17 protein-coding genes are annotated in these 52,431 nt (G+C 73.6%); 13 read left to right on the forward strand and 4 right to left on the reverse strand.

Going from position 1 to position 52,431, the window contains the following annotated elements; translation table 11 throughout:
• The 10 genes from AC067N_RS37365 to AC067N_RS37410 form a co-directional block, all read left to right on the forward strand.
• Positions 1–8,287, forward strand: an 8,287-nt coding sequence (locus tag AC067N_RS37365; protein ID WP_478683403.1) for an SDR family NAD(P)-dependent oxidoreductase, incomplete at its 5' end; no start/stop codon positions are given.
• A gap of 349 nt (positions 8,288–8,636) precedes the next feature.
• Complete coding sequence (locus AC067N_RS37370; protein ID WP_478683404.1) at positions 8,637–9,695, forward strand: beta-ketoacyl-ACP synthase III; 1,059 nt, start codon at positions 8,637–8,639, stop codon at positions 9,693–9,695.
• A gap of 48 nt (positions 9,696–9,743) precedes the next feature.
• Positions 9,744–10,949: a cytochrome P450 gene (locus AC067N_RS37375; RefSeq protein WP_478683405.1), complete on the forward strand. Its 1,206-nt coding sequence runs from the start codon at positions 9,744–9,746 to the stop codon at positions 10,947–10,949.
• Between the two features lie 118 nt (positions 10,950–11,067).
• Positions 11,068–13,836: a phosphoenolpyruvate synthase gene (locus AC067N_RS37380; RefSeq protein ID WP_478683406.1), complete on the forward strand. Its 2,769-nt coding sequence runs from the start codon at positions 11,068–11,070 to the stop codon at positions 13,834–13,836.
• Entirely contained in the window at positions 13,833–15,485 is a 1,653-nt protein-coding gene (locus AC067N_RS37385; RefSeq protein ID WP_478683407.1) for a hypothetical protein, read from the forward strand. The genes AC067N_RS37380 and AC067N_RS37385 overlap by 4 nt, the downstream gene beginning before the upstream one ends.
• 34 nt (positions 15,486–15,519) lie before the next feature.
• Positions 15,520–16,611, forward strand: coding sequence for an SDR family oxidoreductase (locus tag AC067N_RS37390; RefSeq protein WP_478683408.1), 1,092 nt, complete (start codon positions 15,520–15,522; stop codon positions 16,609–16,611).
• Positions 16,608–17,552: a nucleoside-diphosphate kinase gene (locus AC067N_RS37395; protein ID WP_478683409.1), complete on the forward strand. Its 945-nt coding sequence runs from the start codon at positions 16,608–16,610 to the stop codon at positions 17,550–17,552. The genes AC067N_RS37390 and AC067N_RS37395 overlap by 4 nt, the downstream gene beginning before the upstream one ends.
• 14 nt (positions 17,553–17,566) lie before the next feature.
• Positions 17,567–18,553, forward strand: a complete 987-nt coding sequence (locus AC067N_RS37400) for a ScbA/BarX family gamma-butyrolactone biosynthesis protein (RefSeq protein WP_478683410.1) — start codon at positions 17,567–17,569, stop codon at positions 18,551–18,553.
• A 57-nt stretch (positions 18,554–18,610) separates the two neighbouring features.
• Positions 18,611–19,510 carry a UbiA prenyltransferase family protein gene (locus AC067N_RS37405; protein WP_478683411.1) on the forward strand — a complete coding sequence of 300 codons (900 nt, stop codon included), beginning with the start codon at positions 18,611–18,613 and terminating at the stop codon, positions 19,508–19,510.
• Positions 19,507–20,157 (forward strand): nitroreductase family protein, encoded by a 651-nt coding sequence (locus tag AC067N_RS37410; protein WP_478683412.1) that lies wholly within the window; start codon positions 19,507–19,509, stop codon positions 20,155–20,157. Before AC067N_RS37405 ends, AC067N_RS37410 begins: the two co-directional genes overlap by 4 nt.
• Positions 20,158–20,369: 212 nt before the next feature.
• Here the strand turns inward: AC067N_RS37410 and AC067N_RS37415 are convergent, their stop codons facing one another.
• Together AC067N_RS37415 and AC067N_RS37420 are read right to left on the reverse strand one after the other, a co-directional pair.
• The gene (locus AC067N_RS37415; protein WP_478683413.1) at positions 20,370–21,554 is read right to left on the reverse strand and encodes an ABC transporter permease; all 1,185 of its coding nucleotides are present in this window, start codon (positions 21,552–21,554) and stop codon (positions 20,370–20,372) included.
• Positions 21,551–22,468 (reverse strand): ABC transporter ATP-binding protein, encoded by a 918-nt coding sequence (locus tag AC067N_RS37420; RefSeq protein WP_478683419.1) that lies wholly within the window; start codon positions 22,466–22,468, stop codon positions 21,551–21,553. The genes AC067N_RS37415 and AC067N_RS37420 overlap by 4 nt, the downstream gene beginning before the upstream one ends.
• 462 nt (positions 22,469–22,930) lie before the next feature.
• Here AC067N_RS37420 and AC067N_RS37425 point away from each other — a divergent pair, with 462 nt between their 5' ends.
• The gene (locus AC067N_RS37425) at positions 22,931–24,499 is read left to right on the forward strand and encodes an ArnT family glycosyltransferase (protein WP_478683414.1); all 1,569 of its coding nucleotides are present in this window, start codon (positions 22,931–22,933) and stop codon (positions 24,497–24,499) included.
• 123 nt (positions 24,500–24,622) lie between these two features.
• Here the strand turns inward: AC067N_RS37425 and AC067N_RS37430 are convergent, their stop codons facing one another.
• Together AC067N_RS37430 and AC067N_RS37435 are read right to left on the reverse strand one after the other, a co-directional pair.
• Positions 24,623–25,837 carry a cytochrome P450 gene (locus AC067N_RS37430; RefSeq protein WP_478683415.1) on the reverse strand — a complete coding sequence of 405 codons (1,215 nt, stop codon included), beginning with the start codon at positions 25,835–25,837 and terminating at the stop codon, positions 24,623–24,625.
• Between the two features lie 41 nt (positions 25,838–25,878).
• The gene (locus AC067N_RS37435) at positions 25,879–27,084 is read right to left on the reverse strand and encodes a cytochrome P450 (protein ID WP_478683416.1); all 1,206 of its coding nucleotides are present in this window, start codon (positions 27,082–27,084) and stop codon (positions 25,879–25,881) included.
• Positions 27,085–27,652: 568 nt separating this feature from the next.
• Between AC067N_RS37435 and AC067N_RS37440 the strand changes: the two genes are divergently transcribed.
• Positions 27,653–39,487, forward strand: coding sequence for an SDR family NAD(P)-dependent oxidoreductase (locus AC067N_RS37440; RefSeq protein WP_478683417.1), 11,835 nt, complete (start codon positions 27,653–27,655; stop codon positions 39,485–39,487).
• A gap of 72 nt (positions 39,488–39,559) precedes the next feature.
• Positions 39,560–52,431 (forward strand): type I polyketide synthase (locus tag AC067N_RS37445; RefSeq protein WP_478683418.1); only part of this gene is annotated, 12,872 nt, incomplete at its 3' end.

Here is a 52,431-nt window from a genome sequence, read left to right on the forward strand (position 1 = left end):
CGGTATGGTCTCCGTCCCCCTGGCACCGGCTGAGGTGGAGGAGCTGCTCGGGGCTTGGGTGGGCCGGATCGATGTGGCCGCGGTGAACGGTCCTGCTTCGGTCGTGGTGGCCGGGGATGCGGACGCGCTGGACGAGTTGATGGCGCACTGCGCGGACGACGACATCCGGGCCCGCCGTATCCCGGTGGACTACGCCTCGCACACCTGGCATGTGGAGGAGATCGAGGAGGAGTTGGCGCGGGAGCTCGCGCCGGTGGTTCCGCGTTCGGGTGGGGTGCCGTTCTTCTCGACGACCGAGGCGGAGGTCGTGGACACGGCTCGGTTGGACGGGGGGTACTGGTATCGGAATCTGCGTCAGCGGGTGCGTTTCGCCGACGCGGTCGGTGAGTTGGTCGCGCAGGGGTACGGTGCGTTCGTCGAGGTCAGCTCGCATCCGGTGCTGGGGATGGCGGTCCAGGAGGCCGCCCCGGATGCGGTCGTGACTGGGACTTTGCGGCGTGACAGGGGTGATGCCGCCCGGTTCCTGACGTCGCTTGCGGAGGCGTGGGTGCGGGGTATCGGTGTGGACTGGACGGCGGTTCTGGCCGGTCAGGACGGTCGCACCATCCCGCTGCCGACGTATGCGTTCCAGCGTCGGCGGTACTGGCTGGAGAAGACGGCTTCCGTGGGGGCTGCGGGTTCCGGGCAGGGGGCGGTGGACGCCCGGTTCTGGGAGGCGGTCGAGCGGGAGGATCTGCAGGCGCTGGCCGAGACGTTGCGGGTGTCGGACAGTGAGGCGCTGGCCGGGGTGCTGCCCGCGTTGTCGGGGTGGCGTCGGGAGCAGGCGGCGCGGTCGGTGGTGGACGGCTGGCGGTACAAGGTGGTGTGGCGGCCGGTCGGGCGGGACACGCGGGCCGCGGTCCTGAGCGGTACCTGGCTGCTCGTCGTCCCGCGGACACACCCCGACACCGCACTCATCACCTCCCTCTCCAGCGGTCTGACGGCCCACGGCGCCGAGGTCACCACCCTGGAGGTGGCCGCCGGTACGGACCGGGAGCGGCTGACCGAGCTGCTCCGCTCCGTCGTGGGCGACGACGGCACCCGGCAACCGGCGGGCGTGCTGTCCCTGCTGGCGCTGGACGAGTCGCCGTACGCTCCTGGCAGCACTCTCGACAACGGGCTCGCCCTCAACACCGCCCTGGTGCAGGCGCTCGGCGACGCGGCGGTCGCCGCGCCGCTGTGGATCGCCACCCGGGGCGCGGTCTCCACGGGCCGTGCCGACCGGACGGCCGCGCCCGTCCAGGCGCAGGCGTGGGGGCTCGGCCGGATCGCCGCTCTGGAGTACCCGCACCGCTTCGGCGGTCTGGTGGACCTGCCGCCGGAGCTGGACGACCGCACCCTCCCCCGGTTGGTGGCCGCCCTGTCCGGAGCCGCGGAGGAAGAGCAGGTGGCCGTACGGGGCTCCGGACTGTTCACGCGGCGGCTGGTGCGGGCCGCGCTGCCCGACCCCGCGCCCGCCGGCTGGCAGCCGACCGGCACCGTGCTGGTGACCGGCGGCACCGGGGGCGTCGGTGCGCAGGTGGCCCGCTGGCTGGCCCGTCATGGCGCCGACCACCTGCTGCTGGCCGGCCGCCGGGGCCCGGACACTCCCGGCGCGGAGGAACTGGCCGCCGAACTGACCGGACTCGGCGCTCGCGTCACGCTCGCCGCCTGCGACGCCGCCGACCGCGACCAGGTGTCCGCGCTGCTGGCCGCCGTACCCGAGGACGCGCCGCTCACCGCCGTCGTGCACGCGGCCGGCGTGCTCGACGACGGAGTGCTGGACGGCCTCACCCCCGAGCGTGCCGAGACGGTGCTGCGGCCCAAGGTGGCGGCCGCCCTGCACCTGCACGAGCTGACCCGGGACCTGGAACTGGACGCGTTCGTGCTGTTCTCCTCGCTCGCGGGCACCCTCGGCGGCCCCGGCCAGGGCAGCTACGCCGCCGCCAACGCCTTCCTCGACGCGCTCGCCCGGCAGCGCCACGCCGACGGGCTGCCCGCCACATCGGTGGCCTGGGGCGCCTGGGGCGGCGGCGGTCTGGCATCCGGCGAGACCGGTGAGCGGCTGGCCCGCTCCGGTATGCCCGCCATGGACCCGGAAGCCGCCCTGACGGGGCTTCAGCAGGCCGTGGCAGGTGGGGAACCCGTGCTTGCCCTGGCCGACGTACGGTGGGAGCGGTACGCGTTCGCCCACACCGACCGTGCCCCCCGGGTGCTCGCCGAGCTGCCCGAGGTGCGGGAGGCCCTGGCGGCGCGCACCGCGCCCGCGGCGGACGGCGGCGACGGCAACGCGCTCACCGCGCGTCTCGCCGGCCTTCCGTACGACGAGCAGCGGCGTGAACTCCTCACCCTGGTGCGGACCTTGGCCGCTGCGGCGCTCGGGTACCCCGGCGCCGACCAGGTCGACGAGGAGCGGGCCTTCCGCGACCTCGGCTTCGACTCCCTCACCGCGGTTGCCCTGCGCAACACCATCGCCGAGACCACCGGGCTGCGGCTTCCGGTCACCCTGGTCTTCGACCACCCGACCGCCGTCGCCCTCGCGGCCAAGCTGCACGACGACCTCTTCGGCACGGCCGGCACATCCGCCGACCCGGCACCGGCCGTCCCGTTCCCGCAGGTCGCCACGGACGACGACCCCGTGGTGATCGTGTCGATGGGCTGCCGCTACCCGGGCGGGGCGGACGGCCCGGAAGAGCTGTGGCGGCTGCTCGCGCGCGGCGGCGACGCCGTGGCCGCCTTCCCGGAGGACCGAGGCTGGGACCTCAAGGGCGCCTACGACCCCGACCCGGACCGGCCGGGCACCTTCTACGCCCGCGGCGGCGGATTCCTCTACGACGCCCACCACTTCGACCCGGAGTTCTTCGGCATGAGCCCGCGTGAGGCGCTGGCCGTGGACCCGCAGCAGCGGCTGCTGCTCGAGACGTCGTGGGAGGCGTTCGAGCGGGCCGGTATCGACCCCAGGACCCTGCGAGGCAGCAGCACCGGGGTGTTCGTCGGCTCCAACTACCACGACTACGGCTCCCGGCTGCAGCACACCCCGAAGGACTTCGAGGGCTACCTGGCCACCGGAAGCGCCGGCAGCGTGGCCTCGGGGCGGATCTCCTACACCTTCGGACTGGAGGGCCCCGCCGTCACCGTCGACACCGCCTGCTCCTCGTCCCTGGTGGCCCTGCACATGGCCGCCCAGGCGCTGCGCGCCGGTGAGTGCACCATGGCGCTGGCCGGCGGCGTCACGGTGATCTCCTCGCTGGACACCTTCGTCGAGTTCAGCCGGCAGCGGGCGCTGTCCGCGGACGGCCGCTGCAAGGCGTTCTCCGACGACGCCGACGGCGCGGGCTGGGCCGAGGGCGTCGGTGTGGTGCTGCTGGAGCGGCTCTCCGACGCCCGGCGCAACGGTCACCCCGTGCTCGCGGTGCTGGCCGGATCGGCGGTCAACCAGGACGGTGCCAGCAACGGCCTCACCGCACCGAGCGGTCCCGCGCAGCAGCGGGTGATCCGGCAGGCGCTGGCCGCCGCCGGGCTTTCCCCGGCCGATGTGGACGCCGTCGAGTCGCACGGTACCGGCACCCTGCTCGGGGACCCCATCGAGGCACAGGCGCTGATGGCGACGTACGGCCAGGACCGGCCCCAGGACCGGCCGTTGCTGCTCGGCGCGCTGAAGTCCAACATCGGGCACACCCAGGCCGCCGCCGGTGTCGGCGGTGTGATCAAGATGGTGCTGGCGATGCGGCACGGTGTGCTGCCACGCACCCTGCACGTCGACCGCCCCTCCACCCGGATCGACTGGACCGAGGGGGCGGTGTCCCTGCTGACCGAGGCCGTCGACTGGCCGGAGACCGAGGGGCGTCCGCGCCGGGCGGGCGTGTCGGCGTTCGGCATCAGCGGCACCAACGCCCACGTCATCCTCGAGCAGCCGCCCGCCGAGCCCCCCGCGTCGCCCGTGGAGTCCGCCGAGCCGTCGGCGACCGCCCTGGCGCGCCCGTCGGCCGCCGAGGGCGCACCCGACGCCGCCGCCCCCGTGGGCGTGCTCCCCTGGGTGCTCTCCGCCCGCGGCGCCGACGCGCTGCGCGCTCAGGCGATCCGTCTGCTCGACCGGCTTGAGGACCCGGAGCGGCAGGACGGTGCCTCACCCGTCGACATCGCCCACACGCTCGCACTGGGACGGGCCGCGTTCGACCACCGGGCGGTCGCCGTCGGCCGTGACCAGGACGAACTGATGGCGGCCGTAAGGGCGTTGGCCGAGGACCGGGAGGCTCCCGGGCTGGTGCGCGGCGTGCGGCGCCGCGGCGGACGCACCGCGTTCCTCTTCAGCGGCCAGGGCAGCCAGCGACCGGGCACGGGACGCGAGCTGTACGCCGCCCACCCGGTGTTCGCCGACGCCCTCGACGCCGTCTGCGCCGAACTGGACCGCGAACTCGAACGGCCCCTCAAGGACGTGATGTTCGCCCCGGCCGGTACTCCCGACGCCGAACTGCTGGACCGCACCGCCTACACCCAGGCGGCGCTGTTCGCCCTGGAAGTCGCCCAGTTCCGGCTGCTCGAACACTGGGGGCTGCGACCGGACATCGTGGTCGGCCACTCCATCGGCGAGCTGGCCGCCGCCCACGTCGCCGGGGTGTTCGACCTCGCCGACGCCTGCCGCCTGGTTGCCGCCCGCGGCCGGCTGATGCAGGAACTGCCGGACGACGGCGCCATGCTGGCCGTACAGGCGGGTGAGGCGGAGATCGCCGAAGCGCTGCGCACCTACGAGGACCGGGTGTCCCTCGCCGCCGTCAACGGCCCGGCCTCCGTGGTCGTCTCCGGTGACGAGGACGCCGTCGAGGAACTGGCCGAGGCCTGGCGCGAGGCCGGGCTGCGCACCAAGCGGCTGACGGTCTCGCACGCCTTCCACTCGCCGCGGATGGAACCGATGCAGGCCCGATTCGCGGCCGTCGCCCGCGAGACGGCGTACACCTCCCCGACCGTGCCCGTGGTCTGCGACCTCACCGGTGAACTCGCCGACTCCGGACAGCTGGAGAGCCTCGACTACTGGGTGCGCCATGTGCGCGCCACGGTCCGCTGGGCGGACTCCGTCGCCACCCTGGAACGGCAGGGAGTGACCACGTACCTCGAACTGGGCCCCGACGCGGTGCTCACCGCCATGACGCGCGACTGTCTCGCCGATCCGCAGGCCGCCGTCGTCGCACCGCTGCTGCGCCGCGACCGGCCCGAGGAGACGGCGGTCACGACCGCCCTCGCCACGCTCCATGTGCACGGCGCGGGCCCCGACTGGGCCGGGTACTTCGCCGGCCGTCCGGCCCGCCGGGCCGAACTGCCGACGTACGCCTTCCAGCGCGCCCGCTACTGGCTCGACGCCGACCCCGGCGTCCCGGACCTCGCCGCGGCCGGGCTCGCCGCCGGAGAGCATCCGCTGCTCGCCGCCGGCACGGCCCTGGCGGGCGGCGACGGCTACCTGCTCACCGGAAGGCTGTCGCTCAGCAGCCACCCCTGGCTGGCCGACCACGCGGTCTCCGGCACGGCCGTCCTGCCCGGCACCGCCTTCCTGGAGCTGGCACTGCTGGCCGCCGACCGGGTCGGCTGCACCGTCGTCGACGAACTCACCCTGGAGGCGCCCCTGGTGCTGCCCGAGCAGGGTGCCGTCCATCTCCAGGTCACCGTCGGCGAGCCCGGCGAGCGGGGAACGCGCGGTGTGACCGTCCACTCCCGCCCCGACGACGCGGCCGACGACGAACCCTGGACGCGTCACGCCGTCGGACAGCTCAGCGCCACGGCCGACCCCGCCGACCACGCCCCGCGAGCGGAGTGGCCGCCGCCGGGCGCCGATGAGATCGCGCTGGACGGGCTGTACGACCGCTTCGCCGCGGGCGGGTTCCACTACGGCCCGGCGTTCCAGGGGCTGGCCGCCGCCTGGAGGCTCGGCGAGGAGGTGTACGCCGAGGTCGAGCCTCCCGCCGGGGTCGCCGCCGACGCAGCCGCCTACGGGCTGCACCCGGCCCTCATGGACGCCGCCCTGCAGACCGTCGGACTGACCACCGGCGCCGCGTCCGGCCCCGCGCTCATGCCGTTCAGCTGGACCGGCGTACGCCTGCACACGCACGGAGCCGGCGCGCTGCGGGTGCGTCTCGCCCCGGCCGGCCCCGACACGGTCGCGCTGACCGTCACCGATCCCTTGAGCGGCCCCGTCGCCACGGTGGCCGGGCTGACCCTGCGCCCCCTGCCCGCCGGGCAGCTCGGGGACGCCCGCGCCGCCGCCCGTCATCTGTACGAACTGGAGTGGGTGACCCCGGCCGCCGCCCCCGCCCGGCCCGCCTCCACGGGCTTCGCCGTCCTGGACGCCGAGGGCGACCCCGCCCTCGGCGAGGCACTGACGGCCGGTGGGCTCGCCGCCGCGTCCCACGCCGACCTCGACGGCCTCGCCCGCGCGGTCGCCGCGGCCGGCCATCCGGTACCCGGCACGGTGCTGGCCGCCGTGCCCGGCCTCGGTGACACCGAGGCCGGGCTCCCGGACGGCGACCCGGCCGCCGCCGTCCGCCGGGTGACCGGCCGTGTGCTCCGGCTGCTCCAGGGCTGGCTCGCCGACGACACCTTCAACGCCACCCGCCTGGTGCTGGTCACCCGGCACGCCGTCAGCCTGCACGACGGCGACCGGGCGCCCGACCCGGTCGCCGCGGCCGTATGGGGTCTGGTGCGCACCGCGCAGACGGAGAACCCCGACCGGTTCGCGCTTCTCGACTGGGACGGCGCCCAGGAGTCGTACCGGGCGCTGCCCGCCGCGGCCCGCCACGAGGAACCACAGATCACCCTGCGCAAGGGAGAGACACGGGTGCCGAGGCTGGTCCGTGCGCGACTCGCGCAGACCGCGGAAGGCGACACCCGTACGCCGCTCGACCCGGACGGCACCGTCCTGGTCACCGGGGCCACCGGCGCGCTCGGCGGGCTCGTCGCCCGGCACCTGGCCGGCCGGCACGGCGCCCGACACCTGCTGCTCGTCGGCCGCCGCGGCCCCGACGCGCCCGGCGCCCGGGAACTCCTCGACGACCTGACCGCGCTCGGCGCCCGCGCCGAACTCGTCGCCTGCGACACCTCCGACCGGGAGGCGCTGGCCGCGCTGCTCGCGACGGTCCCCGCGGCGCACCCGCTGACCGCGGTGGTGCACACCGCGGGCGTCCTCGACGACGGCGTCATCGGCTCCCTCACCCAGGAACGACTCGACACGGTCCTCGCCGCCAAGGTCGACACCGCGCTGCACCTGCACGAACTGACCCGGGACAGCGGGCTGCGCTCCTTCGTGCTCTACTCCTCGCTGGCCGGCGTGCTCGGCGGCTCGGGGCAGGGCAACTACGCGGCGGCCAACGCCTTCCTCGACGCCTTCGCCCGGCAGCGGCGCGCCCACGGCCTGCCCGCCCAGTCACTGGCGTGGGGCCTGTGGGAGGAACGGTCGGCCATGACCGGCAAGCTGGACCAGGCCGACCTGGTGCGGATGGCGCGCGGCGGAGTCGTCCCGATGCCGTCCGAGCAGGCCCTCGGTCTGTTCGACGCCGCCGTGTCCGCCGACCGGGCGGTGCTGGTCCCGGCCCGCTTCGACACGGCCGGGCTGCGGACGTCCGACGGGGAGGTCCCGGCCCTGCTGCGGTCCCTCGTCAAGCCCGCCCCCGGCCGTCGTGCGGCCGCCGGCCCCGCCGACGGCGCCGCGCCCGCCGAGCGGCTGCGCCGCAGGCTCGCGGAACTGGACGCCGAGGCACGCCTCGCGGTACTGGGAGACCTCGTCCGCGACCACGCGGCGGCCGTCCTCGGTTACGCCGACTCCGAAGCGGTGGACCCCGAACGCGGCTTCCTCGAGATGGGTTTCGACTCGCTGACCGCCGTCGAACTGCGCAACCGGCTCAACACCGCCACCGGGCTCAGGCTGCCGGCCACCCTGCTGTTCGACTATCCGACGCCCCTCGGGCTGGCCCGTCATCTGCGGGCCGAGACGGCCCCCGGAGCCGCGGCGGCCGTACAGCCGATGCTGGCCGAACTCGACCGGCTGGAGGGCGCGCTGGGGGAGATAGCCGGAGACGAGAGGGTGCGCTCCGCGCTGGCCGACCGGTTGCGGGGGCTGCTGTCCTCGCTGGACTCGGCCGGAACCGTCGGCAGCGTGGTGACATCCGCCGCGGGCGGGCCCGCCGACCACGGAGGGGGCCCGGCGGTGGCGGTCGAGGAGCAGATCGACGCGGCGAGCGACGACGACCTCTTCGACTTCATCGACAAGCAGTTCGGGTCCGCCTGAGCGGATTCCGGCGGGGTGACCCGGCCGTGCTCGGACGGTGCCGGCGGCACGCGTGTCGTCGGCACCGGTGCGGTGGGTGAAGACCGGGCACCGCGGGCGCGCGCCGCCGGGCAGGGCCCGGGCACGCGGTGACTCCGAACCTCGCCTCACCGAGGCCGAGTCGGGCTGCGAGGGTCGCCCGCGACACCTCTTCGTCCCGCCCGCGGGGCGTCGGCGGGGCCCGAGATGTAGGGCTTCACCTAATAGGTGACGAGATCCGCTCTTATGAGGTGGTGCTCGGTGGATCGTTGAGCAGGGGCCGCGCTGCGGTCCCGGTGCGGCCGTCGGGGCGTGAAAGGAACTGGAAGCCATGGAACGAGCTGCAGTCGTGGCCGGACTGGGGGGCTGGATACCCCCCACCGTGGTCACCAACCACCAGCTGGCGGAGGTCCTCGACACCAGTGACGAGTGGATCCGCCGCCGTACCGGCATCCGGGAGCGGCGCTGGGTCTCGCCGGGGCAGTCCACCGGCGACCTGGCCGTGGAGGCCGGCCGGCGGGCGCTGACGTCCGCCGGGCTGGACGGCGTGGACGCGGTGGTACTCGCCACCAGTTCCCCGGACCGGCACTGTCCCGCGACCGCGCCCGAGGTGGCCACCCGGCTCGGACTCGGACCGGTCCCGGCGTTCGACGTGGCGGCGGTGTGCACGGGATTCGTGTACGCCCTCGCGACGGGGGCCGGCATGGTCGCGCTCGGGGCAGCCGAGAGCGTGCTGGTCGTGGGCGCGGACGCCTTCTCCACGCTCCTCGCACCGGACGACCGCACGACCCGGGTCATCTTCGGCGACGGCGGCGGCGCGGTGGTGCTGCGCGCCGGGTCGCCGACCGACCCCGGCGCACTCACCGGGCTGAACCTCGGCAGCGACGGCAGCCTCAGCGATCTGATCGAGGTGCCGGCCGGCGGGTCACGGCAGCGGTCCACCGGGGTGCCCGCCAAGACCGAGGACACCTACTTCTCGATGCAGGGGCAGGCCGTCTACGCCCAGGCGGTGCAGCGCATGGCGGAATCCGTGCGGGAGACCGCCATGCGCACGGGATGGGACCTGGCGGACATCGACTCCTTCGTGCTGCACCAGGCCAACGCCCGGATCCTGGCCTCGGTCGCCCGGCGGCTGAAACTGCCGCCGGAGCGGTTCCTGTCCGACATCGAGGTACGCGGCAACACGGTGGCCGCCTCGATTCCCCTGGCCCTGGTCGACGGGGTCGTCTCCGGTGAGCTGCGCCCCGGGCACAAGGTGGTGCTGGCCGGCTTCGGCGGCGGCCTCACCTGGGGCTCGATGGCTCTGGTCTGGCCCGACCTCACAGCGCGCCGCACGGTGTCACCGGAGCCCGCGGCCTTCTTCGCGGGGACGGACGCCGGCGCGGCGTGACCACCACGCGGACGTCCCGAGGGCCTGTGACGCCCGTCATGAGGAGGAGTGTTGGACGCGGAATCGATAGTCGCCCACTTACTGACGACCGAGGGGCGGGCCGATCCGTACCCGCTGTACGAGCGTGCCCTCGAACTGGGGCCCGCCGTACCGGCCGGTGACGGCCTGCTGCTGGTCAGCGGCTACGACGCCTGCCGCCAGGCGCTGCGCAGCCCCGGCCTGGGAGCCGACGTCAATCTGGTGACCTGGGGCGCCGACCCCGCCGAACACCCCTCGCTGGCCATGCTCGGCCGGTCCCTCTTCGTCGCCAACCCGCCCTTGCACGGGCGGATGCGTTCGCCGATGGCGCAGGTGTTCACCGCCCGGCGGGTGGCGGCCATGGAAGCCGGGATCACCGCCCTCACCGACGCCCTGCTGGACACCCTGGCCGAGGCCGGTTCCGCGCCGGTGGACTTCATGGACGCCTTCGCCTTCCCCCTGCCCGCCCACGTCATCTGCGACATGCTCGGAGTCCCCGTCGAGGACCGGGAACGCTTCCGGCACTATGCCGTGGCCCTGAGCGCCACCCTGGAACTCCTCATCGACCCCTCCGGGCTCGCAGCCGCCGACCGCGCGGCACTGGAGGTCCACGAGTACTTCACCGAGCTGGCCGCCGAGCGACGGGCCGAGCCACGTGAGGACCTGGTGAGCGCCATGGTGGCGGCGTGCGACGAGGGGGAACTGAGCGACGACGAGCTGGTGGCGAACCTGGCCGCCGTCCTGCTGGCCGGGTTCGAGACCACCACCTATCTTCTCGGCAACGGGCTGCAGTTGCTGTTCGAGCACCCCGAGGCGATGGCCGGCCTGCGTGCCGGAACCGTTCCGTTGCAGGGATTCGTCGAGGAGACACTGCGCTACGACCCACCGGTGCAGACGAGCAACCGGGCCGTGCTGAGCGACGGTGCCACCATCGGGGGCGTGCCGGTGCCGAAAGGCAGCCATGTGGTGCTGCTGTTGGGCGCCGCCAACCGCGATCCCGCCCGCTACGCGCACCCGAACCGCTTCGATCCCCTGCGCCGGGACATCCAGCCGCTCAGCTTCGGCGGGGGAGCGCACCACTGTCTCGGCGCGATGCTCGCCCGGCTCGAGGCGACCACCGCCTTCGGCCGGCTGCTGGCAAGGTTCCCCGCCCTGCGCCCTGCCGAGGCCGGCCCGGTGCGCCGCGACCGGCTCGCGCTGCGCGGCCACGAGAGCCTGCCGGTCGTCCTGACCTGACGGCGAACGACCGCCGCTTTCCCGCTGGGTCGCCCCGGCGCCCTGGCTCGAAGGGCTTCGCCGGTCCCGCCGTGAGGCTTCCGACGAGGTCGAGCGCAAGCCATGTGGAGGAATCGAGTTGTCACTCACCACCGAATCCGAACAGCCGTCCCTCGGCATTCTGTCGCCGGCCAGTGACGAGGCCCGGTTCACCCGGTACGCGGGGGGAAAGGGCCGCAACCTGCACACTCTCACGGCGGCCGGTTTCCAGGTGCCGGACTGGTCGGTGATCGGCCTCGACGTCTTCGCCGCCTTCGCCCGCGGCAGTGGACTGGACGGACCTCTGGAGCACCTGCTCGCCGACGGCTGGGACACCGCGGCCGCGCAGGTCGCCGCCGAGATCGCCGCCCTGATCGAGAAAGCACCCCTCGACGACGCCGTCGCCGAGGCCATCGCCCTGGCCTACCGGCAGGCCGGCGGCGGTCTCGTGGCCGTCCGTTCCTCCGGACACGAGGAGGACGGCACCGAGCACTCCTTCGCCGGCCAGTTCGACAGCTTCCTCAACGTCAGCGGCGTCGACCAGGTCATCGCCCATGTCCGCCGGTGCTGGGCCTCCGGATTCTCCGAACGGTCCCTGCTCTACCGCGCACAGCGCGGACTGCCGCCCGGCACCGGCGGCGTCGCCGTCGTCGTCCAGCGCATGGTGCCCGCGGAGCGCAGCGGCGTACTGTTCACGGCCGACCCGACGGCCGGCCGCACGGACCGCCATGTGGTCAGCGCGGTCCACGGACTGGGGGAGGGGCTGGTCTCCGGCGCGGTCGACGCCGACACCGTCGTCCTCGACGCCACCACCGGCGAGCCGCTGAGCACCGTCATCGGAGACAAGCACGAACGCTACGACGCCGGCGCGGGGCCGGGCTGCGCGGTGTCGCCGGTCACCGACGAGGAGCGGGAGGCGCTGTCCCTGACCACCGCCGACCTGGCCCTGCTGCACAAGGCCGGAGTGCGCGCGACCGAACACTACGGCGCTCCGCAGGACATCGAGTGGGCCATCGCCGACGGCACCCTGTGGCTGCTGCAGAGCCGTCCCATCACCACGCTCGGCGAGAGCCCCGACAGCGTCCCCGACCCGCGGGGAGAGCTGCGGATCTGGGACAACTCCAACATCATCGAGAGCTTCAGCGGCGTCGTATCCCCCCTCACCTACAGCGTCGCCGCCGACACCTACGCCAAGGTGTACGAGAGCTACGCCCGCGCCCTCGGCGTCCGGGGCGACCAGCTGCGCGAGGTACGGGAATGGACCCCGCACCTGCTCGGCTACGTCCACGGACGGGTCTACTACAACCTGTACCACTGGTACCGGATGGTGCGCCTGGCGCCGCTGTATCCGCTCAACCGCCGGGTGCTGGAGAAATCGCTGGGCGTCGCGGAGAGCATCTCCGACGAGACCGCCGACGCACTCCACCCCTTCACACCACGGCCCGGGCTGCGCGGCCGGATCTCGCGGCTCGCCCGCACCGCCCTCTTCACCAGGCGCTTCCTGACCATCGGCAGGTCCGTCGAGACCTTCCACCGGGACTTCTACCGGGCGTACGAGGTCTTCAACAACGTCGACTACGACGCGCTGCCCGGTGACGAGACCTACCGCCGCTTCTGCCGGCTGCAGAAGGAACTCATCGAGAAGTGGGGCCCCATGCAGGCCCTGGACGCCACGATCCTGCTCTCCGTCGGCCTGCTGGCGCTCCTCACCCGCAGATGGCTGCCCGACGCCCCGGAGTGGTTCACCTGGGCCGCGGCCGCTCCCGGCGGCGACGTGGAGTCCGCCGAACCGGCCCGGGCGCTGGCCGAGCTGGCCGCGCAGGTGCGCGCCGACGACAAGGCGCGCCACCTGCTGGAGCACACGCCCGACGCCGACGCCTACGAGGCGCTGGCCCGGGCCGGCCACACCGGCATCGTGGCCGCCGTCGACGCCTACGTCGCCTCCTACGGCTACCGCAGCCCCGACGAACTCAAGCTCGAAGTGCCCGACCTGTACGAGAACCCGGCCGGGCTGTTCACCCTGCTGCGCGACGCCCTGCCCGAGAACCAGGGCGGCGGCGCGGGCGTGCACGGCGGCGAGGCCGACGACTACCTCGACCGGCATCTGCGCGGTCCCCGCCGCTGGGTGTACGAGCGGGTACGGAACAAGGCCCGCGCCGCCCTCACGGACCGCGAACGGCTCAGGTTCTGCCGCACCCGCGCCTTCGGCGCCGCCAAACGCATGCTGCGCGCCCTGGGCCGCGACCTCGCCCGGGCCGGAGCCATCAGCGCCTGGGACGACGTGTTCATGCTGCGCCTGGAAGAGGTCCGCGGTGCCTACGAGGGCATGATCGCCCACACCGAACTGAAGGAGCTGGCCGCCCTGCGGCGCGCGCGCCTGGCCGTGGACGCCGAGCTGCACGCCCCGGCCCGCTTCACCACCCGGGGCGCCCCGTACTGGTCGGGCAACCTGGAACAGGCCGGCTGGACCAGCGGACCAGCCGCCCGCAGCGGCGCCCGCGAACTGCGCGGCACCCCCTGCTGCCCCGGAGTCGTCGAAGGACCCGCGGTGGTCACCGACACACCACGCGACATCGGCGGCGGCATCCTCCTCACCTACCGCACCGACCCGGGCTGGGTCGCGGCGCTGCCGTCGGCTGCCGCGCTGGTCATCGAACGCGGCAGCCCGCTGACCCATGTCGCCGTCGTCGCCCGGGAGCTGGGCATCCCGACGGTGGTCCAGGTCAGGAACGCCACCACCGAGATCCGCACCGGCACCCTGCTGCGCGTCGACGGCGCCGCCGGCACGGTCACCGTACTCGCCGATCCACCCGACGCCGGCACGTCCGCCGAGACTTCGGACACCCCCAGGACGGAGACACATCCGTGATCCTCACCGAGGAGCAGCTGCAAGGCCTGCTCGACAAGTCGCTCGCCGAACTGCCCCGGGGTACCGGCTGGGCCGTGGTGCTCGAAGGCTCCATCGCGGAGGGCTTCGGCAACCCTTCCTCCGACATCGACTTCCTGCTCATCGCCCGGTCCGAGGAAGACCTGCCCACCATGCCGACGCTGCTCTTCGTCGACGGCCGCAGGGTCGAGATACGCACCCGGTCGGTGCGTCAGCTCGCCGACCAGTTCCGCACCCTGGAGAAGGGGGCGAGGCGACCCGGCCGGCTCTCCGAGGATCTGCTCAACCGCTGCCAGCGGCTGCTGCACAGCCACCCGCTGCGCGGCCACGCCCTCGTGGACGAAGTCAAGGCGATGCTGCCGGCGGACAGGTTCGCCCGGATCGCCGCCGACTGGTGGGCGTACCAGGCCCGCCAGTCCCTGCGGCACGCGACGGCCCTGCTGTGCCTCGGCGAGACGGACGAGGCGGTGGACTGGACCCGCGCCGGACTCGTCCAGACGATCAAGTCCTGGGCGGCCGGGCTGGGCGAGACCTACCTCGAACCCAAGTGGCTCTCCATGCAACTCGACCGGGCCGGCCGGCCCGAAGTGCGCGACAGGTACTGGGAGCTGGAGACCACCGCCCCCGCACCCGGGGACACCGACGCCGCCCGCACGTACCTGACCGACTGTCTCGCCTTCGCCGGGGAACTGGGCCTCACCGGCGTCTCCATGCGGCCCGAGCGGCTCACCGTGGAACGCGTGCCGGGAGTGACCACCTGGCAGACCGACGCGAGGGTGCACGTCGTCCGCGGGCGGCGCGAGGTGTTCGCTCTCGGCGACCGCGCCGGAGCGGTCTGGCGCTCCCTGGTCCTGGGACGGCCGCTGCCCCGTGTGCTGGCCGCGGCCGCGGACACCGGTGTCGCCGAACCCGGCCCGCTGCTGGCCGCGTTCGTGCGCTACGGACTGATCCGGCTTTCCTGGAAGGGCGGCGGCACCGTCACACCCGCACTGCCACTCGCGGCGCCGCCGGGGCCCGTCACCCCGCCGCCGTCGACCACCCGGCCGCTGCTGTCGGTGCGGGGCGCGGCCGTCAGCGGCCCCGGCGCCATCGACCTGGTGCCGCTGCCCGCCGAACGGTTTGCCGCCGCCACCATGGCCCTGGTGTGGTCCAACATCGTCGTCGAGAACGCCATCGAGGACCTGACCGGTGCGCTGCAGCGAAGTCAGTGGCGCGTCGCCGAACTCACCGCCCGCCGAGCCGTGCACGCGGCGCTGCGCGGCCTGTTCAGCGCCTACGGGGTCAACCCGCTGCCCGCCGACTCCGACCTCGTCCGCCGTATCGACCTGCTGCCGCCCGCCACCCTCGCGATCCGGACGCGCGCCGAGGAACTGCTGCGCCGCACCGTCGACTCCGCGGAGCGCGGCGACGACCTCCTCGCCGATCTGCGCGACTACATCGCCCAGGTGCGAGGCGCCGCGGGCGCCGACGCCTTCCCCCTCTCCTTCGACTCGGCGGACTCCTGGCGGGCCACCCTGGAACTCGGCCACGACTGGGTGCGCATCGGCGCCCACCTCGACGCCGAACTGCCCCTGGAGGAAGCCCGCGACCTGGTCGCCAGCAACGGCGCCCAGCCCCACCAGGCCGTCTGATCCCCACCGCCCCACCCTCCTGGAGGACTGATCGATGGCCGACACGATGACGGTGCTGGTCACCGGCGCCAGCGGCTTCGTGGGCGCGGAGGTGGCCGCCCGGCTCACCGGCGCGGGCCACACCGTGCTCACCCTGACGCACCGCAACGGCGACGTCGTCCGCAACGACGGCAGGAAGCTCACCCCCGGGCCCGGCACCCTCACCCGCATCACCGGTGACATCACCCGTCCCGGCCTCGGGCTGAACGAGGACGACCGCAGGCTCGCCGCGAGGGCCGACCGGATCGTGCACTGCGCCGCCGTCACCGACTTCGGACTGCCCGACGAGCGGTACGAGAGCGTCAACGTCAACGGCACCCGGCACGTCCTGGACCTCGCCCTGGCCCACCGCATCCCCTTGGTGCAGGTGAGCACGGCCTACGTGTGCGGGATGCGCGACGGCGTGGCCCTGGAGGACGAACTCGACGTCGGCCAGCGGTTCGGCAACGTTTACGAGAAGAGCAAACTGACCGCGGAGACCCTGGTCCGCAAGGCCGCCGCGGACGGTCTGCCGGTGGCCGTGGTGCGCCCCAGCATCGTCACCGGCGCCTCCCGCACGGGCCGTTGCCGCGACTTCAAGACCGTCTATCCCGTACTCAAGATCATGACCCGGGGGCTGGTGCGCACCATGCCCGGCCACTACGACGCCGCCCTGGACCTGGTGCCGGTCGACCACGTCGCCGACCTGGTCACGGAGGCCGCCACCCGCTTCGAGGACGCCGAGGGCCTCACCCTCCACGCGGTCGGCCACCTGCTGACCCTGCGGGACTTCTCCGACGTCCTCGCCGAGTACCCGTCCTTCCAGGTGACGAGGTTCGTCCCGCCGACCACGTTCTCCGCGTCGGCCCTGCCCGACCGCGAACGCTCCTACTACGACCGAGTCGTCTCCCTCTACGACACCTACCTCCAGCGGCGCATCCGCTTCGACACCACCCGGGCCGCCGCCTTCCACGGTCGCCGCACGTCCACGGGCGGACGTGCCTACCTGCGCCGACTCCTCGACCACTGCCTCAAGGTCGGCTACCTCGGCGCGCCCCCGCCCCGGGTGCCGGCTGGGGCCCGAACGGAAGGGAGCACCTCCCGATGACCCGATCCGACCACGCCGAACCGCTCCACGGCATCCCCGTCTCGCCCCTCCTGACCTGCCACCCCGAGAAGCAGCGGCTGTACGGCGCGGACACCTACTACCAGGAGAGCCACGAACAGCTCGCCGCCCTCACCGACGACGTCACCGGCTTCGCCCATCGCCACGCCGCGCTGCTGCTGAAACCCGACGCCGTGGTGACCCGGACCCTGGACGCGGCCGTCGAGTGGCTGACCGAGCAGGACTTCAGGATCGTCGGTGCGGCCGTCACCCGGCTGACCCGGACCATGATCCGCTCCCTGTGGTACTTCCAGTGGAACCTCGCCACCCCCTACCGCAGGCGCCTCGCCGCGCTGTTCCTGGAGGACGCCGACGCCCTCGTCCTGCTCGTCCGGCCCGGCCACCACAGCGACATCCCGGCCTCGGTCCGCCTCACCCGGCTGAAGGGACCCACCGACCCCGAAGCCCGGGTGCCCGGCCAGCTGCGCCACCTTCTCGGCCGCTACAGCTACCTGCTCAACCTCGTGCACACCCCCGACGAACCGGCCGACGTACTGCGCGAGCTGGCCGTGCACTTCGACCACGACCAGCGCGAGAGGCTCTTCCGCTCCGCGCTGGCGGACGAGGACCGCACCCGGCACGCACTGGACCTGGCGGACCAGCTGTACGCCGGCACCAAGCCCCGGGACCTCGACTTCGAGCCCGCCGCCGCACGACTGCGCGCCGCGCTCTCCGGCCGGCCCGGCCTCGACCCCCGCGCCGACCCGCGTCAACTCCTGGAACACGCCTGGGAGCACGGCATCGACCTCGATCCGTGGGACACGGTCATCGTCGGCTCCAAGGTGCTCCCCATGCGGCAGCCCGGCCGTCCCCCGGTACTGGACGGGGCCGGCGTCGACGACTGGCGCCGCCACCTGGACGCCGTCCGCGGCGCCCTGGTCTGAACGAGGGAGCAGCCATGCAGTTCGCCCGGACACTCCCGAAGGAGCTGGTGCACCGGGCAGCGATCGCCGAGGTCTTCCTGACCGACGCGGAGCGCCTCGGCGAGGACGAGATGCGGCTGGCCGCGCAGCTCCCCCGCCTGCACCCCTTCTACGACGACGTCCTGGGTCCCCGCACCCACCATGACCCCCTGCAGGTGCTGGAAGCCTGCCGCCAGGGCATCTTCGTGGTGGCCCACCGGTACCTCGACGTACCCCTCGGCCACAAGTTCCTGCTGCGCACGGTCGAGTACGAGGTGGCCGACCCGGGCGCCCTGGCATGCGGCGACACCCCCACGGAAGCCGTCATCGGCGTCCGTGTCGAGCACCGGATCCGCGGCCGGACCGGAGTGACCGGGCTGCGGCTGCGCTTCACCGTGGCCGTCGACGCACAGGAGGCCCTGCGGGCCCGCATCGACTACTCCTGGATGCCGCCGGAGGACTGGACCCGCCTGCGGTCCGGGCAGCGCCACACACTCGGCCTCCACGACCCTCCCGTGGCGCTGCCGGGACAGACCCTGGACCCCGCCAGGGTCGGCCGCCGCCACCGGGCCAGCGCGGTGATCACCCGACCGCACACCTCGCACGACGGCGTCCGCACGGCGCGCGTGGTCGCCGACACCAGCCATCCGACCCTCTACGACCACTGGGTCGACCACGTTCCCGGCATGCTGGAACTGGAGGCCTTCCGGCAACTGGCCCTGACCGCCGCGGTGGTCGAGGGCGCGGTACGCGCGCCCACGGCGATGCCGGTGCGCCTGCGGGCCCGGTTCCGCTGCTTCGCCGAGATGGACCTCCCCCTGCACTGCCGAACCGCGCCCGTGGTCCCGGGCGTCGACATCGAGTGCACCCTGCACCATCCCGGCACCCTGGTCGCCGAGGCCCGTATCGGGTTCGCCGACCGGAACACGGCCGGCCCGACGGGCGTCCTCGCGAGCACCGCGCCTCACCCCGCCCGTGTGTGAGGCGCCCGACCCGGGGCAAGACCCCCGAACCCCCACCCGAGACAGGGACACCCGCCAGTGACCACCGTCGCCGTGCCCCGCATCCCCGGCCGGCTGGGCCGCTTCGTGCTGCGCATGTTCCGGCCCCACGTCTACGCCACCTACGGCCTGCTCTGGGTCCTCGCCCTGGAGGGCTCCGCAGTGGGCCTGACCGGCGCGGCCTGGCGGCCGACCGCGGCCACCTGGGTGCGGGTCGTCAGTGTCGTCCTCGCGCTGCTGTTCCTGCGGATGCTGGACGAGCAGAAGGACTTCGAGTACGACCGTGTGCACCACCCGGACCGGCCGCTGGTCACCGGCGCCATCACCGTCGCCGAGCTGCGCGGCGCGATGGCCGCCCTCACCGCGGTGGCGGCCGGCCTGAACGCGGCGCTGTCCGCCACGGCCGTCCTGCTGATCCTCGTGGCCCTGGGCTACGGACTGTTCCTCGCCGCCCTGGAACGCTTCTCGGCGGCGGTCCGCGACCGGCAGCTGCTCAACCTCGCGGTCACCTACCCGGTGCAGGTCCTGCTCGGCGTCTACGTGTACGGATCCCTGGTCGCCGCCGGGACCGTCACCGCCGACCGGCGCGGCGCGCTGCTGCTCGGCCTGTGCGCGTGCGTGTTCCTGCACTTCGAGTTCGCCCGCAAGACCGCCTGGGAGGCCGGGCCCGGCGCACGCCTGTACTCGGCCGACCTCGGCCCCCGGGGCAGCGCCGCCGTCACCGTCGCCCTGGCGGCCGGGGCGGTCGTCTTCCAGGTCGTCCTGTTCGCACCGGACGGCGCGCTCGGGCTGCTGCCCTGTCTGACGGCGGTCCTGCCCGCTCTCGGCGCCCGGCGGTTCCTCGGCGCGCGCCGCGGCGGCTGGCCCCTGCTCACCGCGATGGGGTTCGTCGTGACGACGTACCTCGCCCTGGTCGTCCGGGCGGTGCTGCTGCCATGAACACACTGCCCACCCTGTCGGGCGAGGAGCTCCTGACCACCACGCGGTCCGTACGACGCGGCCTGGACCTGGAGCGGCCGGTGGACCCGGAGCTGGTCAAGGACTGCCTGCGGATCGCCCTGCAGGCCCCCAACGGCAACAACCGCCAGAGATGGCACTGGCTGCTGCTCACCGATCCGCGGCTCCGCGCCGGCGTCGCCGAGGTCTACCGGGCCGCGTTCCACGACCGCAACGGCGCCGCCCTCGAACGGCTGGACGAGCAGCCCGAGGGGACCCGCTCCGTGCTCACCGGCGCCCGGCTGCTCGCCGAGCGGCTGCACCGGGTGCCCGTCCTGGTCATACCCTGCCTCGAACTCCCCGACGGGCTGCCCGAGGGCAACCAGGCCGGCGTCTGGGGGTCGCTGCTGCCCGCCGCCTGGAGCTACGCGCTGGCCGCCCGCAGCCGGGGTCTGGTCACCGCCTGGACGGCCGTCCACCTGGACCGCGAGCGGGAGGTCGCCGACCTGCTGGGCCTGCCGCCCACCGTCCGCCAGGGCGCGCTGCTGCCGACCGCGTATCCGTTGCGCACCACCTTCCGGCCGGGGCCGCGGCGACCGCTCGAGGAGGTCCTGCACCACGACGGTTGGCGGGGCGCCGACCGGGCCTGACGCCCGCACCGGGGCGCGGGACGCGCCGGAGCGGGAATCCTCCGCCGTCGACGCCGCCGGGTGCGGCGGGTGGCCAGCAGCGAGGACGGCGGCGCAGACGGTTCTCGCCGCCGCGGCCGTCCTCGCCGCCGTCCTCATCCGCGGCAAACGACCGGGGCCCTCTGCCGCACCGACACGGCAGAGGGTCCCGGACGTCCTCCGTCAGCGCCGCCTCACCCTTCGTTCCACTTGAAGAAACGCAGCGTCAGCCCGGTCACCACGGCGGCGAAGGCCAGCATGCCGCCCATCGTCGGCAGGACGTCCAGCAGACCGCCGCCCCTGCTGAGCACCGACTCGCCGCCCTCCACGAGGTAGTGCAGCGGCATCACGTACGAGACCGCCCTGACCCACTCCGGGGCGCTGTCCAGCGAGAAGAACGACCCCGACAGGAGGGACATCGGCAGCACCAGCAGCTGGGCGAGACCACCGGCGGACTCCTCGGTCTTGGTGACGGAGCCGATGAGCAGTCCCAGCGACATCAGGGCCAGCGTCCCGCACATCACCAACGGCACCACCAGCCACCAGTTCCCGGTGAGCTGGAGACCGAAGTACGGCAGGGTCGCCACCACCAGGAACAGGGCCGTCTGCGTGAGCACCATGAGCATGGTCATGGAGATACGGGCGGCCACCACCTCCCAGGGGCGGATGGGCGACAGCTGCATCCGCTGGAGGATCTTCTTGCGGCGCAGGGTCACCAGCGTCAGAGCGGTGCTGAACACCGAACTGGTGGCGATGGCGAAGCCCATCAGACCCGGGGTCAGATACTGGATGGGCTTGACCGACTCGTCCTCGACCTGACTCGCCTTCAGCGTGTACCTGGCGGGCATGCCGGTCGCGGCCAGGTTCGCCTGCTCCAGCACCGCGTTCAGCGTCGCGCGGGCCGAAGCGCCCTTGACCGGGTCGGAGAGGCTGTAGCGCAGCACGACGGTGTCACCGTCCTGCTGGACCGACGCGTCGTAGTCGCCCTTGCGCACCTTCTCCAGCGCGGCCGACTCGCTCTTCACCTTGGTGACCGTGGCCGCCTTGGACAACTGGTCGCGCTGTGCGCCGGTGAGCGAGTCGAGCACCTGCACCTCGCCGACCTGGGCCACCTTGATGTGCGAGGTCCCGTCACTCTTGAACAGCGAGCCGAACAACATCAGGAACAGGATCGGGAAGACCATCAGGAAGAAGATGGTGCCCTTGTCCCGCAGGACGCTCAGGATCATCGCCCGGGCCAGCTCGCGCACCGGGTTCAGCCGCCGGTCCCTGGCCGGGCTCCCGCGGCCCGGCCCGGCCCGGTCCGCCGCCTTCTCCTGTTCCGCGGGGCCGTCGCCGGCCGCTCCGGTGGAGCGAGCGGACGTCTCGTCGATGCTCACGCGCGGTACTCCCGTCCGGTCAGCTGGAGGAAGACGTCCTCCAGGGTGGCGCCGCGGACCTGCAGGCCGCGCAGCGCCCTGTGGTCGGCCAGCACCGACAGCACCGGCCCGGGGGAGTGGGTGGCGATCGACAGCGTGATCCCGTCGTCCTCCACCACGGCGTTCTCCACCCCGGCCGACAGCAGCAGCCCGCGCAGGACGTCCGCCTTGACCAGCCCGGACTCCACGCTCACCCGCACCATGTCGTCCAGCTCACGGACCAGGGCCGCGGGCGCACCCGTCCTGAGCACTTTGCCCTTCTCCATCACCGACACCCGGTCGCACAGCATCTCGGCCTCGTCCAGGTAGTGCGTGGTGAGGACCAGCGTGCGGCCCTCCTCGTTGACGTCCCGCAGCAGGTCCCAGAGGTTGCGGCGGGCCTGCGGGTCCAGGCCGGCCGTGGGCTCGTCCAGGAAGACGATCTCCGGGTCGTGCACCAGACCGCAGGCGATCGACAGCCGCTGGGCCTGGCCCCCGGAGAGTTTGTCGGCCGGCACGTCACCGAACTCCGTGAGGCCGACCCGCTCCAGCATCGCTTCGGCCTGCCGGACCCCGACCCGGTAGAAGGAGGCGAACAGGCAGATCGTCTCCCGTGTGGTCAGCTTGTCGAAGAACGACGACGCCTGGAACTGCACGCCGATCCGCTTCAACAGCCTGGGATTGCGCGGCCAGGGGCTCTCGCCGAACAGCTCGATCCGGCCCTCGTCGGGCTCGCGGACGCCCTCCAGGATCTCCAGAGTGGTCGTCTTGCCCGCTCCGTTGGGACCCAGGATGCCGTAGAACTCGCCCGCCTCGATGTTCAGCGAGACTCCGTCGACGGCCTGGATGTCCCCGTACCGCTTGCGGACGCCGTCCGCGACGATCGCCGCCGTCATGACGCGCACGCCCTGACCGTGCGGGGCCGGGACCCGGCCCCGCCGCACATGAACTGAAGGTCCATCACTCGACTGTCGTCTCTCCGTGATCGGTTGAGGGATCGGGAGCCGGGCCGTGGGAACGACAGGGCGCTGCGCACGCGTCCACCGCAGGTCGGCCGGGCAGGGCCGAACCGCGACGAAAGCACACGGGCCCCAGGGCGGTTCGGAATCTCCACACCAGCACAGCCGCGTCAGCCACGGCCACCACGGGAACCGAAGACTAGGGAATCGCCCCTACTCCCGCGCCGGGAAAGGGGAACACACCGCTCCGGCACCGGCTGCCGACCGTAGGTTCGACTCGCCAAGCGCTGCGACCGCAAGGGTCTGCCGGACGCCGCGAGCCGGTGGACCTCGCCGGTCGCAGCGCTCGGACGCGCGGTGCCCTTCCACCCCGGACCCGACAGGATCGAGAAAGCGACGATGCCCCCCACAGCCCGGCCCGACGCGACCCACCGCGCCGACGGGTACCGGCCGCCCGCCGCCCGCCGCATCGCGACCGAACCGCCGGCAACCCCCCTGCCACGCCTCGCACTGCTGCCGGTGGGCGCCGTCGCCTGCGTCACCGCGGCGCTGCTGCTGCTCACCGCCGGCCGCTTCGGCTACTTCGGCGACGAGCTGTACTTCCTCGCCGCCGGCCGCAGTCCCGCCTGGGGATACGCCGACCAGCCGCCTCTGCTGCCCCTGCTGGCCCACGCCCTCGACACCGTGTTCCCCGGTTCGCTGCCGGCACTGCGCGCACCGGCCGCGGCCCTCACCGCACTCGGGGTGCTGACCGCCGCCCTGACCGCCCGTGAGCTGGGCGGCGGACGAGCCGCCCAGCTCGCCACCGCCGGCGCGTACGCCGTCTCGCCGGTGATGCTGCAGATGGGCCATCTGCTCATCACCGCCACCCTGGACATCTTCCTGACGACGGTCAGCGTCTGGCTGCTGGTGCGCTGGGTCCGCACCAGGCGCGACCGGCTGCTGCCCCTGCTCGGGCTCACCGCCGCCGTCTCCCTCCAGGTCAAGTTCCTCAGCGTCGGCTTCTGGGCCGTGCTGCTGGTGGCCCTGCTGCTCGTGGGGCCCCGGGACCTGCTGCGCCGCCCGCTGCTGTGGGCCTCGGCTGCGGGAGCCCTGCTCACCGCCGTGCCCGGCCTGTGCTGGCAGGCCCGCGCCGGCTGGCCCCAGCTGGCGATGACCAGGGTCATCGCCCGGGAGGTCGCCGTCGAGGAGGGCGGCCGGGCCATGTTCCTGCCCACGGTCCTCTCGGCCGCCGGACTGGTCGGCGCCGTCCTCCTGTTCTGCGGGCTGGGCCGGCTGCTGATCGCCCGCGAGGCCCGCCCCTACCGGTTCCTCGCGCCGGCCTTCACCGGACTGTGCGCCTGCTACCTCGTCGTCCACGGACGCCCCTACTACGTCGCGGGGATGTTCGCCGTCCTGTGGGCGGCGGGTGCCACGGCACTGCAGCGGCTGGGTGCCACCCGCCCGCGCCTGTGGTCGACGGCCGTGGTCTACGCGGTGTCGGCGGGCCTGGCGGTGCAGGTGCTTCCGGTGTACCCGGTCCAGCGGCTCACCCGGTCCTCCGCCGACCGCATGGCGATGGAGAGCGTGGGCTGGCCCGACCTGGCCGCCTCGGTGGCCCGCGTCCAGCGCGGCTTGCCCGCCGACCGGCGCCACCGAGCCCTGCTGATCACCGAGCGGTACGACCAGGCGGGTGCCCTCGACCGGTTCGGCCCTGCCCTCGGCCTGCCACGGCCCTACAGCGGTCACCGCGGCTACTGGTACCTGCGCCGCCCGTCCGACGACACCGCGCCCGTGGTCTTCGTCGGCGCGGACGCCCGCTACCTACGTCAGTTCTTCACCAGTGTGCGCCGGCGCGGCACGGTCACCAACGCGCACAAGGTGCCCAACCTCAACCGGGGCGCCCCCATCTGGGTCTGTGAGGGCCTGCGTCGGCCCTGGCGCACGACGTGGCCCCGCATGTCCCACCTCTCCGCGGTGACGCCGTAGTCCGCGTGCGGCCCGCGCCGCGTGGCGCGGGCCGCACGCCGTGCGCTGCGAGCCCACGCGCCGCGACCGGGACCGCGGCCGGCCCTGTCCGGGACGGTCCGCGGCCGGTGTACGGGTGTGGGATCACCCCCAGGTCACGGGCAGCGCGTACACCCCGTAGTGCATCGCCTTGTCCCGCAGCGGGATCTCCTGTGGGTCGGCGGCCAGCCGGAGGTCGGGGAAGCGGTCGAAGAGCTTCTGGAAACCGATGCGCAGGGTGGCCCGGGCCAGATGCTGCCCCAGGCACTGGTGTATGCCGAAACCGAACGCCAGATGCCGGCGGGAAGGGCGGGTGACGTCGAAGACCTCCGGGTTCTCGAACTGCCTCGGGTCCCGGTTCGCGGCGGGCAGGGACAGAACGACGGTCTGTCCGGCCTCGATGGTCTTCCCGCCGACCTCCACGTCCTCCAGCGCCACCCGGCTCGCGCCCATGTGGGAGATCGTCAGGTAGCGCAGCAGCTCCTCGACCGCCCGCTCCATCAACTCGGGCTGTTCGCGCACCTTCTGCAGCTGCTCCGGATGCTCCAGCAGTGCGAAGGTGCCGAGCCCCAGCATGTTCGGTGTGGTGTCCAGTGCGCCGCCGATGGTGATCCAGGCGATGTTCGCCAGCTCCTCCTCGGTCAGCTCACCGGTCTTGACGAGCTTGCCGAGCAGCTTGTCGTTCGGCTCGGCGAACAGTTCCTTGACGACCCGGGCGAGCGTCTGGTCCAGCGCCGTGTTGTGCTCGATGAACTCCTCGAGCGTGTAGTTGATCCGCATGATCGCCGAGAAGTGCCGGTCGAGCTCGGCGATGTCCTCCTCCGGCACACCCATCACCGAGTGCACCGACCGGTACACGACCTTCTGGACGAACGCCGGCAGCAGGTCCACCGGCGGCTGGAGACCGGCCATCTCCTCGAGCACCTCGTCGATGATCCCGGCCAGCGTCGGCTCGTACTCCTGGATCTTGCGGACCGTGAAGAAGCCCGTCAGCAGCCGCCGGTAGCGCGTGTGGTCCGGGGCGTCCATCCGGACGAAGGAACCCGGTCCCGACGGCTGCGGGTCGTACTTCTCCACCTCGAACGGCGGTGACGCCACCAGCGCCAGCAGCTCCGCGCGGTGGCTGAAGCGCGGGTCGGTCATGATGGCCCGCACATGGTCGTGCCTGGTGACCAGCCATCCGTCGTCGCGGCCCGGCGCGATGTCGAAGGTGACCGGGCTGATCGGCTCCTCCTCACGCAGCCGGCGGTACTCCGGATCGGGGTCGAAGGGGCAGACGCGATCGGTCGGTATCACAGGTGGTTTCGGCTCGTAGGCCATGAGTCCTCCGTCTGGTGGGTTCCGTCCGCCGGGAGCGCCGCTCAGGCCCGGCGGACCGTGAGAGACAGCCGCCGAAGACCGAAGACGTTGACCCGGTTGTCGAAGTAGGACAGCGGTGCGTCACCGTCGACCCGGATGTCGGCGTAGCGGTCCAGCATCAGGTTGAGCGCGATCTGCCCCTCCATGCGGGCCAGCGGGGCGCCCAGGCAGTAGTGGATGCCGTGTCCGAAGGCCAGCTGCTTGGCGTTGGACCGGCCCGGCAGGAAGCGGTCCGGCTCGGGGAACACCCGCTCGTCGCGGTTGGCGGACAGCAGCCAGAGGTACACCATCGCGTTCTCCGGCACCTTCTCCCCGGCGATGTCCACCGGGGCCGTGGGCACCCGTTCGATCTTCAGGAACGGTGGCCGGCAGCGCAGTACCTCTTCGGTGAACGGCGTGATCCTCGTGCGGTCCGCACGCAGGTCGGGGAGCACGCCCTCTTCCCGGTCCAGGGTCAGCAGCATGTTCCCGAGCAGCACGGACGTGGTCACATGCCCGGCGAGCAGCAGCAGCGCGGCGAAGCTCACCACGTCGTCGTCGTTCAGGCTCTCCCCGTCGACCTCGGCCCGCACGAGCAGGCTCATCAGGTCGTCGTACTCGCGGGCCCGCCGCTCGGCGACGTGCCGGCGCAGATAGGCGTCCAGCTCCTGCACGGTTCTGCCCAGGACCTCGGCGCCCTCGGGCGTCTCCCAGTCCACGGTCAGCAGGTTGTCGGCCCATACCTGGAACAGCGGGCGGTCCGACGGCGGCACACCCAGCATGGAGGAGATCACGATCACCGGCAGCGGGTTGGCGAACGCCTCGATCAGGTCGAAGCGGTCGCCGCCGTCCAGGCCGTCGAGCAGCTCCGTGGCCACCTCGGTGATGCGCGGGCTCAACTCGTTGATCATCTTCGCGGTGAAGACCTTGCTCACCAGCCGCCGCAGCTTGCCGTGCCGGGGCGGGTCCAGCAACAGCAGCGTGCCGCCGGGCGGTTGCCGCTCGCCGCCCGACAGCCGGGTCACCGTGTCCGAGGAGAAGGCCGCCGGATCGGCGGTGATCCGCTGCACGTCCTCGTGGCGGAACACGTGATAGCGGCCCGCCGGATCCCGCCACACCGGATGTTCGTCGCGCATGCGCCGGAGCCAGGCCAGCAGGGTCGCACCACCGTCGAGACCGACCTCGGGCGGTGCGGCGACCTCCGGGCCGGGAGCGGGCACGGCTGTCATCGGAGAACCCCTCTCGTAGCGCGGACCGCACAGGAGACGGCGGGCCGGGAGCGCCTCAGCGCAGCACGCCCGGCGAAACGAAGGCCAGAAAAGCCGCGCAACTCTAGGGATTTGCCGGTGCCGACGGGTGCCGGGCCGCTGCGGGGCGCATGGCCGACCGGAGCAGGGGCGCGCCGGACCGGTGCAGCGGGCAATTAGTGCCGCGGCAGGCAACGTTTGCCCGTCAAGGAGCGGCGTCTGGTGCGTGCTCTCGGCGTGCCGGGCGCAAGCCCTCGTACCGGACCGTACTCGGGCTTGTGCCCGCTGCGGCGAGAGTGCGTGCCGGGCGCCGCGACGGGGTGGACGTTGCCTGTTGCGGCACTAGGGGATTTTTCAGTGTCGGAGGTCAATCGGCCGTGGACCGCCCGGACGCCCCCAGACTTGGCCGGGTTCGAGGTGTTCGAGGAGCCATGCCGAGCGCGTGGGTGTCCGAGCCTGAGGAGATACCGGTGTTGTCTACCGTTCCGAGCGCAGCGGGCCCGTCACCGGTCTCCGCCGTGGTGTGCGACCCGGGTCTGGGGGCCGAGCTGTGAGCGAAGACCGCCTGCGGGACTATCTGAAGCGGGTCACCGCCGACCTGCACCGCACGTCCAGCCGCCTGCGGGAGCTGGAGACCAAGGACCGCGAGCCCATCGCGATCGTCTCCATGGCCTGCCGCTACCCGGGCGACGTACGCACTCCCGAGGACCTGTGGCGCCTGGTCGCCGACGGCACCGACGCCATCACACCCTTCCCCGAGGACCGCGGCTGGGACGTCCCGTCCCTGTACCACCCCGACCCCGAACACCCGGGCACCTGCTACACCCGCGAGGGCGGCTTCCTGCACGACGCCGCCGACTTCGACCCCGACTTCTTCGGCATGTCGCCGCGCGAGGCCCTCGGTACCGACCCGCAGCAGCGGCTGCTGCTGCAGATCTCCTGGGAGGCCCTGGAGCGGGCCGGACTGGAACCCGGCACCCTGCGAGGCAGCGACACCGGCGTCTTCGTCGGCGTCATGTACAACGACTACGGCTCCCGGTTCGACGTGCCGCCGCCCGGCCTGGAAGGCTTCATCGGCAACGGCAGCGCGGGCAGCATCGCCTCGGGCCGCGTCGCCTACACCCTGGGCCTGGAGGGCCCCGCGGTCACCGTGGACACGGCCTGCTCCTCCTCCCTGGTCGCCCTGCACCTGGCCTGCCGGGCGCTGCGGGCGGGCGAGTGCTCGCTGGCACTGGCGGGCGGTGTGGCCGTGATGTCCACACCGGTCACCTTCACCGAGTTCAGCCGCCAGCGCGGACTCTCCGCCGACGGCCGCTGCAAGTCCTTCGCGGACGCGGCGGACGGCACCGGGTGGGGTGAGGGCGCGGGTCTGCTGCTGCTGGAGCGGCTGTCGGACGCGCGGCGCAACGGCCACCGCGTGCTGGCGGTGATCCGGGGCAGCGCGGTCAACCAGGACGGCGCCAGCAGTGGTCTGACCGCCCCGAACGGTCCTTCACAGCAGCGGGTGATCCGGGCGGCGCTGGCGAGCGCGGGGCTGTCGGCCGCGGATGTGGACGCGGTGGAGGCGCACGGCACGGGTACGACGCTGGGCGACCCGATCGAGGCGCAGGCGTTGCTCGCCACCTACGGTCAGGACCGTGAACGGCCGCTGTGGCTGGGGTCGTTGAAGTCGAACATCGGCCACACCCAGGCCGCCGCCGGAGTCGGCGGCGTGATCAAGATGGTCATGGCCATGCAACACGGAACGCTCCCGGCCACGCTGCACGTGGACGCCCCGTCCCGGCACGTCGACTGGTCGGCGGGCCGGGTGAGCCTGCTGACCGAGACCCGGCAGTGGCCGCGTACGGAGGACGGTCGGCCGCGCCGCACCGGCGTCTCCGCGTTCGGCGTCTCCGGCACCAATGCGCATGTGGTGCTGGAGGAGGGTGAGGAGCGGGGTGCCGGGGCGGTCGAGGAGTCGGGGGCGTCCGGGTCCGGGTCCGGTGCCGGGGTTGTGTTGTGGCCGGTGTCGGCGCGTGGGGAGGGGGCTCTTCGGGCGCAGGCGGCGCGGCTGGTGGAGGCGGTGGCGGGTTCTGCCGTCGATGTGGGCTGGTCGCTGGCGGTGACGCGGTCGGTGTTCGAGGACCGTGCGGTGGTCGTGGGTTCGGATGTCGGGGATCTGCGGTCGGGTCTGGCGGCGCTGGCCGCGGGTGAGGCGGACGCGCGGGTGGTGCGGGGCAGCGCACTGCGTGGCCGCACGGCGTTCCTGTTCGCGGGTCAGGGCTCGCAACGCCTGGGTATGGGGCGCGAGTTGTACGAGGCGTATCCGGTGTTCGCCGAGGCCTTCGACGCCGTGGACGCGGAACTGCCCTTCGATCTGCGGGGGGTGGTGTTCGGTGAGGACGCGGCCCTGCTGAACCGTACGGAGTTCGCGCAGCCGGCGCTGTTCGCGCTGGAGGTGGCGTTGTTCCGGTTGCTGGAGTCGTGGGGTGTGCGCCCGGACGTGCTGGCCGGTCATTCGATCGGTGAGATCGCTGCGGCGTATGTGGCGGGGGTGTGGTCGCTGGGGGACGCGTGTCGTCTGGTGGTGGCTCGGGGCCGGTTGATGCAGGCGCTGCCGTCCGGCGGTGCGATGGTCGCGCTCCAGGCCACCGAGGAGGAGGTGCTGCCGCTGCTGGGTGACGAGGTGGGGATCGCGGCGGTCAACGGTCCCCGGGCCACCGTGATCTCGGGCACGGCCCAGGCGGTCGAGGAGATCGCGGACCGCTTCCGCGGACAGGACCGCAAGGTCACCGCGCTGCGGGTGAGCCATGCCTTCCACTCGCCGCTGATGGAGCCGATGCTCGACGAGTTCCGGGCCGTGGCGGAGAGTCTGTCGTATGAGCGTCCGAGGCTGCCCCTTGTCTCGACGGTGACCGGTGAGTCGGCGAGCGCCGAGGAGCTGATGTCCCCGGATCACTGGGTGCGCCAGGTCCGGCAGAGCGTGCGTTACGCCGACGCCCTGCGCACCCTCGTACAGCTCAAGGCCGCACGCTTCGTCGAGCTCGGCCCGGACGGCACCCTCACCGCGCTCGCCCGCATCCTCCTCGACGACCACCCGTGCGTTCTGGCGCCGGCGCTGCGCAAGGAAGGGCCGGAAGCCGGGACCCTGCTCCACGCCGTCGCCGCGCTGCACGCGCACGGGCACAGCCCCGACTGGTCCGCCCTGTACCCCGGAGCCCGCCACGTCGACCTGCCCACCTACGCCTTCCAGCAGCGACGCTTCTGGCTCGACCCGGTTCCCGGCGGTGGACGGCGCGCCGGCGGACATCCGCTGCTCGGTGCCGCGGTGACGCTGGCGGACTCCTCCTGCGTGCTGTCCACCACCGTGCTCTCCACCCGCTCCCACCCCTGGCTGGCCGACCACACCGCCGCGGGCCGCACCGTGCTGCCCACGGCCGCCTACCTCGACTTCGCCCTGCACCTCGGTGGCCTCGTCGGATGCCACCACGTCGTCGAACTCGTCCAGGAGCAGCCGCTCGTCCTCGACGGTGACCGGCCCGTCGAGATCCAGGTCGTCCTCGACGGCCCGGACCAGGACGGCGTCAGGGCGTTCGCCTGCCACTCCCGGCCCGCGCCGGTCGCCGCCGACCGGGCGGAGGACGAGCCGAGCGCGGCCGAGCGGCCCTGGACCCGCAACGCCCGCGGTGTCCTGGCCTCGGCCGGGACCGCTCCCGGCCGACCCGGTCAGGAGGCACCGGACGGCACCTGGCCGCCGCCCGGCGTCCGGGCCCTGGACGCCGACGACATCGAGGGGATCTACGAGGCGTCGTCGGCCCGAGGGCTGGACCACGGCCCGGCCTTCCGCGGGCTCACCGCGGTGTGGCCGGCCGGCGACGAGGTGTACGCGGAGGTCGCCGTATCGGAGGAGTTCCGGTCGGACGCCCTGCGGACGGCACTGCACCCGGCGCTGCTCGACGCCGCGCTGCACGCCGCTCCCGCGCTCGGCAGTCCCGGCGGATTCGCCGTGGACTGGCGTGAGTGCACCCTGTACGCGGCCGGCGCGGAGGCGCTGCGGGTCAGGGTCCGGCCCCGTTCCGGCGGCGGACTGCGACTGGACCTCGCCGACGAGTCCGGCGCGCCGGTGGCCACCGTCGGCGCGGTCTCCCTCGCTCCCGTGGACGAACTGCCGCTGACCGTCCCCTCGCCGGCCGGTGAGGACCTGTTCGTGGTCGACTGGACCGCGCTGCCCCCGGCCGCCGTCCCCGCGGACCGGCCGACGGTGGCCGTCGTGGGCGCCGGACCGGCCCCGGCCGACGCCGACCACCACCCGGACCCGGACGCCCTGTTCACCGCGCTCGGCGACCCCCAGGCGGCCGTTCCGGACCTCGTCCTCCTCTCCTGGCAGGGCGGTGAAGCGGAACTGCCCGCCGCCGTCCACGAGTCGGCCGCCGCCGCCCTGGAACTCCTGCGGCGCTGGCAGACCGAGGAACGCACGGCCGGCTCCCGGCTGGTCCTGCTCACCCGCAACGCGGTGGCCGTGCTGCCCGGCGAGCCCGTCGCCGACCTCGCCGCAGCCGCCGTACGCGGTCTGGTGCGCTCCGCGCAGTCGGAGAACCCGGAGGCCTTCCTCCTCGTGGACACCGACCCGGAGACCGACCCGGAGACCCTGCTCGCCGCCGTCTGCGCGGCGGTGAACAGCGGAGAGACACAGATCGCGGTGCGGTCCGGCCGCACCTTCGCCGCCCGCCTCACCCGGCATCACCCGGACCGCTCCCCGAAGCCGCTCCTCGATCCCGAGCGGACCGTGCTGATCACCGGAGCGGGCGGCACCGTCGCCGCCGCCGTCGCCCGGCACCTGGTCACCGTCCACGGCGCCCGGCATCTGCTGCTGGCGAGCCGCCGGGGCGGAGAGGCCCCGGGAGCCGCCGAGCTGGTCGCCGCTCTCGGCCAGGCCGGTGCCGAGGTGACCCTTGCCGCCTGTGACGTCGCCGACCCCGCCGCGCTGACGGCACTCCTGGACGCCGTACCGGAGCGGCACCCCCTGGGCGCGGTCTTCCACGCCGCCGGGGTGATCGACGACGGTGTGATCACCGCTCTGACCCCGGAGCGGCTCTCGGCCGTGCTGCGCCCCAAGGCGGACGCCGCCGTCCACCTGGAGCGGCTGACCCGGGACATGGACCTCACGGCGTTCGTGCTCTTCTCCTCCGCCGCCGCCACCTTCGGCGGTCCCGGCCAGGGCAACTACGCCGCCGCCAACACCTTCCTGGAGGCCCTGGCCGCCACCCTGCGGGCGCAGGGACGGCCCGCGCTCGCCCTCGGCTGGGGTCTGTGGGCCGAGGAGAGCGGCATGACCTCGGGCCTCGGCGACGCCGACCGCACCCGAATGGCCCGGGCGGGCATCGCCCCGCTGCCCACCGCCGACGCCCTGCGCCTGCTCGACCTCGCCTCGGCGCAGGACCGACCGGTGCTCCTGCCGATCCGGCTGGACCTGCCCGCCGCGCGAGCCGCCACGACTCCCACCCCGGCCCTGCTGCGCGACCCCGCCGCCACCGCGCGGCGCACCGCCCCGACCTCCGGGCGCGGCGGGCGACTGACCCGTTCCCTCGCCGCGCTGCCGCTGTCCGAGCGGCCCGCCGCCGTTCTCCGGCTCCTGCAGACGGAGATCGCGACCGTGCTAGGCCACCCCGCGGACGCCCCGGCCGCCGATCCCGAACGCGCCTTCCGCGACCTCGGGTTCGACTCGCTGACCGCCGTCGACCTGCGCAACGCGCTGCAACGCCGCACCGGTCTGCGGCTCGCGCCCAGCGTCGCCTTCGACCACCCCACCCCGGCCGCGCTCGCCGAGCATCTGCTGCGCTCGCTGCCCACCGGAGACGGGTCCCCCCGGCCCGCCACCACCGCGCCCCGGCGCGCGCCCGGCGGCACGGACGAACCCATCGCCATCGTCGGCATGGCCTGCCGACTGCCGGGCGGCGCCGACACGCCCGAGCGGCTGTGGGACCTCCTCGCCTCCGGCGGCGACGGCCTGACCCCGTTCCCCGAGGACCGGGGCTGGGACCTCGCCTCGCTGTACCACCCGGACCCCGGCCACGAGGGCACCAGTTACACCCGCACCGGCGGCTTCCTGGCCGGCGTGGACCGGTTCGACCCCGCCTTCTTCGGCATCTCGCCGCGCGAGGCGCTGGCCATGGACCCGCAGCAACGGCTGCTCCTCGAGGTGTGCTGGGAGGCCGTGGAACGCGCCGGCGTGGACCCGCGAACCCTGCGCGGCTCCCGCACCGGCGTCTTCGCAGGCACCAACGGGCAGGACTACACGGCCCTGCTGCGCACGTCCGCGGACGACGTGGACGGCTACCTCGGCACCGGGAACGCCGCCAGCGTCGTCTCCGGCCGCATCTCCTACACCCTCGGCCTGGAGGGCCCCGCCGTCACCGTCGACACCGCCTGCTCGTCCTCCCTGGTCGCCCTGCACTGGGCGGCACGGGCGCTGCGTGCGGGGGAGTGCGACCTGGCGCTCGCGGGCGGCGTCACCGTGATGTCGACGCCGGCCGCCTTCCTGGAGTTCAGCCGCCAGCGCGGTCTCGCGCCGGACGGACGCTGCAAGGCCTACGGGGACGGCGCCGACGGGACCGGCTGGGGCGAGGGCGCCGGGATGCTGCTGGTGGAGCGGCTGTCCGACGCCCGCCGCAACGGCCACCGGGTCCTCGCCGTCGTGCGCGGCAGCGCCGTCAACTCCGACGGCGCCAGCAACGGGCTGACCGCGCCCAACGGCCCCTCCCAGGAACGGGTGATCCGGGCCGCGCTGGCCGACGCCGGGCTCGCGCCCGCCGACGTCGACGCGGTCGAGGGACACGGCACCGGCACCGTCCTCGGCGACCCGATCGAGGCCCAGGCACTGCTGGCCACCTACGGCCAGGACCGGGAACGGCCCCTGTGGCTCGGGTCGGTGAAGTCGAACATCGGCCACACCCAGGCCGCCGCCGGTGTCGCCGGCGTCATCAAGACGGTGCTGGCGCTGCGCCACGGCGAACTGCCGCGCACCCTGCACGCCGACCTGCCCTCCAGCCGGGTCGACTGGTCCTCGGGCGCGGTACGCCTGCTCACCGAGGCCAGGCCGTGGCAGCCCGAGGAGGGCCGCCGCCGTCGCGCGGGCGTCTCCTCCTTCGGCTTCAGCGGAACCAACGCGCACGTCGTCCTGGAGGAGGCACCGCCCGCCGGGGCCCCGGCGGACACCGGCGCCGAGATCCCGCCCGCTCCCGAACGGCCGGTCACCCACACGACGACCGCCTGGCCGCTGTCCGCCCGCACCCCCGAGGCGCTGCGCGCCCAGGCCGGGAAACTGCTCGACCACGCCGCCCGGCACCCCGGACTGTCCGCCGCCGACATCGGCCGGTCCCTTGCCACCACCCGGCCCCTGTTCGAACACCGTGCGGTGCTGCTCGGCACCGCGCGCGACGAGCTGCTCGCCGACCTGGCCCGGCTCGCCTCGGGCGCGACGGGGCCCGACGGGACCACCACCGCCGCGCGCGGCGGACGTACCGCGTTCCTCTTCACCGGTCAGGGCGCCCAACGCCCCGGCATGGGAAGCGACCTGTACGCCGCGTTCCCGGTCTTCGCCGACGCCTTCGACGAGGTGTGCGCCCACTTCGGCGCCGACGTCCTCGGCACCGCGCTGCGCGAGACCGTCCTCGGAGACGCCGGAGCGCTGCTGGACCGCACCGGCTACGCCCAGCCGGCCCTGTTCGCGCTGGAAACCGCCCTGTACCGGCTCGTCCGCAGCCTCGGCGTGACCCCCGACCACCTGTTCGGCCACTCCATCGGCTCCCTGGCCGCCGTGCACGCCGCCGGAGTCCTCTCCCTCACCGACGCCTGCGCCCTGGTCGCGGCCCGCGGCCGGCTGATGGACGCACTCCCCGCCGGAGGCGCCATGGTCGCACTGCAGGCCACCGAGGAGGAGGTGCTGCCCCTGCTGGACGGCCGGGAGCACCAGGTGGGCCTGGCCGCGGTCAACGGACCCCGCTCCGTGGTGGTCTCCGGCGAGGAGGACGCCGTACGCGAGGTCGCCACCCGCATCGAGGAGCTGGGCCGGCGCACCAAGCGGCTGCGCGTCAGCCACGCCTTCCACTCGCCGCTGATGGAGCCCATGCTGCGGGACTTCCGCGAGGTGGCCGCCACGCTGGAGTACCGCGAGCCCCTCATCCCCGTGGTCTCCGACGTCACCGGCCGGCCCGCCACCCACGAGGAACTCGCCTCACCCGACCACTGGGTCCGCCATGTGCGCCGGCCCGTCCGCTTCCACGACGGAGTACGCGCCCTCCAGGAGGCCGGCGTCCGCCGTTACCTGGAGATCGGCCCCGACGGCACACTGACCGCCCTGGTCGCCGACGCCGTCACCGACCCCGCCGCCGTCGCCCTGCTGCGCCCCGGCCAGGACGAGACCACCTGCCTGCTCAGCGGACTCGCCCGCGCCCACGCCCACGGCGTCGACGTCGACTGGAACGCCTCCACCGCGGGCACCGGCGAGATCGTCGAACTGCCCACCTACGCCTTCCAGCGCGAACGCTACTGGCCCGCCACCGGCGGCCGGAACGCGGGAGACCTGGCCGCGGCGGGTCTCGCCGACGCCGGGCACCCGCTGCTCGGCGCCCGCGTCGACCTCGCCGACGCCGACGGCCACGTCTTCACCAGCCGGCTCTCCGTGACGGACCAGCCCTGGCTCGCCGATCACGCCGTCGGCGGCACCGCCGTCCTGCCCGGCACCGCCCACCTCGACCTGGCGCTGCTCGCCGCGGAACGCGTGGGCTGCGACCGGGTCACCGAACTGACCCTCGTGGAACCCCTGTTGCTGCCCCCCGGACAGGCCCTCACCCTCCAGCTGAGGGTCGGCGCCCCCGGCCCGGACGGCAATCGCCCGCTCGGCGTCCACTCCCGGCCCGCCGACGCCCCCTCCGACCGGCCCTGGACCCTGCACGCCGACGGCGTCCTCGCCCCCGGCGCCCGCCCCGAACCGCAGGACGCACCGCTCGCCGTCTGGCCGCCCGCGGGAGCCGAGGAACTTCCCGTCGACGGCACCTACGACCGCCTCGCCGCGGCCGGGTTCGGCTACGGGCCGGTCTTCCAGGGGCTGCGCGCCGCCTGGCGCCTCGACGGCGACGTGTACGCCGAGGTCGCGCTGCCCGACGAGGCCCACGCCGACGCCCCCCGCTACGGTCTGCACCCCGCGCTGCTCGACGCCGCTCTGCACGCCACCGCCTTCCTGCCGCTGGCGGCCACCGCGCCCGGCCGGCTGCCGTTCTCCTGGCGGGACGTCACCCTGCACGCCACCGGCGCCACCGCCGTACGGGTCCGGCTCGCGCTGCGCGGCGAGGACACCGTCGCCCTCGACGTGGCCGACACCTCCGGGCGGCCCGTCGCCTCCGTCGGCTCCCTCACCCTGCGCACGATCGACCCCGAACGGCTGCGCGCCCGGCCCGCCCGGGGCGCGGGCGACATGTTCCGGCTCGACTGGCAGCCGCAGCCGGCCACCGGCGACCTGCCGCACCCCGACCGGCTCACCGTCCTCGGTGACCTCGCCGGCCGCGAGTTCGCCGCGCGGCTCGCCACCGCCGGGGTCTTGGCCGACGTCACGGCGACCGCCGACCTCGCCGCCCTGGCGGCGACCGGGGCCGACCCCGCGCCCCGCACCGTACTGGCCGTCGTCCCCCACGACGACGGCCCGCTCGACCGGGCCGGCCACGCCGCCGCACAGCACGCCCTCACTCTCGTACGTCAGCTGCTGGCCGAACGCCGACTGGACGCGACCCGGCTCGTCCTGGTCACCCCTGAGGCGCTCATGCCCGCCGGACCCGACGGGCCCGGAGTGCGCCACCCGGCCGCGGCACCGGCCTGGGGCCTCGTCCGCTCGGCGCAGTCCGAGCACCCCGGGCGGTTCGTCCTCGTCGACACCGACACCACGGCCGCCTCACTCGCCGCGCTGCCCGCCGCACTCACCCGCACCGACCCCCAACTGGCCCTGCGCGAAGGGTCCGTGCACCTCCCGCGCATCTCCCGCGTCGACCCGGCCGCCACCCTGCGCCCCCCGCACTCCACCCCCGGTACGGCCTGGCGGCTGGACATGGTCCGCAAGGGCACCCTCGACGGCCTGGAACTCGTCGCCGCACCGGACGCCGAACGCGCCCTCGCGGACGGCGAGATACGCATCGCCGTCCGCGCCGCCGGAGTCAACTTCCGTGACGTGCTCAACGCCCTCGGCATGTACCCAGGCCCGGCCCGCGACTTCGGACTGGAGGGAGCCGGGGTGGTCACCGAGGTCGGCCCCGGCGTCACCGCCCTCGCCGTCGGCGACCGCGTCATGGGCATGTTCCCCGCCGCCTACGGACCCGTGGCGGTCGCCGACGCCCGCACCGTCGCCCGCGTCCCGGACGGCTGGACGTTCGCCCAGGCCGCGACCGTACCGATCGTCTTCCTCACCGCCTACTACGCCCTCGTCGACCTCGGCGGTGTGACCGAGGGCCAGACCGTACTCGTCCACGCGGCGGCCGGCGGCGTCGGCATGGCCGCCACCCAGCTCGCCCGCCACCTCGGCGCCGAGGTGTACGCCACCGCGAGCCCCGCGAAGTGGGGCGCCCTGCGTGCCGCCGGACTGGACGACACACACATCGCGTCCTCCCGCGACCTGACCTTCGAGACCGCCTTCCGCGCCGCCACCGGCGACCGCGGCGTCGACCTCGTCCTGGACTCCCTCGCGGGCGAGTTCGTCGACGCCTCCCTGCGGCTGCTCGCCCCGGGCGGACGTTTCCTGGAGATGGGCAAGACGGACGTCCGCGACCCCGAGGCCGTCGCCGCCCGCCATCGCGGCGTCCACTACCGGGCGTTCGACCTCATCGAGGCCGGACCCGACCGTATCGGCGAGATGCTCACCGCACTCCTCGACCTGTTCGAGACCGGAGTGCTGACCCCGCTACCCGTCAGCCCCTGGGACGTACGCAGCGCGCCGGACGCCTTCCGCCACATGTCGCAGGCCCGCCACATCGGCAAGGTCGTCCTCACCGTCCCCGCACCGCTCGACCCCGACGGCACGGTCCTCGTCACCGGCGGCACGGGCGGCCTCGGCGCCCTGCTCGCCCGCCACCTGGTCACCGAGCACGGGGTACGGCACCTGCTGCTCGCCTCACGCCGCGGCCCCGCCGCCCCCGAGGCCGCCCAACTCGTCACGGAACTGGAGGAGCTCGGCGCCGAGGTACACGTGCGGTCCGCGGACGTCGCCGACCGCGACCAGGCCGCCGCACTGCTCGCCGCCGTACCCGCCGCGCACCCGCTGACCGCCGTCGTCCACGCGGCCGGCGTACTCGACGACACCCTCGTGGACCACCTCACCCCCGAGCGGCTGGACGCCGTACTGCGCCCCAAGCTCGACGCCGCCGCCCACCTCCACGACCTCACCCGCCACCTCGACCTCAGCGCCTTCGTCCTGTTCTCCTCGGTCGCCGGCACCCTGGGCGCCCCCGGCCAGGCCAACTACGCCGCGGCCAACGCCTTCCTCGACGCCCTCGCCGAGCACCGCCGCGCCCTCGGCCTGCCCGCACTGTCCCTGCCCTGGGGTCCCTGGTCCCAGACCACCGGCATGACCAGCGGCCTCGGCGACGCCGACGTCCGCCGCATGGAACGCGCCGGCCTGCCGCCGCTCGCACCCAAGGAGGGCCTGGCCCTCTTCACGGAGGCCCTCGACCAGCCCGGGGCCGTACGCCTGGCGATGGCGGTGGACACGGCACGGCTCGGGGCCGAGGGCCCGGTACCGCCGCTGCTGGCCGGCCTGGCCCGGACCCGCCGCACCGTCACGGACCGCGCATCCGCCGCCCTGGCGGGCGACAGCGGGGCCCTCGCCGCCGAACTGACCTCGCTCGACGCCGCCGAGCGGCATCGCAGGCTGGCCGAGGAGGTCTGCCGTCAGGTCGCCGCCGTCCTGGGGCACGCCTCCGCGGCGCGCATCGACCCGGGCCAGTCCTTCAAGGAACTCGGGTTCGACTCGCTCACCGCCGTCGAACTGCGCAACCGGATGAACGCCGCCACCGGAGTCCTGCTGCCCGCCACCCTGGTCTTCGACTACCCCACTCCCGCGGCTCTCGCCGACCACCTGAGCCGCGAGCACTTCGCGGCCGGAACGCAGGGGGACGCGGCCGCGCCGGTCACGGCGGGCGCGGGGGAACCCGACGAGGCGGCCATCCGCAGGCTGCTGACGTCCATCCCGATCACCAGGTTCCGTGATTCCGGGCTGCTGGACGCGCTGATGGACCTCGCGACGGCCCCCGCCCCCGCCGTTCGCACCGGCCAGGAGCCGTCGGCCCCGGCCGACGACACCCACCTCGACGTCGACGCCATGGACGTCGACGACCTCGTCCGGATGGCCCTGGGCGCCGACGACTGAGCGCCCCGCCCCCGAACCATCCAGCCCGGCTGGACCCCTGTCTGCATCGAAGCGCGAAGTGTGGAGCTGAGCATGTCCTCCGAAAAAGTCGTCGAAGCCCTCCGTGCCTCGCTCCGGGAGAACGAACGGCTGCGCAAGCACAACCAGCGGCTGCAGGAGGCGATGACCGAGCCGGTCGCCATCGTCGCCATGGCCTGCCGCTGGCCGGGCGGGGCCGACACCCCCGAGGAGTTCTGGCGGCTCCTCGACGACGGCACCGACGCCATGACGGGCTTCCCCACCGACCGCGGCTGGGACCTCGACGCACTGGTCGCACACGAGGGCACCGACGGCGGCAGCGCCACCGCCCAGGGCGGCTTCGTCCATGGCGCCGACCGCTTCGACGCCGACTTCTTCGGCATCTCACCACGTGAGGCGCTGGCCATGGACCCGCAGCAGCGACTGCTGCTCGAGGTCGCCTGGGAGACCGTGGAACGGGCGGGCATCGCCCCCGCCGCACTGCGCGGCAGCGACACCGGCGTCTTCGTCGGCTGCAGCAACCAGGAGTACGGCTCCGTGCTGCGCGATGTCCCGGAAGGCGTCGAGGGCCACATCCTCACCGGCAACACCGGCAGCGTCGTCTCCGGGCGGGTCGCCTACACCCTCGGTCTGGAGGGCCCCGCGATCACCGTGGACACGGCCTGCTCCTCCTCCCTGGTCGCCCTGCACCTGGCGGCACACGCCCTGAGGGCAGGCGAGTGCTCACTGGCGCTCGCGGGCGGGGTCGCCGTCATGGCCACCCCCGGAGCCTTCGTCGAGTTCAGCCGCCAGGGCGGCATGGCCGGCGACGGCCGCTGCAAGCCCTTCGCGGACGCGGCGGACGGCACCGGGTGGGGCGAGGGAGCGGGTCTGCTGCTGCTGGAGCGGCTGTCGGACGCGCGGCGCAACGGCCACCGGGTCCTGGCCGTGATCCGGGGCAGCGCGGTCAACCAGGACGGCGCCTCGAACGGCCTGACCGCCCCGAACGGTCCCTCGCAGCAGCGGGTGATCCGGGCGGCGCTGGCGAGTGCCGGGCTGTCGGCCGCGGATGTGGACGCGGTGGAGGCGCACGGCACGGGTACGACGCTGGGCGACCCGATCGAGGCGCAGGCACTGCTCGCCACCTACGGTCAGGACCGTGAACGGCCGCTGTGGCTGGGCTCGGTGAAGTCGAACATCGGCCACACCCAGGCCGCCGCCGGGGTCGCGGGTGTCATGAAGGTGGTGCTGGCGCTGCGCCACGGCACACTGCCCCGCACCCTGCACGTCGACGCGCCGTCCACCCACGTCGACTGGTCGGCGGGCGACGTGAGCCTCCTCGACGAGCCGCAGGACTGGCCCCGAACCGAGGGCCGCCCGCGCCGGGCAGGTGTGTCGTCCTTCGGTATCTCCGGCACCAATGCGCATGTGGTGCTGGAGGAGGGTGAGGAGCGGGGTGCCGGGGCGGTCGAGGAGCCGGGGGCGTCCGGGTCCGGGTCCGGTGCCGGGGTTGTGTTGTGGCCGGTGTCGGCGCGTGGGGAGGGGGCTCTTCGGGCGCAGGCGGCGCGGCTGGTGGAGGCGGTGGCGGGTTCTGCCGTCGATGTGGGCTGGTCGCTGGCGGTGACGCGGTCGGTGTTCGAGGACCGTGCGGTGGTCGTGGGTTCGGATGTCGGGGATCTGCGGTCGGGTCTGGCGGCGCTGGCCGCGGGTGAGGCGGACGCGCGGGTGGTGCGGGGCAGCGCACTGCGTGGCCGCACGGCGTTCCTGTTCGCGGGTCAGGGCTCGCAACGCCTGGGTATGGGCCGGGAGTTGTACGAGGCGTATCCGGTGTTCGCGGAGGCCTTCGACGCGGTGGACGCGGAACTGCCCTTCGATCTGCGGGGGGTGGTGTTCGGTGAGGATGTCGACCGTCTGAACCGTACGGAGTTCGCGCAGCCGGCGTTGTTCGCGCTGGAGGTGGCGTTGTTCCGGTTGCTGGAGTCGTGGGGTGTGCGCCCGGACGTGCTGGCCGGTCATTCGATCGGTGAGATCGCTGCGGCGTATGTGGCGGGGGTGTGGTCGCTGGCGGACGCGTGTCGTCTGGTGGTGGCCCGCGGCCGGTTGATGCAGGCGCTGCCGGAGGGTGGTGCGATGGTCGCGCTCCAGGCCACCGAGGAGGAGGTGCTGCCGCTGCTGGGTGACGAGGTGGGCATCGCGGCGGTCAACGGACCCCGGGCCACCGTGATCTCGGGCACGGCCCAGGCGGTCGAGGAGATCGCGGACCGCTTCCGCGGACAGGACCGCAAGGTGACGGCGCTGCGGGTGAGCCATGCCTTCCACTCGCCGCTGATGGAGCCGATGCTCGACGAGTTCCGGGCCGTGGCGGAGAGTCTGTCGTATGAGCGTCCGAGGCTGCCCCTTGTCTCGACGGTGACCGGTGAGTCGGCGAGCGCCGAGGAGCTGATGTCCCCGGACCACTGGGTGCGCCAGGTCCGGCAGAGCGTGCGTTACGCCGACGCCCTTCACACCCTCGTCGACCAGAACGTCACCCGCTGTCTCGAGCTCGGCCCGGACGGCACCCTCTCCGCCCTCGCCCTGGCGGGGCTGCCCTCGGAGGAGCACCCGGAAGGACCGGCCCAGCGCGTGGTGGTGCCCGCGCTGCGCAAGGAAGGGCCGGAAGCCGGAACCCTGCTCCACGCCGTCGCCGCGCTGCACGCGCACGGGCACAGCCCCGACTGGTCCGCCCTGTACCCCGGAGCCCGCCACGTCGACCTGCCCACCTACGCCTTCCAACGCGCCCGGTACTGGCCGGTGGAATCGGCCGCCGACCCGCGGGGCGGCCAGGGACAGGCCGTCGACTCCGCGTTCTGGGCCGCCGTCCGCAGGGGCGATGTCCGCGACCTGGCGGAGCGACTGGCGCTCGACCCGGACGTCCTGGCACCCGTACTGCCCGCCCTCACGTCCTGGCACCACGACAGCGTGCGACGCGCCACGGCCGAGTCCTGGCAGTACCGGGAGACCTGGACACCCCTGCCGTCGCCCACGGGTTCCCCCAGCGGGGTCTGGCTGGTGCCCTTCTGCGCCGACGACCCGGACAGCGCGGCGGCGGCCGAGGGAGTGGCGGAGGCGTTCACCACCGCCGGGGCCGACGCGCGCCCCTTCCCCGTGCCCGCCGCGGCGGACCGCGCCCGGATCGCGGAGGCGATCTCCGGAGCCGTGACCGACCACGGCGCCCCGCTCCAGCTCCTGTCGCTGCTCGCCCTCACCGAGACACCCCACGCGACCCACCCGGACGTGCCCCTGGGGCTGCACCTCAACACGCTGTTGGTGCAGGCCCTGGCCGAGACCGGCACCCCCGCGCGGCTGTGGGCGGCCACGCGGTCCGCCGTGTCCGTCGGCGCCGCCGACCGACTGACCCGGCCCGTGCAGGCCACCACGTGGGGCCTCGGGCGGACCACGGCCATCGAGCACTCCGACCTGTGGGCCGGCCTCCTCGACCTGCCGCAGCGGCCGGACCAGCGGGCGCTCGCCCGGCTCGTCGCGCTCGTCGCGGAGCCGGGGGAGGAGAACGAACTCGCGGTACGCGACTCGGCGGTCTTCGCCCGCAGGCTGACCCGTGTCACCCGCGACACCGACCAGACGCCTCCCGCACCGCGGTTCACCGGAACGACCCTCATCACCGGCGGCACCGGAATCATCGGTTCCCAGGTGGCGCGCCACCTGGCCCGGGAGGGCGCCGAACATCTCCTGCTCGTCAGCCGCCGCGGCCCCGAGGCACCAGGCGCCGACGAACTGCGCCGAGAACTGGAGCAGACGGGCACCCAGGTGACCGTCGCCGCCTGTGACCCCGCCGACCGGCACGCGCTGCGGGCACTGCTCGCCACCGTCCCGGCCGACCGGCCGCTCACCGCGGTGCTGCACGTCGCCGGAGTCCTCGACGACGCACCCCTCAACTCGATGGACCCCGCGCGCTACGCCACCGTCCTGCGCGCCAAGCTGCGAGCGGCCGACAACCTGGACGAGGCCACCCGGGACCTGGCCACCCCCCTCACCGCCTTCGTGCTCTTCTCCTCGATCGCCGGTGCGCTCGGATCGGCCGGACAGGCCGGATACGCGGCGGGCAACGCCTACCTCGACGCCCTCGCCCGCCACCGCCGCGCCGCCGGGCTCGTGGCCACCTCCGTCGCCTGGGGACCCTGGGCCGGCGGGGGCATGGCCGACGACCCCGCGGTACTGGCCCGGCTGCGGCGCGGCGGCCTGACCCCGATGGAGGTCGAACCGGCGCTCACCGCCCTCGGCAGCCTCCTCGCCCACGACGACACCTGGGCGCTGGTCTCCGACGTCGACTGGGCCCGGATCGCCGCCGGGCGGCGGGGACTGCAGGGCGGCGCCCTGCTGAGCCGTATCCCGGAGGCAGTCCACGGTATGGCGGCGGCCCACGAGGCCACGGCCGGACACGGCGGCGGACTGCGCGCCGAACTCGCCCCGCTGGGCGCCGCGGAGCGCAGGCAGCTCATGCTGAAGCTGGTCCGCCGCAGCGCGGCCACCGCGCTCGGACATCCGACGCCGGAGAGCATCCAGCCGGCCCGCGCCTTCCAGGACTGCGGCTTCGACTCGCTCACCGCCGTCGAACTGCGCAATCTGCTGGCCACCGCCACCGGGCTCACCCTGCCCACGACCCTGGTGTTCGACCACCCGACCCCCCTGGCCCTCGCCGATCACCTCATGGGTGAACTCGACGACGGCACCATGCCGTCCGGTCACCTGGCACCCGGCGCTGACCCGGCCCCCGGGGGCGGCAGCGGCGACGACGAGCCGATCGCCATCGTCGCGATGGCCTGTCGGCTGCCGGGTGGGATCACCTCGCCGGAGGAACTGTGGGATCTGCTGACCCGCGGCGGTGACGCAGTCGGCTCCTTCCCCGCCGACCGGGGCTGGGACCTCGACGCGCTGTACGACCCCGACTCGCTGCGCCCCGGCACCAGTTACGTCAACGAGGGTGGCTTCCTGTCCGGCGCCGACTCGTTCGACGCCGCCTTCTTCGGTATCTCGCCGCGCGAGGCCGTCGCCATCGACCCACAGCAGCGACTGCTGCTGGAGGTCGCCTGGGAGACCGTCGAACGGGCCGGCCTCGACCCGCGCTCACTGCGCGGCAGCCGCACCGGCCTCTTCGTCGGCTGCGGCCACCAGGGTTACGGCGCGACCCTCGGCGAGGTCCCGGACGACGTACGCGGCCATCTGCTCACCGGCAGTGCGGCGAGCCTGGCCTCGGGCCGGGTGTCGTACGCCCTGGGCCTGGAGGGGCCCGCCGTCACCCTCGACACCGCCTGTTCCTCGTCCCTGGTGGCGTTGCATCTGGCGGTGCAGGCGCTGCGGTCGGGTGAGTGTGATCTGGCGTTGGCCGGTGGTGTGACGGTGATGTCGACGCCGGGTGTGTTCGTGGAGTTCTCGCGGCAGCGGGGGCTTGCGGTGGACGGTCGGTGCAAGGCGTTCGCGGAGGGCGCGGACGGTACGGGCTGGTCCGAGGGTGTGGGGCTGCTGCTGGTGGAGCGGTTGTCGGACGCGCGGCGCCATGGTCATCGGGTGCTGGCGGTGGTGCGGGGGAGTGCGGTCAACCAGGACGGTGCGTCGAACGGTCTGACGGCGCCGAACGGTCCGTCGCAGCAGCGGGTGATCCGGCAGGCGCTGGCCGGTGCGGGACTGAAGCCGGCTGACGTGGACGCGGTGGAGGCGCACGGCACCGGTACGACGCTGGGTGACCCGATCGAGGCGCAGGCCCTGCTCGCCACCTACGGCCAGGACCGTGAACGGCCGTTGTGGTTGGGGTCGGTGAAGTCGAACATCGGCCACACGCAGGCCGCGGCGGGAGTCGCCGGCGTCATCAAGATGGTGCTGGCGATGCGGCACGGTGTGCTGCCGCGCACGTTGCATGTGGATGAGCCGACGTCGCATGTGGACTGGTCGGCGGGTGCGGTGGAGTTGCTCACAAGGGAACAGGAGTGGGCCGGGGAGGAGGGCAGGCCGCGTCGCGCCGCGGTGTCCGCCTTCGGACTCAGCGGCACCAACGCCCATGTGGTCCTCGAGGAGCCGCTCCCGGCCGACACCCCGGAGCCGGCAACGGTCCCGCAGCCCCCCTCGGCCACCGTGCCCTGGCTGATCTCCGGCCGCAGCGAGGAAGCACTGCGGGCGCAGGCCGCGCGACTGGCCGGCCACATCGAGTCCCGCCCCGAACTGAGCCCCGCCGCGGTCGCTCACGCGCTCGCCACATCCCGGTCCGCCTTCGAGTACCGCGCCATCGTGGTCGGTGAGGGCCGCGACGACCTCCTCACCGCCCTGAAGGCCGTCGGCCTGGGCCGCCCCTCACCCGCCGCGGCCGTGGGCACGGCCGACTTCGAGGGCGGCCTCGCCTTCCTCTTCGCCGGGCAGGGCTCCCAGCGGCTCGGCATGGGCCGTGAACTGTACGAGACCTTCCAGGCGTTCGCCGACGCCTTCGACTCCGTCTGCGCCCACATGGACAACGAACTCGGCCGTTCACTCCGGGAGATCGTCTTCGGCAACGACGAAGCGGCCCTGAATCGAACCGAGTTCACCCAGCCCGCGCTCTTCGCCTTCGAGGTGGCGCTGTTCCGGTTGCTCGAGTCGTGGGGCGTCCGCCCCGACGTGCTCGCCGGCCACTCCATCGGTGAACTGTCGGCGGCCTACGTCGCCGGCGTGTGGTCCCTGGACGACGCCTGCCGCCTGGTCGCGGCCCGTGGCCGACTCATGCAGGCCCTCCCGCCCGGCGGCGCCATGGTCGCACTGCAGGCCTCGGAGGAGGAGGTGCTGCCCCTACTCGCAGGGAAGGAGACCGAGGCCGGCATCGCCGCCGTCAACGGCCCGCAGTCCCTCGTGATCTCCGGCACCGAGGAATGCGTGTCACGCATCGCCGGACATTTCGGGTCGCTTGGCCGCAGGACCACCGCGTTGCGGGTGAGCCATGCCTTCCACTCGCCGCTGATGGAGCCGATGCTGCGGGACTTCCTGCGCGTCGCCGAAGGCCTCACCTACCACCGCCCGCAGATCCCCATCGTCTCCGACGTCACCGGCACCCTCGCCGAACCCGGCGAACTGTGCGCGGCCGGCTATTGGGCGGCCCACGTCCGGCAGCCCGTGCGCTTCGCCGACGACGTACGCCGGCTGAGCGAGCAGGGCGTCACCCGCTACCTCGAACTCGGTGCCGACGGCACCCTCACCGCCCTGGCCCGCACCTGCCTCGCCGACGACCCGTCCACGGGCGCCGGCCCGCTGCTCGTACCCGCGCTGCGCAAGGACCGCCCCGAGATTCCCGGCCTGTACGGCGCCCTGGCCCAGCTGTACGTCCACGGCGTCGACGTCGACTGGTCCCCGGTGCTCGGCGCCGTCCCCGCCACCCGGGCGGTGGACCTGCCGACGTACGCCTTCCAGCACCAGCGCTACTGGCTCGACCACGGCACCGCATCCGCGAGCGCGGCCGGGGATTCCGCCCGGACCGCGGCGGACACCGCCGACGACCGCTTCTGGGAGGCCGTCGAGTGCGAGGACGTCGACTCCCTGACGCAGGCCCTGGGACTGGGGGCCGAGGAGATCGGCGCGGTCGTACCGGCGCTCGCCTCGTGGCGCAGGCGGCAGCAGCAGGAGACCGCCGTCGAGGCACTCTCCTACGAGGTGGTGTGGAAGCCCGCCGCCGTCGAACCGGCCGCCGCCCCCGCTGCCACCGACGCGCGCTGGCTGCTCGTCCTTCCGGGTGCCCTGGACGGTGAGGACCCGACGGTCACCGACCTCACCACTGCTCTGGGCGGCCCCGACCGCGTCGTCACCCTCACCGTCGCCGGAGCCGACCGCACGACGCTCGCCGGCCGACTGCGCGACGCCACGGCCGCCCACCCCGCCGCGGGTGTACTGCTCTTCGCAGCACTGGCCGGCACCGACACCGACGGCCTGCCGCTCGGCCCCTCCACCGTCGCGGTGGTGCTTCAGGCGTTGGGTGATGCGGGTGTGGGTGGCCGGTTGTGGGTGCTGACGCGTGGTGGTGTGTCGGTGGGGCGCTCGGACGGTCCGGCCGATCCGGTGCAGGGTGCGGTGTGGGGTCTGGGCCGGGTGGCGGCGCTGGAGTATCCGGAGCGGTGGGGTGGTCTGGTCGATCTGCCGGAGGTGTTGGACCGGCGTGCCGTGAACCGTCTCATGGGTGTGCTGCTCGGTGACGGCATCGAGGACCAGGTGGCGGTGAGGCCGTCCGGTGTGCTGGGTCGCCGGTTGGAGCGGGTGCGTGCTGGTGGCGGTGAGGTGGGCTGGCGTCCGCGGGGGACGGTGCTGGTCACGGGTGGTACGGGTGCGCTGGGTGCGCGGGTGGCGCGGTGGGCGGTGTCGGAGGGTGCCGAGCATGTGGTGCTGGTGAGCCGTCGTGGGCTTGAGGCTCCGGGGGCTGTGGTGTTGCGGGACGAGTTGGCGGGGCTGGGTGCGCGGGTGTCGGTCGTGGCGTGTGACGCGGCTGATCGTGGTGCGTTGGCGGGGGTGCTGGCGGAGTATCCGGTGGATGCGGTGGTGCATACGGCGGGTGTGCTGGACGACGGTGTGATCGATGCGTTGACGCCGGAGCGGTTCACGGCGGTGTTGCGGTCGAAGGCGCTGGGCGCGCTCAACCTGGACGAACTCACCCGCGACCGCGACCTGGACGCCTTCGTCCTCTTCTCGTCGATCTCCGGCACCCTCGGCACGACCGGCCAGGGCAACTACGCGTCCGCCAACGCCTTCCTGGACGTCCTCGCCCAGCGGCGCCGGGCGGCCGGACTGCCCGCCACCTCCGTCGTCTGGGGGCCGTGGGCCGACGGCGGCATGGCCGACGAGGAGGTCGTGCACTGGCGCATGCACCGCGGCGGAGTGCTGCCGCTCCAGCCCGCCATCGGCCTACTGGCCCTGCACCGGGCCGTCGCCGGGTCCCGGCCGGTCGTCATGGTCGCCGACATCCACTGGGCCGAGTTCGCGCCCGCCTTCACGGTCACACGCCCCAGTCCGCTGATCGAATCGCTACCGGAGGCCCGAGCGGCCGTCGAGAACGCCGGCGCCGCCTCCGAACGGTTCGGCCGCGGCGACGGCTCAGCCCTGCGGGACCAGCTCATCGGGCTCACCCCCGCCGAACAGGAACGCGTCCTCCTCGAAGTCGTCCGTTTCTGCGCGGCCGGCGTCCTGGGCTACGCGGGCGCGTCCGCCGTACCGGCCGAGCGTGCCTTCCGAGACCTGGGCGTGGACTCCCTCACCGCGGTCGAACTCCGCGGCACGCTGGCCATGGCGACCGGCGTGCCCCTGACCGCGACCCTGGTGTTCGACTATCCGACGCCGGTGCTCCTCACCCGGCATCTGCGCGAGCAGTTGATGGGCGGGGAGACGGGGGCGGAGCCGGTCGTGCCGGCTGCCGCGGGTGTCGCCGTCGGTGACGATCCGGTGGTGATCGTCGGGATGGCGTGCCGGTTCCCGGGTGGGGTGCGGGACCCGGAGGGTCTGTGGCGGCTGCTGTCCGAGGGCGGCGATGCCGTGGGCCCGTTCCCGGCCGACCGCGGCTGGGACCTCGACGCGCTGTACGACCCCGACGCCGAACGGCGGGGCACGACGTACGTGGACGTGGGTGCGTTCCTTGAGGGTGTGGGTGGTTTCGACGCGGGGTTCTTCGGGATGAGTCCGCGGGAGGCGTTGGCGACGGATCCGCAGCAGCGGTTGTTGCTGGAGACGTCGTGGGAGGCGTTGGAGCGGGCGGGGATCGCTCCGGGTGGGTTGCGGGGTAGCCGGACGGGGGTGTTCGCGGGGACGAACGGTCAGGATTACACGGGTCTGCTGCTGTCTTCGGGTGAGGACTTCGAGGGGCATGTGGGCACGGGTAACGCGGCGTCGGTGTTGTCGGGCCGGGTGTCGTACGTGCTGGGTTTGGAGGGGCCTGCGGTGACGGTGGACACGGCGTGTTCGTCGTCGCTGGTGGCGTTGCATCTGGCGGTGCAGGCGTTGCGGTCGGGTGAGTGTGATCTGGCGTTGGCCGGTGGTGTGACGGTGATGTCGACGCCGGGTGCGTTCGTGGAGTTCTCGCGGCAGCGGGGGCTTGCGGTGGACGGTCGGTGCAAGGCGTTCGCGGAGGGTGCGGACGGTACGGGGTGGGGTGAGGGTGTCGGTGTCGTGGTGGTGGAGCGGTTGTCGGACGCGCGGCGCCATGGTCATCGGGTGCTGGCGGTGGTGCGGGGGAGTGCGGTCAATCAGGACGGTGCGTCGAACGGTCTGACGGCGCCGAACGGTCCGTCGCAGCAGCGGGTGATCCGGCAGGCGCTGGCGGGTGCGGGGCTGAAGCCGTCGGATGTGGACGCGGTGGAGGCGCACGGCACGGGGACGGCGCTGGGTGACCCGATCGAGGCGCAGGCCCTGCTGGCCACCTACGGCCAGGACCGTGAACGGCCGTTGTGGTTGGGGTCGGTGAAGTCGAACATCGGCCACACGCAGGCCGCGGCGGGAGTCGCGGGTGTGATCAAGATGGTGCTGGCGATGCGGCACGGTGTGCTGCCGCGGACGTTGCATGTGGATGAGCCGTCGTCGCATGTGGACTGGTCGGCGGGTGCGGTGGAGTTGCTCACAAGGGAACAGGAGTGGGCCGGGGAGGAGGGCAGGCCGCGTCGCGCCGCGGTGTCTGCCTTCGGTGTGAGCGGTACCAACGCCCATGTCGTTCTCGAACAACCCGACGTTGAGGAACACGAGACCGTTCGTACCGACGTCCCGGTGGTGTCGTCGGTCGTTCCGTGGGTGGTGTCGGCTCGCAGCCGGGGGGCGTTGCGGGAGCAGGCCGGTCGGCTTGCCGGGTTCGTGGCCGATGACGAGACGCTGGACGCGGCCCGTGTCGGTGGTTCTTTGGTGCGGTCGCGGTCGGTGTTCGAGCACCGGGCGGTGGTGCTGGGTGCGGACCGTGCGGAGCTGCTGGGCGGTCTCGAGGCGGTGGCGGCGGGTGAGCCGGCCGCCGGTGCGGTCATCGGTGAGGTTGGGGAAGGCGGCCGTACGGCCTTCCTCTTCGCCGGGCAGGGCTCACAACGCCTTGGTATGGGGCGGGAGTTGTACGAGGAGTTCCCGGTCTTCGCGGACGCCTTCGACGCCGTGTGCGCCCATGTCGACACCGAACTCGGACTGCCGCTGCGTGAGGTGGTGTTCGGTGAGGACGCGGACCTGCTGAACCGTACGGAGTTCGCGCAGCCGGCGTTGTTCGCGCTGGAGGTGGCGTTGTTCCGGTTGCTGGAGTCGTGGGGTGTGCGCCCGGATGTTCTGGCGGGGCATTCGATCGGTGAGATCGCTGCGGCGTATGTGGCGGGGGTGTGGTCGCTGGCGGATGCGTGTCGTCTGGTGGTGGCGCGGGGCCGGTTGATGCAGGCGCTGCCGGAGGGCGGTGCGATGGTCGCGCTCCAGGCCACCGAGGACGAGGTGCTGCCGCTGCTGGGTGACGAGGTGGGGATCGCCGCGGTCAACGGTCCCCGGGCGGTGGTGGTCTCGGGCGCGGCCCAGGCGGTCGAGGACATCGCGGACCGCTTCCGCGGACAGGACCGCAAGGTCACCACGCTGCGGGTGAGTCACGCGTTCCACTCGCCGTTGATGGAGCCGATGCTCGACGAGTTCCGGACCGTGGCGGAGAGCCTGGTCTACGAGCAGCCGCGGACACCCATCGTCTCCACGGTGACCGGCGCGCTCGTCACCGCCGAGGAGATGACCTCGCCGGACTACTGGGTGGAACACGTCCGCGCGACGGTGCGCTTCGCCGCCGCCGTACGCACCCTGGACGGGCAGGAGACCGTCCGTCGATTCCTCGAACTCGGACCGGACGGCACCCTCGCGGCGCTGGCGCAGGGTGTCGCGGACGGGGAGAACAGCGTCGAGCGTGACCCGTCCGTCTTCCTGACCGCGCTGCGCAAGGACCGGCCGGAGACGAGGTCGGTGTTGTCGGCGCTGGCCGGCCTCTTCGTGTCCGGCGGGACCGTCGAATGGTCGCGGATCGTGGGTGACGGCGGCGCCGTCACCCTGCAACTGCCGACGTATGCGTTCCAGCACCGGCGGTACTGGCCGGAGGTCGTGCGTCCGGAGCCGGTCACGGGTACCGGGGGTGAGATCGACGCGCGCTTCTGGGAGGCGGTGGAGCGCGAGGACCTCGAAGCCCTGGCGGGGACGCTGGAGTTGGAGCGGGAGGTCGTGGGGGCGGTGCTGCCGGCTCTGACCTCCTGGCGGCGGCAGAGTCAGGAACAGGCCGAGGTGGACGGCTACCGGTACCGCGTGCACTGGGCGCCCGTGACCGATGTCCCGCGCGATGCGGCACTGACGGGCCGATGGCTGGTCGTCGTGCCCGACGGCCTTCAGACGGACCCCTGGGTGGTCTCGGTCAGGGAGGCCCTCGGTGTGGCGGGCGCCGAGGCCGAGTGCTGGACGTGCGACCCGCACGCGGACCGTGCCCGGCTGGCCGCCGGACTGAAGGGCATACCCCCGGTCGCGGGTGTGGTGTCGTTGCTGGCCCTGTCGGACGAGGTGTCCGGGGACGGTGTGCCGGTCGCTGTGGCGGGCTCGTTGACGCTGGTGCAGGCCCTGGGCGACGCGGAGGTGACCGCCCCGCTGTGGGTACTGACCCGGGGCGCCGTCTCGGTCGGCCGGGCGGATGCGGCGGTCGAACCGGTCCGGAACGCCGTCTGGGGCCTCGGCCGTGTGGCGGCACTGGAGGCACCCGGCCGCTGGGGCGGTCTGATCGACCTCCCGGCCGCCGTCGACAGGACCGCCGGGAACGCGCTGGTGGCTGTGCTGGCGGGTGTGGGTGTCGAGGATCAGGTGGCGGTGCGGGCGTCGGGTGTGTTCGGGCGTCGGTTGGTGCGGGTGCGTGCTGGTGGTGGTGAGGGGGCTGGTTGGCGTCCGCGGGGGACGGTGCTGGTCACGGGTGGTACGGGTGCGTTGGGTGC

The organism is Streptomyces sp. NPDC042364 (assembly GCF_056437585.1).

Bases quoted from the DNA above. Each gene is read 5' to 3' on its own strand.
- AC067N_RS37370 (WP_478683404.1), top strand. From the start codon at position 8,637: ATGGAACGAGCTGCAGTCGTGGCCGGACTGGGGGGCTGGATACCCCCC.
- AC067N_RS37390 (WP_478683408.1), top strand. From the start codon at position 15,520: ATGGCCGACACGATGACGGTGCTGGTCACCGGCGCCAGCGGCTTCGTG.
- AC067N_RS37395 (WP_478683409.1), top strand. From the start codon at position 16,608: ATGACCCGATCCGACCACGCCGAACCGCTCCACGGCATCCCCGTCTCG.
- AC067N_RS37400 (WP_478683410.1), top strand. From the start codon at position 17,567: ATGCAGTTCGCCCGGACACTCCCGAAGGAGCTGGTGCACCGGGCAGCG.
- AC067N_RS37410 (WP_478683412.1), top strand. From the start codon at position 19,507: ATGAACACACTGCCCACCCTGTCGGGCGAGGAGCTCCTGACCACCACG.
- AC067N_RS37420 (WP_478683419.1), bottom strand. From the start codon at position 22,468: ATGACGGCGGCGATCGTCGCGGACGGCGTCCGCAAGCGGTACGGGGAC.
- AC067N_RS37425 (WP_478683414.1), top strand. From the start codon at position 22,931: ATGCCCCCCACAGCCCGGCCCGACGCGACCCACCGCGCCGACGGGTAC.
- AC067N_RS37430 (WP_478683415.1), bottom strand. From the start codon at position 25,837: ATGGCCTACGAGCCGAAACCACCTGTGATACCGACCGATCGCGTCTGC.
- AC067N_RS37435 (WP_478683416.1), bottom strand. From the start codon at position 27,084: ATGACAGCCGTGCCCGCTCCCGGCCCGGAGGTCGCCGCACCGCCCGAG.